The sequence below is a fragment of the Mesorhizobium waitakense genome, assembly GCF_056431085.1.
On sequence record NZ_JBWKME010000220.1, the window covers coordinates 1 to 55462 of the forward strand.

The window sequence follows — 55462 nt, forward strand, 5'->3', positions numbered from 1 at the left end:
TATCAGTCGCCTCGCCATAACCGGGGACAACCTGTTGAGGCTCCACACCTAGGGCATAAGCAGCCGAGGCCCGCGTGACCGACCTTCCCTATCCAAGTCGGCCCCATTCAAGTCGACCCAAGTCCGTCCGTCCCTCTGCCCCTCTCGATCGCAGCCATCCGCTGATCGTCTTCGACGGCGTCTGCGTGCTATGCTCCGGCTTCGTGCGTATGGTGGTCAGGCTCGACCGTCAAGCTCGCTTCCGCTTCGCCACCGCGCAGTCGCCGTTCGGCGAAGCGCTGTTCAGGCAACACGGGCTGCGCACGGATTCCTACGAGACCAATCTCGTCCTAATCGACGGCATCGCCTTCACGCAGCTCGACAGCTTCGTTGCCGTCATGGCGGAGCTCGGCTGGCCGTGGCGGGCGGCAAAGATCCTGTTGCTGCTGCCGCGCCCGCTGCGCAACTGGCTTTACGACCGCATCGCCAAAAACCGCTACGCCCTGTTCGGCAGGAAGGACAGTTGCAACATTCCTCCTGCCGAATTGCGCGAGCGGTTCCTTGGCTAAAAGCGTGGCTCGTGGAGCAGCGAATGAACCATCCCTTTGTCGGCGGCTACAGCACCCCTAGCGGCCGCTACCTAGTGTTCGGGCGATCAGGAGATAGATGGCGGCTTGCGCAAAAAGCCGTCGCAGCCGAAAGTTTTTTCCGCAGCCTGTCGAAATCGGGCGATGCCGCGCGACATACGTCCGGCTCGCAATGACGCGGCCTTCGAAACAACGGGAGAAGACCATGCAGTATCTGCTTCTTATCTATTCCAGCGAAGCCGGAATGGCGGCCGCGCCCAAGGAGGCGCTCACCCAGATGAGCGCCGCCTATGGCGCCTATACCGAAGCGATGAAGAAGGCCGGCGTGTTCGTGGCCGGTGAGCGATTGAAACCAACGAAGATAGCAACCACCGTACGGGTGGCCAGCGGCAAGACCAATGTGATTGACGGCCCCTATGCCGATACCAAGGAGCAACTCGGCGGCTACTATTTGATCGAGGTGCCCGACATGGACGCGGCTATTTCGTGGGCGGCACGCTGTCCCGGTGCCAGCGCCGGCACAATGGAAGTGCGGCCGATCTGGCCGATGGCCGAATACATGACAACATACACTGCATGAAGGCTGTCGGGTCAGATGCCGCCCGGGCGGCCGCCGAGACCGCCGCCCGGCACAGCTACGGCAAGCTGGTCGCCTACCTCGCGGCGCGCACACGCGACGTGGCTGCCGCCGAGGATGCGCTGGCCGATGCCTTTGCCGAGGCGCTCGAACGCTGGCCACGAACCGGCGTGCCGGCAAAGCCTGAAGCCTGGCTGCTGGCCGTGGCGCGGCGGCGCCGCGTCGATGCGGTGCGGCGTCAGCTGACCAGCGAGGCCGGCCGCGATCATCTCAAGCTGATCGCCGAGGAGGTGGAGGCGCGCATGACCGACGAAGACCTGCCCGACGAGCGGCTGCGGCTGATGTTTGCCTGCGCCCATCCGGCGATCGAAGCCAGCGTGCGCTCGCCGCTGATCCTACAGACCGTCCTGGGCTTCGACGCGGCAACGATCGCTTCTGCTTTCCTGGTCTCGCCGGCAACCATGAGCCAGCGCCTCGTGCGCGCCAAGAACCGCATCCGTGAGACCGGCATTCCGTTCCGCGTGCCCGAGCGGGCCGAACTAGGCGAGCGGCTGGACGCGGTGCTGGAAGCGATCTACGCCGCCTTCGCCGAAGGCTGGTCGGATCCGGCCGGCACCGAGACGCAGCGCCGTAACCTGGCGACCGAAGGCATCTGGCTCGGCCGGCTGGTGGCTTCGTTGATGCCGGATGAGCCGGAGGCGCTCGGGCTGCTTTCGCTGATGCTGTTTGCCGAGGCACGCTGTGGCGCGCGGCGCGATGCAGCCGGAGAGTATGTGCCGCTCGCCGAGCAGAAGTGCGCGGAATGGGACGCCGCCTTGATCGAGGAAGCGGAATCCCTGCTGCGACGCGCCGCCACCATGGGCGTCATAGGCCGTTACCAGCTCGAAGCGGCCGTACAATCCGTCCATTCGGCGCGACGGCTGACCGGCCTGACCGACTGGGCCGCGATCCGCAATTTCTACGATGCGCTGTCAGTCATCGCCGGATCGCCGGTGGTGGCGATCAACCGCGCGGTGGCGATCGCGGAGGCTGAAGGCGCTGTGGCAGGGCTGGCGGCTCTTTATGTGTTGGGCGACGACAAGCGGCTCAACGACTATCAGCCTTATTGGGCGGCGCGTGCCGGTCTCCTGGCCAGGCTCGGTCAGGTGCCGCAGGCGATCGAGGCCTATGACCGGGCGATCGGCCTTGAGCGCGACCCGGCGGTGCGCCGGTTCCTGCAGGGAAAACGGGCAGTCCTCAGACACTAAGCCTCGCCGTCGGCAGTCGCTCAGGCCGGCCACATCTTATGTGCCGTGTTGAGCGTCTTCATCAGCGGATGTTCGCGCCGCGCGGACCACAAGCGTTCCACATTCGGCCACGCCGCGCGCGCCCTGTCGGCGTCGGGATGCCAGGCCACCAGCATGACGAGGTAGATGTCGGCCACCGACATCCGGTCGCCGACCAGCCAGTCACGGCCCTTGAGCGCGCTGTCGAGGACGGCGAAGCCGCGATCCATTTCGGCGATGGCCGCTTGTTTGACGGCCTTCGTGCCGTCGGCATCGGTCGTGTAGCGATGGGCGTAGTAGAGCCGCAGGATTGCCGGATAGAGCACCGACGACATGAAGGCCATCCATCGCAGGAAGTCAGCGCGGTTCGGCGCGCCGACAGGCGGCGCCAGGCCGGCATCGGGGTGACGCTCTGCAAGCAGGATGCAGATCGCCGCCGATTCGGTCATCGAGCGGCCGTCCGGCAAGGTCAGCATCGGAACCTGGTTCAGGGGACTGATGTCGACAAATGCCGGATCGGGCCGATCCGCCTTCGGCACGTCGATCTGCTCGAACGGCGCGTTCGCCAGCGCCAGGGCGGCCTCGACGACAAAGCCGCCGCTGCCCGGACGGGTATAGAGCTTGTACATGAAATTTCTCCCCGGCCTGCTTCGCGCAGGCCGGTGACGATTTGCACGGGAAGCTAGTTCTGCTCAAGCCGGTGCCGGCCGCCACGGGCGGTTTTTTCGGGGGGCCAGTGAGCTGCGACCGCTCGTTGAAGCGTCGTCAACCAATGTCCAAGTGGCATGGCAGACCTGGGAGATTGGTGATGAGCCCTCGCTTCGTCATCCACGGGCGGACCAAGGAGCGAAGCGACACAGCGCGGACCCGAGGATCCATGCCGTGACGTTTCAGCGTCGCGACGGTGCGGATGGCCCTCATCTTGCACCGCGGCATTCCCCGGCCGCCGTCGCGGCATGGATCCCAGGGTCTGCGCGCCGCTTCGCGTCGCACCGCCCTAGGATGACGAAGGGAGGAATGCCGCGTTCAACCTCCGCCGTCGAGACTCTACGCCCCCAACCCTTCGAACAGGATCGTCGATAGATAGCGTTCGGCGAAGGACGGGATGACCACGACGAGGTTCTTGCCCTTGTTCTCCGGCCGCGAGCCGACGACGATTGCCGCCTGCAGGGCGGCGCCCGACGAGATGCCGACCGGCACGCCTTCGAGGCGAGCGACGAGGCGGGCATTGGCGACCGAATCCTCGTTCGAGACCTTGACGATCTCGTCATAGATCGTGGTGTCGAGGATTTTTGGCGCAAAACCGGCGCCGATGCCCTGGATCTTGTGCGGGCCGGGCTGGCCACCCGACAGCACCGGCGAGGATTCCGGCTCGACGGCGACGACGTGCACCGAGGGCTTGCGCTTCTTCAGCACCTGGCCGACGCCGGTGATGGTGCCGCCGGTGCCGATGCCGGCGACGAAGATATCGACCTCGCCATGCGTATCGTTCCAGATTTCCTCGGCCGTCGTCGTGCGATGGATTTCCGGGTTGGCGGGGTTTTCGAACTGCTGCGGGATGATCGCGTTGGGGATCGTCGCCGCAAGTTCGTCGGCCTTGGCGATGGCGCCCTTCATGCCTTTCGGACCTTCGGTCAGCACAAGCTCGGCGCCGAGCAGCGCCAGCATTTTCCTGCGCTCGATCGACATCGTTTCCGGCATCGTCAGGATCAGCTTGTAGCCCTTGGCGGCCGCGGCGAAGGCAAGCGCGATGCCGGTGTTGCCGGAGGTCGGCTCGATCAGCGTGGTCTTGCCGGGAGAAATCTTGCCGGCCGCCTCCAGCGACTCGATCATCGCCACGCCGATGCGATCCTTGACCGAGGCGATCGGATTGAAGAATTCGAGCTTGGCGATGAGATTGGCGACGATGCCCTTTTCCTTGGCGAATTTGTCGAGCCGCACCAGCGGCGTGTCACCGATCGTGTCGGTAATGGAATCGTAGACGCGGCCGCGACCGGGCACGCGGGCAGGGGTGACGGGCTTGTTCATTGGTTTCGCTCCCAGAACTTCAGGCAAATGGAGGGCTTCAGGCAAGTGGCATTGCAACCGGCAAGATAGGACCTTCGGTTGCGCAAGATAGACTGTCGGCCGAAAATATCGAGTGGGACCCATGTCTAAAACATCGGGCTCCCGGAAAAGCGTTTTCCGGAAGAGCCTGTACCTGGAATGATTTGGCTGAAAGGGGCCTATTGACGGGCGGCAATCGCCGCCGCGGCGCCGACCATGAAGCCGGCGGCGGTGCGGTTCAGCGCCTTGAGCGCGCGCGGCGATTTCAGGAACCAGCGCGCCTTGACCGCCAGCGCCAGATAGGGCACCAGCACCACCAAAAGAACGACAATCGTCAGTGCGACCAGTATGCCGTAGTCGGCCAGCGTGATGGTCTTCAGGTCGACGATGGTCGGCGTGATCGCGAGGTAGAAGATCATCGTCTTCGGATTGCCGAGCGTGACGGTGAGGCCGGCGAGGAAGCTCGAAACCAGCCCGCCCTTGCCCTTCTTCGCCTCGACCGTTTCGGGCGTGATGCCGCTGGTCCAGAAGCGCCAGCCGAGGAAGGCGAGATAGGCGACACCAAGCCATTTGATGACCAGAAACACCATGCCGAAAGTCTGCGCGACGAAGGCGAGACCCAGCACCACGGCGGTCAGATAGGTGAGGTCGCCAAGCATCAGGCCAAAGGACATGGCCAGCGACGAGCGGAAGCCGGAGCCGAGCGCCCGCGCGACGAGCGCCGTGACGCCGGGGCCGGGAATGGCGGCGGCGATTCCGAGGGCGGCACTGTAGGCGAGGAAGCCGGTAAGGGTCATGGTTGCGGCCTTGCGCGTCCAAAGTCTTGGTTATTATGCAAGTCGTTGTTGCAACGACGGCTTATGACACAAGGTCAGCCATGCGGGAATTCCCTGAAGCCAGATTCGATTGCACCACGCCGGCGTGCGACCACGCCGTCAGGAACGGCCGCCACTATAGGTGACGCGCCAGATGGTGCCGTTGCCGTCCTCGGTCACGATCAGCGCGCCGTCGCGGGCCACCGCCACGCCGACCGGTCGTCCCCACACCTCGCCGTTGGAGACGACGAAGCCGGTGATGAAGTCCTCGTACTCGCCGGTCGGCTTGCCGTCCTTGAACAGCAATCTCACCACCTTGTATCCGGTTCGGTTGCCGCGATTCCATGAACCGTGCAGGGCCACAAAAGCATCGCCTCTGTACTCGGCCGGAAAACCGGACTCGGCGGGCAATTCCTTTCCATCGTAGAAGGCAATGTTGAGCGGCGCCGAGTGCGCCTGCATCAGCACATCGGGAATGGTCGCCTTGCCGGCAAGATCGGGGCGCTCGCCCTTGTGGCGTGGATCGGCGTTGTTGCCGATGTAATACCAGGGCCAGCCATAGAAAGCGCCGTCCTTGACCACAGTCGCATATTCGGACGGCACATTGTCGCCGAGTGCATCGCGCTCGTTGACGACGCACCACAGCGCCCCGGTCGCCGGCTGGACCGTCATGCCCGAACAGTTGCGCAAGCCGGTGGCGACGATGCGGCCATTCTTGCCGTCGGGGTCGAAGGCCAGCACGTCGGCACGGCCGTCCTCGGACCCCCAAGCAGCACCCAGCGGCTGCGACCTCGTCCAGGCGTCGAGGCCGCCATCCGGCTCCCTTGCCATGTCCTCGGCGACGTTCGATCCCGAGCCGACCGACAGATAGAGCGTCTTGCCGTCCGGCGAGAAGACGATGTCGCGGGTCCAGTGATGATTGGCAGGGATGTTGTCGACGATCGTTTCCGGATCACTGGCCGCCTTCAGGTCACCATTGCGGTAGGCAAAGCGCACGATGCTGTCGCTGTTGGCGACATAGACCCATTGCGGGTCGTTGCCTGGCGGGTAGAAGGCGATGCCGTAGGGCTGGTTGAGATCGCCGGCAAAGATGCCGTCCTTCGCCGGCTTCGCGCTGCCCTCGGCAAGGCGATAGACGCGGATCTGGTTGGCTTCGCTGTCGGCGACGAACAGGTCGCCATTCGGCGCGGTGCGCACGACGCGCGGATTGTCGATGCCCGACGCGATCAGCTCGGCCGAAAAGCCCGGCGGCAATTTCGGCTCGGCGTCTGCCGGCCGGTCGGCGAGGCCGGCGCCGTTCGAGGCGGATTTGGTGACATAAGGCCTAGGCAGGTCTTGCGGCTTGATCAGGCGGCGCACCCCGGGCCCGTCGGCACGCCAGTCGCCGAAGGCGGCGGCACCCCTCAGTACCGGCTGCTCCGCCTGCTGTGCGAATGCAGCCGTGAGAAACAGTGCGGCAGGAAACGCCAGCCCGGCCAGTCGGATCATTTTGTCCTCCACCTTGTCGCGAAGGAATCAACGGCCTGTTTGTTCCTCGGTTCCGCCTCACACGATGAGTTGAGGTGAAACGGTCTCCAGCCTCAGGTGCCGGCCGCGTAGAAATCGTCGTCGAGGCGCTTTTCCAGTGCGACGAGATCGGCCGGCAGCGGCAGGCCCATGGCGCGCATTTCCTGCAGTTTCTCGCGCAACTGCTCCTGGATTTCGTGCTGGTCCTCCGGCTGGTTGACCATTTCCTCGAGCAACAGACTGATCCGGGCCTTGAATTCTTCGAGCGCCATCGTCGTCTCCTCGGTTACCCAGTTCAACGCAGCATGCGGGAAATCAGCTGCGCCGTATAGTCGACCATTGGCACGATGCGGGCATAGTTGAGCCGGGTCGGGCCGATGACGCCGAGTGCGCCGACGACGCGGGCGTCCTTGTCGCGATAGGGCGCGACGACGAGCGACGAGCCCGACAGCGAAAACAGCTTGTTTTCCGAACCGATGAAGATGCGCACGCCCGATCCCTGTTCGGCCAGGTCAAGCAGCTGGATCAGCCCGTCCTGCGTCTCCATGTCCTCGAACAGGTGACGCAACAGTTCGATGTCGGCCTGGGCGGTGACGTTTTCGAGCAGGTTGGCGCGGCCACGCACGATGAGACGCGCCGGCAGGCCGCTCTCGGCGCCGGCCCACACCGCCAGCCCCTTCTCGACCAGGTCTTGCGACAGCGTGTCGAGTGCGGCCCTGGTCTCTTCCTTGATGCGGGCAATCTCGATCCGCGCCTCGGCCAGCGTGCGGCCGCGAATATGGGCGTTGAGGAAGTTCGAGGCTTCGTGCAACTGCGAGACGGTAATGCCGGCCGGCAGTTCGACGACGCGGTTTTCGACGTCGCCGTTCTGCGACACCAGCACCGCCAGCGCCTTGGTCGGCTCCAGCTGGATGAATTCGATATGTTTCAGCGCCACCTCGTTCTTGGCGGCCAGCACCAGGCCGGCGCCTCGCGACATGCCCGACAGCATCTGGCTGGCCTCGGTCAGCATGTGTTCCAGCGTTGCACCCGAGCCGGACGCGCGCACCTGCGCCTCGATGGTGCGGCGCTCCTCGTCGGAGAGGTCGCCGAGTTCCATGAAGGCATCGACGAAGAAGCGCAGGCCGGCTTGCGTCGGCAGACGGCCGGCGGAGATGTGGGGCGCGTAGATCAGGCCGAGATGCTCGAGGTCGCTCATCACGTTGCGGATGGTGGCGGGCGACAGTGAGGACGGCAGGATGCGCGACAGGCTGCGTGATCCCACGGGCTCGCCATCCTTCAGGTAGGAATCGACGATGCGCCGGAAGATGTCGCGCGAACGCATGTCGAGCGACTGCAGCGCAGGCGACAGCAGACTGGGTTCGGCAACTGCCTTGGTCATTAGGCCAAAAACCTCCGGCCCAAGGATATAGACTTCACCATGGTACGCGCAACCCGGTGTCTGTATCAGATCACCCAGGTGTCTGAAGTCAGATCACCGGCCATTTTCCTTTGCGCCACGCGCCCCATGTGGTTACAAGCCGGCCAAGAATCCGAAAAATTACGGGAAAGAAGCCTGAATGCGCCCCTCCAAACGCCAATTCGACGAAATGCGCGCCATCTCCTTTGAGCGCGGCGTCTCCAAGCATGCCGAAGGCTCATGCCTGGTGAAGTTCGGCGACACCCATGTCCTGTGCACCGCCAGCCTCGAGGAGAAGGTGCCGGGCTGGATGCGTAATTCCGGCAAGGGCTGGGTTACGGCGGAATACGGCATGCTGCCGCGCTCGACGGGCGAGCGCATGCGCCGCGAGGCTTCCGCCGGCAAGCAGGGCGGCCGCACGCTGGAAATCCAGCGGCTGATCGGCCGCTCCTTGCGCGCCGTCGTCGACCTGCAGGCGCTCGGCGAGCAGCAGATCACCGTCGACTGCGACGTCATCCAGGCCGATGGCGGCACCCGCACGGCCTCGATCACCGGCGGCTGGGTGGCGCTGTATGATTGCCTGCGCTGGATGGAAGCCCGCCAGATGGCCAGCGTCGCCAAGGTGCTGAAGGATCATGTCGCGGCGATTTCCTGCGGCATCCATGACGGCCAGCCGGTCATCGACCTCGATTATCTCGAGGATTCCTCGGCTGGCACCGACGCCAATTTCGTCATGACCGGCAAGGGCGGCATCGTCGAGATCCAGGGTACCGCCGAGGGCGAGCCCTTTTCCGAGGACCAGTTCGCAGACCTGATGGGCCTGGCCAAGAAAGGCATCCAGCGCCTGGTCAGCCTGCAGCAGATGGCGGTGGTTTAGGCCTGGTTTGTATTGATGAGGTTGGCGATCCTTCCCACCCCCCTCTGGCCTGCCGGCCATCTCCCCCGCAAGGGGGGAGATCGGCTGTGGTCTTGGGTTTCGCCAACCACCAACGTTGCAAGCTGTGAGCCGGCGTTGACGCTTCCAATCTCCCCCCTTGCGGGGGAGATGCCCGGTAGGGCAGAGGGGGGTGCCTCGTGATTCCTTCCGCCATCCTGGAATCGGCTCTCTACGTCACCGATCTTGACGCTGCTGAGAAGTTCTACACCGATATCCTCGGGCTCGACCTGCTCGGCAAGGTCGACGGCAGGCACCTGTTCTTCCGCTGCGGCTCCGGCGTGTTGCTCATCTTCAACGCCGAAGCGACGAAAGTGCCGCCCGCGCCCGATGCGAGACTGAAAGTGCCGCCGCACGGTGCGGTCGGCGAGGGTCATCTCTGTTTTGCGGCCAGCGCCGACGAGATCGAGGGCTGGAAAACACATCTCGAGGCGAAGAAGATCGCCATCGAAAGCGAATTTGAATGGCCGCAAGGCGGGCGTTCGATTTATATACGCGACCCCTCGGGCAATTCGATCGAATTCGCCGAGCCACGGATCTGGGGCCTTTGATGCATTCGCCAACCATTCACTCGCTTGATGGAAAAAAGATCGTCGTCGCCAGCCACAATGCCGGCAAGCTGCGCGAATTCGCCGATTTGATGGGGCCGTTCGGCTTCGAAGCGAAATCGGCCAAGGACTATGGCCTGCCGGAGCCGGACGAGACAGGCACCACCTTCGAGGAGAACGCGTACATCAAAGCACTGGCCGCCGCCCAGGCCACCGGCCTGCCGGCGCTGTCGGATGATTCCGGCCTGTGCGTCGACGCGCTCGACGGCGCGCCTGGCGTCTACACCGCCAACTGGGCCGAAACCCCTGACGGATCGCGCGATTTCGCCATGGCCATGCAGCGCACCGAAGTGGCGCTGCAGGAAGTCGGCGCCGCCTTGCCGCAACAGCGCAAGGGGCGCTTTGTCGCCGTCATCTGCCTGGCCTTTCCCGACGGTGACGCCGAATATTATCGCGGCGAGGCCGAAGGCACGCTGGTCTGGCCGCCGCGCGGCGACCTCGGCTTCGGCTACGACCCGGTGTTCCTGCCCAACGGCTTCGAAAAGACCTTTGGTGAGATGAGCGCCGAGGAAAAACATGGCTGGAAGCCCGGCCAGCCGACGGCGCTGTCGCACCGCGCCCGGGCTTTCCAGAAATTTGCCCAGGCACGATTGAATCCGGCACGATCGGGCTCGGCATGAGCATGCTGCTCGACCGGGCGCCCGGTTTTGGCGTCTACATCCATTGGCCGTTCTGCGCGGCCAAATGCCCCTATTGCGACTTCAACAGCCATGTCCGCCACCAGCCGGTCGACCAGGAACGCTTTGCCAGCGCTTTCGAGGCGGAGCTCGAGACCATGCGCCGGCGCACCGGGCCGCGCGATGTGACCAGCATTTTTCTCGGCGGCGGCACGCCGTCGCTGATGAAGCCGGAAACCGTGGCCAGGGTCCTGGACGCCGTGGCGAAGAACTGGACGGTGCCTGATGGCATCGAGGTGACGCTGGAGGCCAATCCGTCCTCGGTCGAGGCTGAACGGTTCCGCGGCTATCGCGCGGCGGGCGTCAACCGCGTCTCGCTCGGCGTGCAGGCGCTGAACGACAAGGATTTGCGCTTCCTCGGCCGGCTGCACAATGTCGAGGAAGCGCTGCATGCCATCGGCCTGGCGCGTGAGATCTTCCCGCGGCTGTCCTTCGACCTGATCTATGCCCGGCCCGGGCAGACACCGGAGGCCTGGCAGGCCGAACTCGAACAGGCGATCGGCCATGCCGCGGATCATCTGTCGCTCTACCAGCTGACCATCGAGGAAGGCACGCCCTTCCACGCGCTGCATGCGGCCAAGAAATTCATCATCCCCGACAATGACCAGGCCGCCGACCTCTATGCGCTGACGCAGGAGATCACCACGGCGCACGGTCTGCCGGCCTACGAGATTTCAAACCACGCCAGGTCTGGCGCCGAAAGCCGGCACAATCTGACCTATTGGCGCTATGGCGAATATGTCGGTGTCGGACCCGGCGCGCATGGCCGCTTCGTCGAAAACGGCCGCCGCACAGTCACGATCGCCGAGCGTATGCCGGAAACCTGGGCCAATCTGGTCGAGGCCAAGGGCCATGGCGTCACCGGCGGCGAGATCCTGACGCGCTCCGAAGAGGCCGACGAGTTCCTGCTGATGGGCCTGCGGCTGGCCGAAGGCATCGACCTTTCCCGCTACGAGGCGTTCTCCGGGCGCGGCCTGTCGAGCGCGCGGTTGGCGGTGCTGCAGGGCGAGGGGCTGGTGGCGCCGATCGGCAACGCCCGGCTGCGCGCCACACCGGCCGGCATGATCGTGCTCGATGCCGTGGTGGCGGATCTGGCGCGCTAACCCTTGAAGAACGTGCTCTTCGTCTGCAGCCAGAACCGCTTGCGCAGCCCGACCGCCGAGCAGGTGTTTTCCAAGCGCAAGGATATCGAGGTTGAGTCGGCCGGAACAAACCACGATGCGGAAACGCCGCTGACGCATGAGCTCGTCGCCTGGGCCGATATCATCTTTGTCATGGAAAAGGCGCACCGCGCCAAATTGCAGAAGAAATTCAAGGCCAGCCTGAAGAAGACCCGGCTTATCTGCCTCGACATCCCCGACGACTATGAATTCATGGATCCGGTACTGGTCCGCCTTCTCGAGGCGAAGGTCTCGCGATATCTCGGTTGATGAGGGTCGCCGAGCATCTGCAATCGCGCTTTCGTCGTCCTCGGGCTTGACCCGAGAAGCCATGCTGCGGCCGTTGCTGAGCTATGCGCCAGTAGAATTCCGAGCCATCGCAACCTGTTGCACTAGGCGTCGTGCTTGTGGCGGTGTTTGGCGCGGTCTTTCTCGGCCGGCGACTCTCCGGAGCGAACCGGCTTGGTGTCGCCCTTGTCGCGGCGGGCGCCGTGCTGGTCGCCTGTCGGGGGTAGCGGCACGCCGTTGCGGGCGTTTTTCGTTTCAAGACGGGTGATGAAGATATCGAAGCGATTGGGCATCGTTCGGTCAGTGCTCCGTCGTGCTGTCGGTTTCGATGTCGGAAAGCCGCGCCGGCAACGGGTTCGCGGCCGGCTTGTTGGTGCCGCTGTCCTCGGATTTGGCAGGCAGGCGCTTGTCCCTGGGCGCGGCAACACGATTGCAGCCGGCATAGTCGGGCGTGAAAGCGTCCTGTATCGTCAGGCTGTCCATCCTGTCCTCCTCCGGAATCAGGGGGTAAATCTGCCGAACCCGGTTTCGTTCCCTACTGTGGCAAAGGAATGGCGGTTTCCTTACTTCGACGTAGGCTTTTGCAACCCGGCGTCAGCCATGCCAAACAGGGCCGAACGGAGGGTGCCTGGTGATCGGCGAAATCGTAAAACGCAGCTATGTGGTGGGGCAGACCGAGATCGCGGCCCGGCCGCTGGAGGCGGCGCTCTATCTGGTGGCGACGCCGATCGGCAATCTCGCCGACATCACGCTGCGCGCGCTGGAAACGCTGGCCGCCGCCGACATCGTCGCCTGCGAAGACACGCGGGTGTCGCGCGTGCTGCTCGACCGCTATGGCATCCGCCGCCGCACCACGGCCTATCATGAGCACAATGCCGGCGAGGCCGGACCCAAGCTGATCGCGGCACTTCAGGCCGGACAGAGCGTGGCGCTGATTTCCGATGCCGGCACGCCACTGGTCTCCGATCCCGGCTACCGGCTGGTCGGCGAGGCGCTCGACCATGGCATCCGCGTCGTGCCGATCCCCGGCCCGTCGGCGCCGCTTGCCGCGCTGACCGCATCCGGCCTGCCGTCGGACGCCTTCCTGTTCGCCGGCTTCCTGCCGGTCAAGACCGGGCAGCGGCTGACGCGGCTCGAAGCCCTGAAAGCCGTGCCGGCGACGCTGATCTTCTTCGAATCGCCGCGCCGGCTGGCCGAATCCCTCGGCGCTATGGTCGAGGCCCTCGGCGGCGGGCGAAAGGCCGCGATTGGCCGCGAGCTGACCAAGACGTTCGAGGAGATGCGCACCGGCACGCTGCAAGTGCTGGCCGACCATTATGCGGCGGCCGACACGCCGAAAGGCGAGATCGTCGTCTGCGTCGGTCCCGCCGAGGCCAGGGCCGACGAGCCTGAAGATATCGACCGCCTGCTGTTGTCGCTCGCCGCCGAAATGCCGGCCTCCAAGGCTGCGGCGGAAGCGGCGAAAATGACCGGCGGTCAGAAACAGGCGCTCTATCGGCGATTGCTGGAGCTCAGGGATGCCGCTGGAGGAGGTGGTGGCTGAGCGCCCGAGCGTCAGCCGCCAGAGGGCCTATCGGCGCGGCCATCGCGGCGAATGGCTGGCCGCGGCAGTGCTGATGCTCAAGGGCTACCGGATCCTGGCGCGCCGCCACCGCACCCGCTTCGGCGAGATCGACCTGATCGCGCGGCGCGGCGATCTGGTCCTGTTCGTCGAGGTCAAGGCACGCCGGACGCTGATCGAAGCCATGGAGGCGATCGGCCATGAATCGGAGCGCCGCATCGAAGCGGCGGCCGACATCTGGCTGTCGCGCCAGTCCGACTATGGCAGGCTGTCGATGCGCTTCGACATGGTCGCGGTGCTGCCCTGGCGCTGGCCGGTGCATGTGGAGAACGCGTTTTATGGAAGGAACTGAGGGGAGCGGTGCTCGCCCTTCGCAGGCTCAGGGCGTTCATCGTTCGGAAAGCCGAGCAATTGGCTTTCCGTCCGCTTCGCGGACCACGCCTCACCCCCAGATCATCAACGCCACCAACCCGACAATGCCAACCACCAGCCGCCACCAGCCGAACAGCGAGTAGCCGTTGCGCGAGACGTAATCAAGCAGGAAGCGCACGACGATGAGTGCCGTGAGGAAGGCGGCGACGAAGCCGATGGCGATGATGGGCAGGTCGGCGCTGCTCAGCACGTTGCGGTTCTTGAACAGGTCGAAGGCGAAGGCGCCGACCATGGTCGGGATGGCAAGGAAGAAAGAAAATTCCGCCGCCGCCCGCTTGTCGACGCCCAGAAGCAGCGCGCCGACGATCGTCGACCCCGAGCGCGACGTGCCGGGGATCAGCGACAGGCACTGAAAAAGCCCGATCTGCAGGTAAAGCCGGGTTGGGAAGCGCTCAACGTCGCGATAGACCGGCTTGAGGTTCATGCGGTCCACCGCCAGCAGCACGACGCCGCCGATGATCAGCATGATGCAGATCAGCCTTGGCGATTCGAACAGCACCGTCTTGATGAAATCATGCGCCAGCGCGCCGATGATCGCCGCCGGCAGGAAGGCGATCAGGATACCGATCACGAAATGTCGTGTCAGCCGGTCATGCGGCAGGTCGAGCAGCATTTGCCACAGGCGGCGGAAATAGACGCTCAGGATCGCCAGGATGGCGCCGAGCTGGATCAGGATCTCGAAGGCCTTGCCGGTCGAATGGAAGCCGAGGAAATGGCCGGCGAGCAGGATATGGCCGGTCGACGAGACCGGGATGAACTCGGTCAGCCCCTCCAGCAGGCCGAGCAGCAGGGCTTCGACGATGGTCTGGCTTTCCATGGCTACCTCGGATTGGCGTGACGGCTAACAGAACGGCTTGCTTGTCATGGCCTGCAAGTCCCCCTATAGGTCGCAACACCCTGACGGCCCGCTAGGCGGGCGGCCAAGACTTACCGGTGCGACCGGCGATTCGCCAGTGCGCTTTATCATCGCGGAACCATGCTGACGCTTTTCCACCACCCCATGTTCGCCACCTGTCGCTTCGTCCGCCTCGCTTTCGGCGAGTATGGCGAGGAGCTGGCCTTGATCGAGGAAAAGCCGTGGACGCGGCGCAAGGAGTTCCTGGCGTTGAACCCGGCCGGTACGCTGCCGATCCTTTTGGCCGAAGGCGACGTGCCCATCGTCGGCGCAACCGTCATATCGGAATACCTCGATGAGACGCGCGGCGTCTTGAAGCGCGACAAGCGGCTGTTCGCCGAGGACCCGATGCAGCGCGCCGAAATCCGCCGGCTGATCGACTGGTATCTCAACAAGGCCGAAAGCGAGGTCACCCGCCATCTGGTGCGCGAACGCGTGCTGAAGCCGGTGATGCCGGAAACGGCGGGCGGCGGCTCGCCCGATTCGGGCGCAATCCGCGCCGCCCGCGCCAACATCCGCCAGCACATGAAATACACCAATTGGCTCGCCGGCACCCGCCATTGGCTGGCCGGCAGCAGGGTCACCTATGCCGATCTCGCGGCCGCCGCGACGCTGTCGGTGCTCGATTATCTCGGCGAGATCGACTGGCGCGAGCACGCCGCGGCGCGCGAATGGTACACGCGGGTGAAGTCGCGGCCCTCCTTCCGGCCGCTTTTGACCGACCGGGTGCGCGGCCTGTCGCCGGTGTCGCATTATGCGGACCTCGACTTCTGACGCCGCAAAACTGCGCGCGCTGATCGACGCAGAGGCGCATCGCGCCGGCTTCGATGCCGTCGGCGTCACCACACCCGATGCGATCCCGCTCGCGCCTGCGCGCCTGGCCGAATTCGTCGCCGACGGCTTTCACGGTTCGATGGGCTGGATCGCCGAGACGCTTGAGCGCCGCAGCGAACCGACGGCACTGTGGCCGCAGGTGCGCTCGATCATCGTGCTGGCGATGAATTACGGTCCCGATCATGATCCGCGCGGGGTGCTGGCCAAGCACGACCGTGGCGCCATCTCGGCCTATGCGCAGAACCGCGACTATCACGAGGTGATGAAGGGCCGGCTGAAGGAGATCGCCGGCAAGCTCGTGGCGCGCGCCGGCGGCGACGTGAAGGTGTTCGTCGACACGGCACCGGTGATGGAAAAGCCGCTGGCCGAGGCCGCCGGACTCGGCTGGCAAGGCAAGCACACCAACCTGGTCAGCCGCGAGCACGGCTCCTGGCTGTTTCTTGGCACCATCTTCACCACGGCCGAACTCGTGCCCGACCGGGCGGAGATCGACCATTGCGGTTCCTGTCGCGCCTGCCTCGACGCCTGCCCGACCGATGCTTTCCCGGCGCCCTACCGGCTCGATGCGCGGCGCTGCATCTCCTATCTCACCATCGAGAACAAGGGGCCGATCCCGCATGAATTCCGCGAGAAGATCGGCAACCGGATCTATGGCTGCGACGACTGCCTCGCCGCTTGTCCGTGGAACAAGTTCGCCCAGGCGGCTTCCGAGGCAAAACTCGCCGCGCGCGACGATTTGCGCGAACCGCCGCTTGGCCAGTTGCTGCAACTCGACGATGCTGCCTTCCGCGCCTTCTTCTCCGGGTCGCCGATAAAACGCATCGGCCGCGATCGTTTTGTCCGCAACGTGCTGATTGCCGCCGGCAATTCCGGCGATGCCGCGCTTGCCGGCCCCGTGCGCGCCTTGCTGGACGACGCTTCGCCGCTGGTGCGGGGCGCGGCAATATGGGCGCTGGCGCGGCTCGTGCCCAATGCCGAATATTCCGAACGGGCAGCTATCGGACTGAAAATCGAGGACAACGAGGCCGTGCGCGACGAATGGCGTCTGGCGCGGCCAACCAGGGCACATGCATGAGCGACAAGCAGATCTTCATCTTCGGCGCCGGCTATTCCGGCCAGGCTTTTGCCCGCGCCAGCAATGCTGCCGCCAGGATCTTCGGGACGACGCGTTCGCCGGATAAACTCGAGACGCTGCGGCAGGCCGGCATTGTGCCGCTGTTGTTCGACGGCGCGCTGACCGGCGAAATCGGCGATGCGCTGGGAAAGACAACGCATCTGGTGGTTTCGGTCGGCCCGGAAGAGGCCGGTGATCCCGTGCTGAATGCCGCTCGCACGGAGATCGTGGCGCGGATGCCTGCACTTGGATGGATCGGCTATCTCTCAACGGTCGGCGTCTACGGCAATTATGACGGCGCCTGGGTCGATGAAACGGCCGAATGCCGGCCGGTGTCGAAGCGCTCGGTGATGCGGGTGGCTGCCGAACAGGACTGGCTGGAATTGGGCCGGGACATCGGCCGGCCGGTGGCGATCCTGCGCCTGTCGGGCATTTACGGGCCCGGCCGCAACGCCTTGGTCAATCTGGAAAACGGCACCGCAAGGCGGCTGGTCAAGCCGGATCAGGTGTTCAACCGCATTCATTGCGACGATATTGCCGGTGCGCTCTGGCAGCTTATCGAAGGCAATACAGGCGGCATTTTCAACGTCACCGATGATGAGCCGGCGCCGCCGCAGGATGTCGTCGCCTATGCCGCCGAGCTGATGGGCGTCGAGCCGCCGCCCGACATTCCCTTCGACGCCGCCCAGCTTTCGCCCATGGCGCGGTCCTTCTATGGCGAGAACAAGCGTGTCGCCAACGCGGCGATCAAGGCGGCGGGTTATTCCCTGCGCTTTCCGGATTACCGCGCCGCCTTCGACCACATGTGGGCAAGCGGCGAGTGGCGCGACGGCAAGCCGCGCAGCCCGATGAAGCGCTAATCATCGAAGCGGCGCGCGTAGCGTGCTATGATTCGGCCTTGGATTGCGGTGGGGATCCGGTTTCATGAAAACAGCGACGCGGCAATCTCTCGGCAGGAAATCACTGCTGGCCAAAGCGCTCGGCCTGTTCGCGCTGGCCGGGCTCGCCGCGCAGCCGGCGGCGGCCGAGGAACGGGCGAAGGACCTGTTCGGCGCCAAGAAACTGCCGGCAGCGACCGCGGCGCAATCCATTGGCTTCTACTCCAAGGGCTGTTTTGCCGGCGGCGTCGCCATTCCCATGGATGGCCCGACCTGGGAGGTGATGCGGCCGTCGCGCAACCGCCGCTGGGGCCATCCGGCGATGATCGCGGTGATCGAGAAATTGTCGCGCGACGCCGCGGCCGATGGTTGGCCAGGCCTGCTGATCGGCGACATTTCGCAGCCGCGCGGCGGTCCGATGATGACCGGCCACGCCTCCCACCAGATCGGCCTCGATGCCGATATCTGGCTGACGCCGATGCCCAGTTCTCCGCTGTCGATGGCGCAACGCGAAAGCATCAGCGCCACCTTGATGGTCGACGAGAAGACCCATCTGGTGAAGGACGCGTTGTGGACGCCGGCACATACGAGGTTTTTGAAGCGGGCGGCGAGCTATCCCGAGGTCGAACGCATCCTGGTCAATCCGGGCATCAAGAAAAAGCTTTGCGACACCGTCAAGGGCGACCGCGACTGGCTGCGCAAGATCAGGCCGTTCTGGGGCCACGACTATCATTTCCACATGCGCATCGGCTGCCAGCCGGGCTCGCCCAGCTGCAAGGCGCAGGAGGCGACGCCGGCCGATGACGGTTGCGGCAAGCCGCTCGCCTGGTGGTTCACACAGGAGCCCTGGAGGCCCAACAAGAACCCGGATGCGCCGAAGGCCCGCGACCTGATGACGATGGCCAACCTGCCGAAGGAATGCCGCGCCGTGCTCGACGCGCCGGGGCCGGCGTCCGCCGAGGCCGCGACCTATCATGGCGGCGCTGTGCCTGTCGTGGCCGCGGCGCCTGAACCCGAAGCGCCTTCGCTGCCCGCCACCACGGCCAATGGTGCAGCCGGCTTGCCGGCCTCGATGAACGCTTTCACCGCGACCCCCGAGATCGGCATCCCGCTGCCGCGGCCACGGCCCGGAAACTGACCGTTACAGGGCTTATCCAGGGCTGAACCGGTTTAGCCGTGCTATTTTTGCGAAATAGTGGCCGTTTGGCCGCAGAACCTGTCTCACCGTGACACCGGTCTCGAAAACCGTTTCCCTTTTCAAACTCATGCGCTAGTCAACGGGAGAACGGCGTTGCGCCGTCGGGGGCGCCGGGGACGGACGAGAGCATGCCAAGCATGGGCGATGACGATACTTTGTTGCGGTTTCCGATCCTGATCGGGGACATTGGCGGTACCAATGCGCGCTTCTCGATCGTGCTCGACGCCAATTCCGAGGCTGGCGAGCCGACCATCGTCCAGACCGCCAATTACAACACCATCGACGAGGCGATCCAGGCGGCCGTGCTCGACCGTTCGTCGGTCCGCCCCAATTCGGCGGTGCTGGCGGTGGCCGGCCCGGTCGACGGCGACGAGATCGAGCTCACCAACTGCCCGTGGATCGTCAAGCCCAGGCAGATGTTCGCCAGCCTCGGCTTGAGCGACATCGTCGTGCTCAATGATTTCGAGGCGCAGGCGCTGGCCGTCGTCGCGCTCGGCGAGGAACACATGGAAAAGATCGGCGGCGGCACGCCGGAGCCCAACGCCGGGCGCGTCGTGCTCGGTCCCGGAACCGGGCTCGGCGTTGCCGGGCTGGTCTATGCGCTTCGCCACTGGATACCGGTGCCGGGCGAGGGCGGCCATATGGACATCGGCCCGCGCACGCCGCGCGATTTCGAGGTTTTCCCGCATATCGAAAAGCTCGAGGGCCGCATTTCGGGCGAGCAGATCCTGTGCGGACGCGGCCTCGTCAATGTCTACCGGGCGGTGGCCAAGGCGGATGGCAAGCCTGCCCCCTTCACCACGCCGGCGGAAGTCACCGCCGCGGCACTGGCCAAGACCGATCCGGTTGCCGAAGAAGCGGTGGAGACCTTCGTCACCTGCCTCGGGCGCACCGCCGGCGATCTTGCGCTGGTGTTCATGAGCCGCGGCGGCGTGTTCCTCACCGGCGGCATCGCGCAGAAGATCGTGCCGGCACTGAAGGTCGGCAATTTCCGTGCTGCCTTCGAGGACAAGGCGCCGCACAGCGCGCTGATGCGCACCATGCCGGTCTATGTGATCACCCATCCGCTGGCAGCGCTTTTGGGCCTTGCCGCCTATGCCAGAAACCCCTCGCTCTTCGGAGTCCAGACCGCGGACCGCCGCTGGCGCGACGAAGTTAGTCACCCCAAGGCATAGGCAAGCCGGCCCCTTGGCGCTAAGAGAAGTGCCGAATTGCAACCCGGCCACGGGAAGCAGGAACCTGTGAAGCGCTCCGAATTGACATTTCAAACACCCAAAAAGCCGAAAGTCACGCCCCGTGCGGTCACGGCGGTGCTCCGCCGCATTATCGCTGAAAACGGCCGTGATTACCGTTGGTCATATGCTTTTGCCGCTGCCTGCCTGATAGCGGTGTCCGCGACAACCGCCTTCACCGCCTGGGTCATGAGCCCCGTCGTTAACTCGATATTCTATGAACGACGCGGCGATCTGATCGTGTGGATTTGTGCCGCCATCATGGCGGCCTTCCTCGTGCGCGGTTTCGCCGGTTACGGCCAGGCGGTGACGCTGGCCAAGGTCGGCAACAATCTGGTGGCGCGCTACCAGAAACGCCTCTTCGACCATCTGATGAAGCTCGGCGTCGGCTTTTTCAGCGACACGCGTTCGGGCCGGCTGGCTGCCCAGATGAACGAGAACGTCAACGGCATCCGCGACCTCCTGTCGATGACGCTCACGTCGATCGCGCGCGATGGCGTGACGTTGCTCGGCCTTCTTGGGGTCATGATCTACCAGGATCCCGTTCTCTCCCTGAGCTCCCTGCTGATCGGACCGCCGCTGATCTGGACTGTCACCTATCTGATGCGCCGGGTGCGCCGCATCACCCGCGAATCGGTGCAGATCAATTCGCGGCTGATCGGCGCCGTGCAGGAGGCCACGCAAGGCATTGCCATCGTCAAGGCCTTCACCATGGAAGAGGAGCTGTCGCGCCGCATCGGCGCGCTCGCCGACAGCGCCGAGCAGCGGGGAAACAAGATCGCCCGCGTCTCGGAACGGCTGGCGCCGATCTCCGACATGCTGGCCGGTCTTGCCGTCACCGGTGTCATCGCCTATTCCGGCTACCGGGCGATCGTTCTTGGACAGCCGCCGGGTGCGGTCTTTTCCTTCATCACCGCGCTGTTGCTCGCCTATGATCCGGCACGGCGGCTGGCGCGCATGCAAGTCGGCATGGAACGCGCGCTGGTCAATGCGCGCATGATCTACGAACTTCTCGATCTCGAGCCGCAGCAAGGCGACACGCCGGGAGCCGCCGAGGCCAGGTTCACCACCGGCGAAGTGCGCTTCAACAACGTGTCCTTCCGCTACGTCGAGGAGGCGCCGGTGCTGCAGGACCTGAGCTTCGTCGCCGCAGCCGGCAAGATGACCGCCATCGTCGGCGCCTCCGGCGCCGGCAAGACGACGCTGGTGGCGCTGCTGCAGCGCTTCTACGACGTCGGGGCGGGAACGATCGAGATCGACGGTCAGGACATTTCCAAGGTCACCAAGCACTCGCTGCGCAGCTCCATCGCCTATGTCTCGCAGCAGCCCTATCTGTTCGAAGGCACCATCCGCGACAACATCCGCTATGGCCGGTTGAATGCCACCAACGCCGAAATCGAACAGGCCGCGCTGCAGGCCGAGGCCGACGGCTTCATCCGCCAGCAGCCGCAGGGCTACGACACGCCCGTCGGCGAAAACGGCGTGACCTTGTCGGGCGGCCAGCGCCAGCGCGTGTCGATCGCCCGCGCCATCGTGCGGCAGGCGCCGATCCTTCTGCTCGACGAGGCGACTTCGGCGCTCGACAACGAGGCCGAGGCGCGGGTCCAGGAAGCGCTGATCCAGGTCATGGAAGGGCGCACCACCATCGTCATCGCGCACCGGCTGTCGACGGTGGTCAATGCCGACCACATCATCGTGCTGGAACAGGGCCATCTGGTCGAACAGGGAACGCATGCCTCGCTGATGGCCGACCCGCACAGCGTCTATGCCCGCTTCCACCGGGTACAGGGCAAAAAGGGGCTGGGGCTTGTCGACGACGCCAAGCCAATCCAAACTCCGCGGCCGCGCAGCCGCGCGAAAAAGGCGGTCGGGAGACCTTCATGAGCGATATGGGCCTGGTCGTTGTGGGTGCTGCCGGCCGCATGGGGCAGACGCTGATCCGCGCCATCCACACTATTCCGGGCGCCCGGGTCATCGGCGCCGTCGAACGTGCCGGCTCACCCCATCTGGGCAAGGATGCCGGCGAACTTGCCGGCGTCGGCCGCATCGACGTGCCGATCGGCGACGATCCGCTGCCGGTCTTCGCCAAGGCCGACGGTGTGCTCGATTTCACCACGCCGGCCTCGAGCGTCGAATTCGCCGGCTACGCGGCGCAGGCGCGCATCGCCCATGTCATCGGCACCACCGGCTGCTCGGCCGACGATGACGCCAAGATCGCGGCGGCGGCGCGCCACGCGACGATCGTCAAGTCGGGCAATATGAGCCTCGGCGTCAATCTTCTGGCGGTGCTGGTCGAACAGGCGGCGCGCGCCCTCGACGCCGACGATTTCGACATCGAGATCCTCGAAATGCACCACAAGCACAAGGTCGACGCACCGTCGGGCACGGCGCTGCTGCTCGGCGAGGCCGCCGCCGCCGGGCGCGGCATCGCGCTCGCCGGCAACGATGTGCGCGTCCGCGACGGCCACACCCGCGTACGCAAAACCGGCTCGATCGGCTTTGCCTCGCTGCGCGGCGGCTCGGTGGTCGGCGATCACAGCGTGATGCTGGCCGGCACCGGCGAGCGCATCACACTGTCCCACCATGCCGAGGACCGCGCCATCTTCGCTCGTGGCGCCGTCAAGGCCGCCCTGTGGGCGCGTGGCCGCAAGCCGGGACTGTATTCGATGCGGGACGTGCTCGGCTTCAGCTGAGCGGCCAACCTGCCAACCTGCCAATCTGGCAATTTGAAGGAGCAAACATGTCGAGAACCCTCGTGCTCGTGCGCCACGGCCAGAGCGAATGGAACCTGAAGAACCTGTTCACCGGCTGGCGCGACGTCGACCTGACCGAGCAGGGCCATGCCGAGGCCAAGGCCGCAGGCCAAAAACTCAAGGCGCGCGGCCTGAAGTTCGACATCGCCTTCACCTCGGCGCTGGTCCGGGCGCAAAAAACCTGCCAGCACATTCTCGACGCGGTCGGCCAGAGCGATCTGAAAACCATCCGCGACCAGGCGCTCAACGAGCGCGACTATGGCGACCTTTCCGGCCTCAACAAGGATGATGCGCGCAAGAAATGGGGCGAGGAGCAGGTGCATGTCTGGCGCCGCTCCTACGACGTGTCGCCGCCGGCCGGCGAAAGCTTGAAGGACACCGGCGCGCGCGTCTGGCCCTACTACCTGCATGACCTGCAGCCGCATGTGCTGCGCGGCGGCACTGTGCTGGTCGCCGCCCACGGCAATTCGCTGCGCGCGCTGATCATGGCGCTGGACGGCAAGTCGGGCGAGGAGATCGTCAAGCTGGAGCTCGGCACCGGCGTGCCGGTCATCTACACGCTCAACGCCGATTCCACGGTGGCTTCCAAGGAAGTCCTGGAGAGCTGAGCCGGCAAGCGGCAAGCCTTTCTTGATTGGGCATGATCTCTTCCGAAAACCGGTTCCCACTTTTCGGGATCATGCTTTGAAAAAAGCGCGTTGACACACATCGCTTGCCCGCTTACATGAGCCCGCACCAGCCCAGATGGCGGAATTGGTAGACGCGCACGGTTCAGGTCCGTGTTCCGCAAGGAGTGGAGGTTCGAGTCCTCTTCTGGGCACCATTCTATCCCGACTACCAACGGGATCAATTAGATAAGCCTTTTCAATTCATTGCGCTCGCCCATGTGTGTTACAAAGGTGCGCTACAATGCATTTCAGGCTTGTCAGACCCATGAAGCGTAAAGGCACCATCAATCAGCAATTCAACCAGCGCATCCCGGCCGATGTGCGGGATCGTGCGGTGGGCGTTACGGTCCACATTCCGCTTGGCCTGGACATCGTAAGGAAAACGATCAGCGCCAAGGATCACGCTATCCGTGTTTCGCTGCGGGCCTCCACGCCAAGCGAGGTGAAGACCCGGCAAGCAAGAGTGTTGGCTTATCTAGAAACCGTTTGGGAAGGCCTCCGCGAGGCTCCTTTGGTCTTGTCACATAGACAGGCCGTGGCGCTTTCCCGCGATGTCTACGCATGGGGGTCCTTGGCGGAGATAGACCCCGACCTGTCCGAAGCGGAGAGTGCCTTCACGGGAGAGGTCGGTAGCGGAACCTATGGTACTATGGTGGCAAGGCTGGAGGCCGGGACGGACCCGCTAGGCCGGGACCCCGCAATGATGGTGGCCGGCCATATCCTCACTCGCCACGGCCTCCTTAACGTCGCCCCGGAGTCGGTCGAGTTGCTAGCGCGTGAAGTGCTGCGGTCCCTCAAGGATGGCTCAGCGCAAGCTGATCGGGAAACCGCAGGCGACTATTCGCCCGACCCAAAGGCCAACCGTTTTCCCGCATTGGAGATTGCGAAGCCCACCATCACTGCCACCGGGCCGGCCGCAGCGATCTCTTTAGGGGGGCTGGTAGAAGACTGGTGGACTGAGGCGAAGGCGGCTGGCCGGACCATCAGCACCTACGAAAGCTACAAGAGCGCAGCGGCCCGCCTCGTCGAGTTCCTTGGAAATGACGATGCGGCGGCGGTTACCCCCGCCAACCTTGTAGCCTTCAAGGACCATAGGCTTGCACAGGGTGTCAGCCCCAAGACGGTAGGTGACAGCGACATTGCCGGGCTCCGTTCCGTCTTCAATTGGGCGGTGGCTAACCTTAAGCTGCCGAGCAACCCCGCTGAGGCCGTTACTGTGACCCGCCCGAAGGTTGTCCGCACACGCGACAAAGGCTTTGCCCCGGAGGAAGTACAGGCGATCCTTGCCCATAGCCTCCATCAGCACCGGAAGGGTCGGGAGTCTGACAAGCTGGTGGCCGCCAAGCGCTGGGCGCCATGGCTCTGTGCCTACTCAGGGGCTCGCCTTGGGGAGGTCGTCCAGTTGCGTAAGCAGGACATCCGCAAGGAGGGCGAATACTGGGTGATGACGATCACGCCTGAGGCCGGCACCGTGAAGGACAAGGAGGTGCGGTTAGTAGTTCTACATCGCCACCTCATAGACCAGGGCTTCGCGGACTTCGTTACGGCGGCCCCTGCCGGCTACCTCTTCCTGAAGCCACGGAAAGATGGGGAGACGCGAGGGGTGCGGAGGAGCGTAAAGAACCGCATCACGGAGTTCGTGCGGGAAGTCGTCAAGGACAAGGCGGTGGCCCCCAATCACGGCTGGCGGCATCTCTTCAAGACCATTGGGCGAGAGGTAGGCATTCAGGACAGCGTGTTGGATGGCATCTGTGGCCACGCCTCCAAGACAGTGGGTGGAAGTTACGGCGGGGTGAGCCTCAAGGCACAGGTGGACGCGTTCGAGAAGTTCCCCGCCTTCATCGTATCTAGCTGAGTTTCCCGCTCTCTCCGCCAGCCTTTTCTTGTTAGCGTATGTATCTGATATTAAATGGTTTATTCAATCAACTCCATTCGCCGGTGCCCCACGCTGGTGCCCCAAATTCGGATCCGAAAGCCCGGCCACCTCCGCCTCAAGGAATGCCACAACATCCTCCGAAACTGTCTCTAAGACCCGGTAGTCTCCAGTATCTGTGACGACAATTGCTTGAGGCGGGTTACCAAAGCAACCTTCGCCAAATCGAGCCTCACCCCTCCGAGTCCCCTGCTTGTCTATGCACCTGACACTCGGGCATTCGCATTGCTGAGCTCGTTCGCGACCTTAGGGCCAGCCGCCACCGCTGGCGTTGCGGCCACCATCCCTGCAAACTCAACTCTGCCCGGACCGCTCGGTTGGTGTCTCGTTGTCTCTGTTTTGATACTAACCCTGCCGACGAGCACGGCTAGCTTCCATCATCCCAACTCTTCTAGGCATTCGGCATTCGACTTCGCCCACCTCGCGGCAGCAGATGGTGCTGGTTGCCCAAGGGTTTAGATGTATAGCTCCTGTCAGCATATTTGGAGGGAGAGTCTTATGCAGAATGGTTGCGTGGCCATGGCGGCGATGCTGACGATTAGCGGTCGCGCGATGACGCTGCCGGTGAGGGGCCACGGAGACTGAAGGTGATACCGCCACTGCCACCCTGGAGCAATGAGACGCCCACAGGATCGCTTTAGGCGGACAAGGGGATAGCCGCTGCTGAGCGAAGAACGAAGCGAATAGCAGACGAGGCGGCCATCGAGGCCAACTGGAGGGTGCCCGCGCAGCTCGTCGCCTTAGCGAACATTATCCGACAACAGGTGCGGGCTTTCGATGGGATGGTGAGATTCATCAGGAAGGGCCTTTCCCCAGACCTTGCCCGGATAATCTACCGAAACGCGGCAGAAGGCGGCGGCATACTCTCTGTGCTGGAATACGTCTCTGTAGACACCGCCGCCGGGGGCAGCCTAAAGGCGGTAGCCAAACCGTTCAGCGCAACGCCTTTATTTGGTTACGACATACTCAGAGGCGGCAAACGCTCAGTGTCGGCAGAGGGGCGTTTGCACCAAGCGACCGTCTCGTTCGAGCAATTTAGTTGGCAAAGTGAGGACGATGCGATTGGCTGGCTGGCAATCCAACCGGACAAAGACCTCCAGCAGCTTGCCAGATGGATAAAGGATGCTTCAGCAGCTTTCGAGAGCCTCCGGCGGGACCTGCTTGCCGTTCAAAAGTTTCTTGAGACCGATAACCTCAGTCTGCTCAACGAGTGGCTGAAGGAAGTAGGACGGTCAGACGTACGGCTCATTCGGGATCGCTCGCACCTCACCATATGGCGATCCGGGGGCAGCCGTGGCGTCATTCCGCCCGCATTGGAGGAGGAGGTCTTTGGCCCCATCGCCATCTCATAGGCTGCGTCACGACACTGTGTTACAAAGCCTCGACGTCACTCCAATTTTCCTCTAAGAATCAATCTGGAAGCGGCTCCCGAGCGCAATCCTCTTCTGGGCACCAAATTCCCGTTTCGAACCATTCGACGGTTCAGAGACCCAAAGAAAAAGCCCGGTTCGTCCGGGCTTTTTCTTTGCCGCCAACCTCTCCTCCCGGCTAGGCGCTGAACAAACCGCTTCAAACTGCGCCGCCGGTTCGGTACGGTCGAAACTATGTCTCAATCGACCACCAACCCGATCTTCGGCACCCGTCGCGATCAGGCGTTTCCCACGTTGGCTGAAGCCGACATCGATCGCATGCGCCGGTTCGGCGAGGCCAGCGCCTACGCCACCGGCGAGTACATCGTCACGGCCGGCGATGTGGCGCCCGGCCTGATCGTCGTCCTGTCGGGCAGGGTCGACATTATCCAGGACGGCGGGCTCGGCCGGCGCGAAACGATCGTCACGCATGGACCGGGCAGCTTTGTCGGCGAACTGGCCCAGCTTTCGGCCCGCCCCTCGCTGGTGGACGCGCAGGCGGCCGAGCCGGTGGAGGCGTTCGTCATCGCCTCGCAGAGGCTGCGCGACCTGATGGTGCAGGAGGCCAATCTCGGCGAGCGCATCATGCGGGCGCTGATCCTGCGCCGTGTCGGGCTGCTGGAAAGCGCAACCAGCGGGCCGATCATCATCGGACCCGTCAACAATGCCGACGTCTTGCGGTTGCAGGGATTCCTGGCCCGCAGCGGCCAGCCGCACCGCGTGCTCGATTCCGACAGCGACCTCTGCGCCAAAACCCTGGTCGAGCGCTTCGATGTCGACCTCCACCATCTGCCGATCGTGCTGTGTCCGAGCGGCCGGCTGCTGCTCAATCCCGGCGAGAAGGACCTCGCCCGCTGCATCGGCCTGCTGCGGCCGATCGATGCCGACAAATTATACGACGTCGCCATAGTCGGCGCTGGGCCGGCGGGGCTGGCGGCGGCCGTTTATGCGGCGTCCGAAGGTCTGTCGACCATCGTCCTCGATTGCCGGGCCTTCGGTGGGCAGGCCGGCGCCTCCTCGCGCATCGAGAACTATCTCGGTTTCCCCACCGGCATTTCGGGCATGGCGCTGATGGCGCGCGCCTACAACCAGGCGCAGAAATTCGGCGTTGAAATGGTGATACCCGACGAGGCAAAGCTGTTGAGCGCTGGGACCGACGGTGCCCGTTACACGCTTGATGTCGGCGATGGCGAGACCGTGCGGACGCGCACCGTGGTGATCGCCAGCGGCGCGCGCTACCGCCGCCTCGATGTCGCCAATCTGGCGCAGTTCGAGGGGACGTGTGTGCACTATTGGGCCTCGCCGATCGAGGCGCGGCTTTGCCAGGGCCAGGAGGTGGCGCTGGTCGGTGCCGGCAATTCGGCCGGACAGGCGGCTGTCTACCTAGCCAGCCACGTGCACAAGGTGGCGCTGCTGGCGCGCGGCGGTAGTCTCGATGCCAGCATGTCGCGCTATCTGGTCGAGCGCATCAAGGCGCAGCCGAACATCGAGGTGCTGACCGGGACCGAGGTCGAGGCGCTGGAAGGCGACGAAGGCAATCTTGCCACCGTGCGGTGGCGCAACCGCGCCAGCGGCGTGGAAACGACGCGCCCGATCCGCCATCTCTTCCTGTTCATCGGCGCCGACCCGAATACGGACTGGCTGGCGCACTGCAACGTGGCGCTGGATGCCAACGGTTTCGTGCGCACCGGATCAGACCTGGGATCGGCGCATGGGGTGATGGAGACGAGCCGCAGCGGTGTGTTTGCCATCGGCGACGTCCGTGCCGGCTCGGTCAAGCGCGTCGCGGCGGCCGTCGGCGAGGGTGCCCAGGTGGTGGCGGCGTTGCACGCCTATCTAGCGCAAGACGGCAGCCCCGCCGTCGCGCCTCAATTGATCGGGAGAGTGTGATGGCGGACGAATGCAGACATGCGGCTGAGATCAAGGATGTGACGCCGAGCGCGCTCGGCTGCGAGGAATGCCTGAAGAGCGGTTCGCAATGGGTGCATCTGCGGCTATGCCGCACCTGCGGCCATGTCGGCTGCTGCGACGACTCGCCCAACCGTCACGCCACCAAGCATTTTCACGCGACTCGCCATCCCATCATCGAAGGCTACGATCCGCCGGAAGGCTGGGGCTGGTGCTACATCGACGAGGTCTTTCTCGACCTCGGCGACCGCACGACGCCCCAGGACGGTCCGATCCCGCGATTCTATTGAGCCAGCGCCGGGCGCAGAGGGGCTGGAGCCCCAAAGGAAAAAAGCCCGGTTTTCCCGGGCTTGCCTGATCGTCAGGGGACCGGATTTCGCGCTCAACCTCGCTTTGGCGATGCAGAGGCGGGCTCCTGGTTGTCCACGCTGTTCTCGTTCACCTGGAAGGCTATTCCTTCAACCTTCTTTTTCTTCAGGTCGTCATCGGTCTGCGGCTGCGGCGGGCGCTTGGGATTTTGCGCGGTGTTCTCATTCACGTCGAGGGCTCTCGTCATCATGTCCTCCATCGCTGGAAACACAATGTCCGACGCAGCATAGCGTTCCCAGCCAAAGACCCCGCTCTCGCCGAGAGGGAAACAGCCAGCGGCCGCCTTATCGCACGGAGCCGGTGACGGTCGGGTCGATCGTGCCGGGAACGGATTTGCGTTCGTTGCCGGCAAGGGCGGCTATGATCAGCAGGCTGGCCACAACCGGCACGAACAGGATGGCAACGCGGGCTTGCACGTAAAAGATGGCGCGCCATTCGTTGCGCTTGTCGGGGCTGTTGCTCATCATACTCACTTTGTCAGACCCCCCGGGCGTGACATAGCCGGGAACGGTTAAGCAACTCCTTCCGACTTTGTTAACCCGGCGGAATTGAGGCGAAGTTCCTGGTCGTGATCCCCGGCTTCAGCCCAGCCCGAGGCGTCTGGCGCCTTGCCGGAACAGTGCCGCGGCATCCGGATCGAAGCGGAAGGTGCCGATGAAATCGTCGCTTGAATAATTCGGCAAGGTCTTGCGGATGGCGGCGGCAAAGCCCTGCGCCTCGTCAAGCCGGCCCGCCAGCGCCAGGCAGTGTGCGGCGATCGCCAGGATGATGGCGTGCGCGTTGGGTCGTGCCGCTGCCTTCAGCGCCCATTCGGCCGCCTCCTCGAACTGGCCGAGCCGGACATGCGCCATCGCCCGCGCCCCCAGCATGCCGAACAGCAGCGGGTCGAACGGGCTGAGATGGCGCGAATGGTCGGACGAGCCGATCGCCGCCTGCGGGTCGCCCGACTGCGAGTGGACGAAGGACAGCGCGTAATGGCCAAGCGCGAAGTTTGGGCTGAGGTCCACCGCCCGTTCCAATTCGAGCAGCGAACCGTCCTGTTCGCCGCGCAGCCACAGCGCCCGGCCCATAGCCCAATGCGCGGCCGGATTGTGGTCGTCGACCAGCAGGCTGTGGCCGGCGCTCTCGAAGGCCAGGGCGCTTTCCCGGTCGCGGTCGCCCCAGCGCTGGAAGGCGTTCTGCCAATGCGTGAAGGACAGGCCGGCATAGGCGCGGGCAAAGGTCGGATCGAGCCGCAGGGCCATGTCGAAGAAATGCCTCGCCTGCTCGTTTTCGGCCTGGGTGAAGCGGTACATGTGCCAGAGGCCGCGATGATAGGCCTCCCAGGCGTTGAGCGAATTGGGCGCCTTGAGCATGGCGCGGTTGCGCTCGACCGTTTCGATCTCGGCCGAGATCGACGAGACGATGCTGTTGCCGATATCGTCGAGCAAGCCGAAGATGTCGTCGGACCGGCGCTCGAACGTCTCGGCCCAGACGATCCTGGCCGTGCGCACCTCGATGAGTTCGACGCTGACAATGAGGCGGCCGCGCGGGCTGCGCACCGTGCCGGTGGCGACATAGTCGACATTCAGCCGGCGGCCGGCATCCTCGGGTGCGATGTTCTTCTCGGCTAGCGCAAACACCGATCCGCGCGCGATGACGAAGAAATCCCTGAGCTTCGCCAGGCGCGTGATGATGTCGTGGGTAAAGCCGTCGGCAAGCCCACCGCGCGCCCCGCCGGTCTCCTCGACAAACGGCATGACGGCCAGCGAAGCATGGTTCGGCTCGACCGGGCCGGTATCGCCGGGTGCGGCGACCAATTGCGATACCGCGGACAGGCCGGCCGGCGGCGCCCGCTGCGAGACGGCTGGCCGTTGCTCACGCATCGCCCGCCAGGCGGCACTGACCGGTCCGAAATCGATCGCCTCCGACTGAAACAACTGTTCTGCCGCCGCCAGATGCTGCTCGGCCGCGCCAATCTCACCGTGCTCCGCCAGATTGGCCAGCAACGCCAGATGCGCGCGCGTGTCGAACGGCGCCAGCTCGACCCATTTGTCGAGATGCGCGGACACATCCGGTGTGTCAGCCGGATGGTTTGCGACAAGATGCTCCAGCACGGCGACGTGGCATGAGTGAAAACGGCGGCGTTGAGCGACCAGCCAGCTGTTGAAATGCGGGCTGCGTTCGAGCTCCAGCCCGTCGAGGAAATCGTCGGCGAACAGTTTGGCCAGCGCCCCTAGCCGCTCCGCATCGAGGGTGCCGATCCCTTGCTCCGCAGCGCGGCTGACCTCCAGCGCATCGACCAGGCAATCGCTGAGGTCAAGCGCGACCGTGTCGCCTTGCGTGGAGACACGGCGCCGATCCGGCTCGTCGAGCGCGCCGCGCAGTTTGCTGAGGCACCAGCGCAGCTCGCCGCGGGGATCGTTGGGCACGTCCCACAACAGCTCGCACAGGCGACTACGGCCGACGGCGTGCGGCGCCAGCGCCAGATAGGCAAACAGCGCGCGCAGCTTGCGTGAGGCCGGCAGCGCCACCGCAACGCCATTGCGGGAGATCGTCAACGTTCCAAGCAGGCGCACGGATAGGCCGGTCGCTTGGCCGTCCAGTCTCGATCGGGTGGATTCCACGTGCGTTTCCACGCCTGCTCCCACGCTGGCCTGTCGGCCCTTGCTGTATCACCGAAACCGACAAAGCGCATCCGGCGGCGAACTTCCGCGCCGGAAGCCGCCATTGCCGCAATGCCGGCATGTCTGTCCTAGCGCGGCAAGGTCTCGAAACCTCGCCGCCCAACCCGCCGGTTTGTAACCGGCTTGTGATGGCAAACGATCGAGGAGATAAAAATATGTTGCAGAAGCAGAAAATCAGGACCACCGCCGGCCGCGGCCGCCTGTTCGACAGCATTCTCGACACCGTCGGCGACACGCCGGTGGTGCGTATCAACAATCTCGGACCGGCCCATGCGACGATCTATGTGAAGGCCGAATTCTTCAATCCGGGCGCCTCGGTGAAGGACCGCCTGGCGCTCAACATCATCGAGGCGGGCGAGCGCAGCGGCGCGCTGAAGCCGGGCCAGACGGTGGTCGAGGCGACCAGCGGTAACACCGGCATCGGGCTGGCCATGGTCTGCGCGCAGAAGGGCTATCCGCTGGTCGTCACCATGGCCGACAGTTTTTCCGTCGAGCGCCGCAAGCTGATGCGCATGCTGGGCGCCAAGGTGGTGCTGACGCCGCGCGCCGAGAAGGGTTTTGGCATGTACAAGAAGGCGGTGGAACTGGCTGAGGCCAATGGCTGGTTCCTCGCCCGCCAGTTCGAGACGGCGGCCAATGCCGCCATCCACGAGGCGACCACGGCGCGCGAGATCATCAATGATTTTGCCGGTTCGCGGCTCGACGGCTTCGTCACCGGCTATGGCACCGGCGGCACGGTCGTCGGCGTGGCGCGCGTGCTGCGCCGGGAACGGCCGGAGACACGCATCGTGCTCTCCGAGCCGGCCAATGCGCAGCTCATCGGCAGCGGCAAGGCACAGCAGCGCGCTGCCGATGGCGCTCCCGCCGCCACCCACCCGGCCTTTGAGCCGCACCCGATTCAGGGCTGGACGCCGGACTTCATCCCCAACGTGCTGCAGGAAGCGATCGACGCCAGCCTCTATGACGAGGTGATGCCGGTTGCCGGGCCCGAGGGCATCAAATGGGCCAAGGCGCTGGCACGCCAGGAGGGCATCTTCACCGGCATTTCCGGCGGCGCCACCTTCGCGGTGGCGCGGCAGGTCGCCGAACGGGCGCCCGCCGGCGCGGTCATCCTGTGCATGTTGCCCGACACTGGCGAACGCTACATGTCGACGCCACTGTTCGACGGCATCGAGGCCGAGATGGATGCCGACGAGATCGCTCTGTCGCGCTCGACGCCCGGCTGCCAGTTCCCGGCGGCTTGACGGAGACCCATCATGGACATGGCGCAAGAAACCCTTGGCGTGACCGAGGAAACGCTTGACCCCCGGGACTGGGCCGATGTGCAGGCCCTGTCGCACCAGGTCATCGACGATGCGGTCGATTACCTGCGCGATGTGCGCGACCGCCCGGTATGGCGGGAGATGCCGGCGGATGTGAGGGATGTCTTCGCAACACCCCTGCCGCGATCGCCGTCGCCCCTTGCCGCGGTCTATGGCGAGGTCTCGCGGAGCGTGATGTCCTACCCGATGGGCAACATCCATCCGCGCTTCTGGTCCTGGTACATGGGGTCGAGCAACTTCACGGGCGCGCTCGGCGACTTTCTGGCGGCAATCCAGGGCTCCAATCTCGGCGGCGGCAACCACGCCGCCGGGCTGATGGACAGCCAGGTGGTGAACTGGTGCAAGCAGATGCTGGGTTTTCCGGCTTCCGCCGGCGGCACGCTGGTCAGCGGCGGCTCGATGGCCAACATCATCGGGCTGACCGTGGCGCGCAACGTCAAGGCCGGCATCGACGTGCGCGAGCATGGCGTTGCCGCCATCGAGAAGCCGTTGCGCTTCTATGGCTCGGACCAGATCCATTCCTGCCACCGCAAGGCGATGGAAGCGCTCGGCCTCGGCAACCGCGCGCTGCGCCGCATCCCGACCGATGCCGGCTTGCGCATCGACATCGCCGCCTTGCGCGCCGCGATCGCCGAGGACCGCGCGGCCGGATTCAAGCCGGCCTGCGTCATCGGCACGGCCGGCACGGTCAACACCGGGGCGATCGATGATCTGCGGGCGCTAGCCAAACTGGCGCATGAGGAAGACCTCTGGTTCCATGTCGACGGCTGCATCGGCGCGCTGATCGCCATTGCACCCGAAAATGCCCATCGCGTCGCCGGCATCGAATGGGCCGATTCGGTCGCGCTCGATCCGCACAAATGGCTGCACGCGCCATTCGAGGTCGGCTGTGCCCTGGTCAGGGATGCCGTCGCGCATCGCAAGACCTTCGCGGTGACGCCGGAATACCTGGAATCGACCCCGCGCGGTCTCGCCTCCGGCGAATGGCTGAACGACTACGGCCTGCAGACGTCGCGCGGCTTTCGCGCGCTCAAGGTGTGGATGGCGCTGAAGGAGCATGGCGCCGACAAGTTCGGACGTCTGATCGACCAGAATATTGCGCAGGCGGGTTACCTCGCCGGGCTGATCGAGGCCGAGCCGGAACTGGAGCTGGCAGCATTGCCGACCATCAACATCGTCTGCTTCCGCTATCAGCCGGGCCTCGCCGGCGAGGCGCCGAAGGCGCTCAACACCGAAATCATGCTGCGGCTGCAGGAAGAGGGCATTGCAGCACTCTCCGACACCACCGTACATGGCCAGCACTGGCTGCGGGTGGCGATCACCAACCACCGCACCCGGCGCGAGGATCTCGACCTTCTGGTGCTTCAAGTGACGAGGCTGGGGCGGCAGATCGCGGCGGAGCACCCTGCGTCTTTCTAGTTCCCGGCAGGCATGCGATTCTGGCGCCATGATTCGGGAGATCGAGACCGTGACGCTGTTTCGCATGGCTGCATTTGCTGCCTTGGTCTTCACCACCTCGGCCGAGGCTGCCGAGATGGCCTTCTTCGTCAAGAACCTGCGCAAGGAAGCGGTTGCGGTCGAGCTGTTCAGCCGCGACCGCGAAACGGTCTGGCCGGGCAACGATCAGGTGTTCCTGATCGATCCCGGTTCGCAGAAATCGGTGCCGCTCTCCTGCAATCAGGGCGAACACATCTGCTACGGCGCCTGGGTCAACGGCAACGACAGCATCTCCGCCGGCGTCGGGCCGGATAACGACCAGCCCTGCGACACCTGCTGCTTCATCTGCGTGGAACACACGACCGAGACGATCGATCTGGTACCTTAGTTCCGATATCCCCAAAATCAGTCCGGAATTGTTGCAATCGTCCCTTTAGCGGCCGCGCACGGCGTGCCATGGTCACCCCGCGGCCGGGTAGGCCGTGTCTTTCCAGGGGGTTACCATGTTTCATGCCTATGCGCGCCGCACGCTGGCCGCGCTGTCTCTCGTCATGCTGGTCGTGCCGTCGGCACATGCCGGTGACGTTACCTTTGCCATCAAGAACAGCCATCCCAATGCCATGCGCCTCGAGCTTTACAGCCAGGACCGCGACTATGTCTGGCCGGGCAACAACCAGGATTTCTACCTCAATGACGGCGAGACCAAGTCCTTGCCGATATCCTGCAACGAAGGGGAATCGATCTGTTACGGCGCCTGGGTCGACGGCGACGAGGAGACCTATTGGGGCGTCGGCCCCGGCAACAAGGAAAAATGCGAGGACTGCTGCTATACCTGCAGCGGCGGCGAGACCGAGGAAATCGATCTGGTCCCTTGACCGGTTTGCCAGCTTGACGGTTTTCCTGCTGGAGCCGTAGAGCAATTCCGGAAAAAGTGTGAAGCGGTTCCGACGGGAATTGCGTTAAAACATTGCCTGCACAAATAAAGCGCGCCGCGTCTGTCCGTATGGATGCGATGCGCTTCAGGCAACAAGGAGCGTAGCCATGGCCGGTATGGTCGAAAGCGACAAGATCGACGTCGGGTTCTCCGGCAAGCGCTGCATTCATTCGCGCAACTGCGTGCTCGGCGATCCGCATGTTTTCGTGCCCAACGCGCCGGGGCAGTGGATCCATCCCGAGGCGGCCAGCGTCGAGAAGATCGTCGCCATCGCCGAAAGCTGCCCCTCTGGCGCCATCACCTACATCAGGAAGGACGGCGGGCCGCAGGAACAGCCGCCGGTGGTCAACACTGTGCGCCTGCGGGAAAACGGTCCGCTGGCCGTGCATGCCGAGATCGTGCTCGACGGCGAGACATTCTATCGAGCCACGCTCTGCCGCTGCGGCGCTTCGGAAAACAAGCCGTTCTGCGACGGCAGCCACAACAAATCAGGTTTCACCGCCACCGGCGAGCCGCCGCTGAAGGACACGCCGGCGCTGGAAAAGCGCGACGGTCCGCTCAAGGTCACTCCGACGAAAAACGGCCCGCTCAAGCTCGAGGGCAATCTGGAGATCGTCACCGGCACCGGCCACACCGTCGACCGCACGACAGTCACCTTCCTGTGCCGCTGCGGCCACTCGGCCAACAAGCCGTTTTGCGATGGCACACACAAGAAGGTTGGGTTTGTGGGCTAAGGTGTCGATATTCAGGTGAGGCCGGCCTGCAAACGGCGGCTTCCTGCGCTTCCGGTGCTCACGTACGAAAAGTACGCTCCACTCCGGTTCTCGGAAGCCACCATTTTCGGCTCGGCCTGACCTGAATCTCGACACCTTAGCGGAACTGCCAATCCCCTTGTGGGGGGAGATCGAACTCCACCGTGGCCCAGCGCTCGCGTCTTTATCGGCCGCCCCGTATCGGCTAAGGGCAGGGAAACAAAATTTACCCAGCCGGACGACCATCAGAAATGACCGCCAAGACCAAGCCAAAGCCGCTGTTCCTCGGGATCGACACCGGCGGCACCTACACCGATGCGGTACTGTGGTCTGAAACGGAAGGTAAGCAAGAGGGGCCGAACAAGGGCAAGGTGCTGGCCAAGGCGAAGGCGCTGACCACGCGGCATGACCTGGCCGTCGGCATTTCCGGCGCGGTCGATGCAGTGCTGCAGAAGGCCGGCACCGATCCGACCGCGATCAAACTGGTCTCGATGTCGACGACGCTTGCTACCAACGCGCTGGTCGAGGGCCAGGGCGGCCGCGTGGCGTTGGTGATGATCGGCTTTTCGGAGGCCGACCTCGCCCGTGACGGGCTGAAGGCTGCACTCGGCACAGACCCGGTGGTGTTCTGCCCCGGCGGCCACGACGTGCATGGCAATGCGGCCAAGCTCGACCTGTCGGGGCTCGAGGCAGCGCTGCCGGAACTCGGCGTGTCGGTCTCCGGTTTTGCCGTTTGCGCTTATTTCGCCACCCGCAATCCGGCGCACGAGATCGCCACCCGCGAGCTGATCCGCGAAAAGACCGGCCTGCCGGTCACATCAAGCCATGAGCTGTCGGCCAAGCTCGGCGGTCCGCGCCGGGCGCTGACGACGCTGCTCAACGCCCGGCTGATCTCGATGATCGACCGGCTGGTGGCGGCAACCGAAGGCTTTCTCGAACAACGCAACATCGCCGCGCCCCTGATGGTGGTGCGCGGCGACGGTGCGCTCGTGTCGGCGGCGTTTGCCCGCCAGCGGCCGATCGAGACCATCCTGTCCGGCCCCGCCGCAAGCCTGGTCGGCGCCCGCCACATGACCGGGCTCGACAATGCCATGGTGTCCGACATCGGCGGCACCACCACCGACGTCGCCGTGCTCGACAAGGGCCGGCCGCGACTCGACCCGGAAGGCGCCACCGTCGGCGGCTTCCGCACCATGGTCGAGGCCGTCGCCATGCGCACCTTCGGCCTCGGCGGCGATTCCGAAGTGGCGCTGGAGGATGGCGCGCTCAACCCGAAAATCCTGCTCGGGCCCCGCCGCCTGGTGCCCTTGGCGCTGGCGGGGATGGCCCATGGCGCCGCCGTCACCGCGGAACTCGAACGGCAATTGCGGGCGCCCAATCCCGGCCGCATGGACGGCCGCTTTGCAGTGCGCACCGGTGTGCCGGACCGGCTTGCCGCTGGACTGACCGGCGCCGAAGCTCGGCTCTACGAGGCGATTGGGGCCGTGCCGCTAGCCGTCGACAGGCTTTTGACCTCCAACGCGCAGAACGCGACCTTGAACCGGCTGGTGTCGCGCGGGCTGGTGCACGTCGCCGGCTTCACGCCATCGGACGCCGCCCATGTGCTGGGCAAGCAGGCGAACTGGGATCCGGCCGCCGCCCGCCTCGGCGCCGAACTGTTCGCGCGCAAGCGCGACGGCCGTGGCCAGCCCATCGCCGCATCGCCGGAGGTGATCTCGGAGCGCGTGCTGGTGACGCTGACACGCTGGTCGGCGGAATACATCCTCGAAACCGCCTTCGCCGAGGACGGGCTCGATGGCGCATCGACTGTAGCGCATGCGCTGGTGCAGCGCGCCGTCGATTCGCACCCCGGCATTGCCCGGCTGAGCGTCGCGCTCGACCGCCCCGTCATCGGCCTCGGCGCTTCCGCACCGCTGCACTATGCCGGCCTGCCGCCGCTGATCGGCAATGAGTGCGTGGTGCCGGAGGACACCGACGTCGCCAACGCGCTCGGCGCCGTCGTCGGCCAGGTCAGGGTTTCGGCCGAGGCCCGGGTCAGCCAGCCCAAGGAAGGCCTGTTTCGACTTGCCTCGGGTGAAACCGTGCGCGATTTCCTCGACGAGGCGGCGGCGATCGCGGCAGCCGAAGCCGATGTCCGCGCCATCGTCGCCCAGCGCGCCAGGGATGCCGGCACCGACAGTGCCGAGATCGACGTCGCGACCGAATTCCGCGTCTCGACCGTCGAAGCCCAGCGCATGTTCATCGAGGCGCATGTCGTGGCGGTGGCCTCGGGAAGGCCAAGGATTGCGGTGTAGATTCAGGTCAGGCCGGCCTGCAAATGGCGGCGTCCTGCACTTCCGGTGCTCACGTACCCAAAAGTACGCTCCGCTCCGGTTCTCGGAAACCACCATTTTCGACTCGGCCTGACCTGAATCGCGCACGCCGTATGAAGCGATGTAAATGCTCGCCCTTCACCCTAAGCTGAATTGACCCGGCAAACCTGACATGCCAAAGGCCCGCAAAGCCTTTCATCTGGAGAAGCCTGATGACCGATCGCATCGAGATCGCCGGATTGCGGATTGCCCGCGAGCTGCATGATTTTGTGGCTGGCGAGGTGCTGCCCGGCACCGGCATCGAAGCGGCCGACTTCTGGAACGGCTTCTCAGTTATTGTCCATGACCTGGCGCCGAAGAACCGGGCGCTGCTGGCAAAACGCGACGCCATGCAGGAGAAGCTCGACGGCTGGTATCGCGACCATGGCGCGCCCATCAACATGGAGGCCTACAAGACCTTCCTGAAGGAGATCGGCTATCTCGTCCCCGAGGGGCCGGCCTTCAGCGTGTCCACTGAAAATGTCGATCCCGAAATCGCAGTAGTTGCCGGCCCGCAGCTGGTCGTGCCGGTGATGAATGCCCGCTACGCACTCAACGCCGCCAATGCGCGATGGGGCTCGCTCTACGATGCGCTCTATGGCACCGATGCCATTCCCGAAACCGACGGCGCCGGGAAAGGCAAAAGCTTCAATCCAGTGCGCGGCGCCAGGGTCGTTGCCTGGACGAAGAACTTTCTCGATGAGGCTGCCCCGCTCACCTCTGGCAAATGGGCCGGCGTGAACGGCCTGTCGCTGGCGCAAGGCGCCTTGCGGTTGAGCGCCGGCGCCGGCTCGACCACGCTGGCCAACCCCAGGCAATTCGCCGGCTATCGCGGCGATGCCGCCAATCCCGATGCGGTGCTGCTGGTCAGGAACGGCCTGCATATCGAGATCGTCATTGACCGCAACAACCAGATCGGCAGGACAGATCCGGCAGGCATCGCCGATGTCATCCTGGAATCGGCGCTGACCACCATCCAGGACTGCGAGGATTCGGTCGCCGCCGTCGACGCCGAGGACAAGGTCGTCGTCTATCGCAACTGGCTCGGCCTGATGAAGGGCGATCTGGCGGAAGAGATCACCAAGGGCGGCAAGAGTTTTGTTCGCAAGCTCAACCCCGACCGCGCCTACACCGCGCCCGCCGGCGGCACGCTGACCGTGCCAGGCCGCTCGCTGATGCTGGTCCGCAATGTCGGCCACCTGATGACCAATCCGGCGATCCTTGATCGCGACGGCAGCGAGGTGCCGGAAGGCATCATGGATGCGGCGATGACGGCGTTGATCGCGCTGCACGATGTCGCGCCGAAGGGTCGCCGCGCCAACTCCCGCGCCGGCTCGATGTATGTCGTGAAGCCCAAGATGCACGGGCCGGAGGAAGTCGCCTTCGCCGTCGAGATATTCGACCGCGTCGAAGCCCTGCTCGGCATGGCGAAGAACACCATCAAGATGGGCATCATGGACGAGGAGCGGCGCACCACCGTCAACCTCAAGGAGGCCATCCGCGCCGCCAGGGAACGAGTGGTGTTCATCAACACCGGCTTCCTCGACCGCACCGGCGACGAGATCCACACCTCGATGGAAGCCGGCCCGATGATCCGCAAGGGCGACATGAAGCAGGCCGCCTGGATTTCCGCCTACGAGGCCTGGAATGTCGACACCGGGCTCGAATGCGGGCTGGCCGGCCACGCACAGATCGGCAAGGGCATGTGGGCGATGCCGGATTTGATGGCGGCGATGCTGGAACAGAAGATCGCCCACCCCAAGGCCGGCGCCAACACCGCCTGGGTGCCGTCGCCGACGGCGGCGACACTGCATGCAACGCACTACCACAAGGTCGATGTCCGCGCCGTGCAGGCGGCGCTGAAGAACCGGCCCAAGGCCAAGCTCGACGATATCCTGTCCGTGCCGGTCGCGGTGCGCCCGAACTGGACTCCCGACGAGATCCAGCGTGAGCTCGACAACAACGCGCAAGGCATCCTGGGCTATGTCGTGCGCTGGATCGACCAGGGCGTCGGCTGTTCGAAAGTGCCAGATATCAACGATGTCGGACTGATGGAGGACCGCGCCACGCTGCGCATTTCCTCGCAGCACATCGCCAACTGGCTGCACCACGACGTCTGCTCGCGCATCCAGGTGATGGATTCCCTGCGGCGCATGGCGGCCATCGTCGACCTGCAGAATGTCGGCGACCCGCTCTATCAGCCTATGGCGGCCGACTTCGACAACTCCATCGCCTTCCAGGCCGCCTGCGACCTGGTCTTCAAGGGCCGGATCCAGCCCAACGGCTACACCGAGCCGGTGCTGCACGCGCGGCGGCTGGAACTGAAGGCACGCGCCTCGGACTGAGCCGAAGTTTCATTAGAGCCAAGGGCAAGGTGCCGCCGCTTGCGTTTCCAGCCCTTTAGACTAAGGGCGAGGAAGGCGTCACGCCGCCTGCGCCACGCGCTCCGAACTCATGCGGTAGGAAATCGCCTCGGCCAGATGGATGCGGCCGACGGTTTCGCTGGCGTCGAGATCGGCCAGTGTGCGCGCCACTTTCAGCACGCGATGATAGGCCCGCGCTGAAAAGGCGAGCTTTTCGCTCGCGTCCTTGAGCAGCGACAGGCCGGCGGCATCAGGCATGGCGATCTCCTCGATGACCGCCGGCGCGCAATGCGCGTTGGTCGTGGCGCTGACGCCGAGCCGTTCGAAACGTTCGCGCTGGATGGTGCGGGCCCGTGCCACGCGCAGCGCCACGGAAGCACTCTTCTCCGCCCGGTCGGGCCGGATCAGGTCGCTGGCCGACACCGCCGGTACCTCGATCCTGAGATCGATGCGGTCGAGCAGCGGGCCCGAGATGCGCGCCTGATAATCGGTGCGGCAGCGTTCGCCGCGCAGGCAGCGATAGCCCGGCTCACCCGCCATGCCGCAGCGGCACGGGTTCATCGCCGCGACCAGCTGGATGCGCGCCGGATAGGTGACCCGATGGTTGGCGCGCGCGATCATGCAGTCGCCGGTCTCCAGCGGCTGGCGCAGTGCATCGAGCGTCTGCGGCGTGAATTCGGGAAACTCGTCGAGGAACAGTACGCCGTGATGGGCGAGCGACACTTCGCCCGGCCGGGCGCGGATGCCGCCCCCGACCATCGCCGCCATCGAGGCCGAATGGTGCGGCGCGCGGAACGGCCGCCGGTCGGTCAGCTTGCCTTCGCCGAGTTCTCCCGCCACCGAGGCGATCATCGAGACTTCCAGCAATTCCTTCGGCGCCAGCGGCGGCAGGATCGACGGCAGCCGCTGCGCCAGCATCGACTTGCCCGATCCAGGCGGCCCGATCATCAAAAGGTTGTGCCCGCCGGCGGCGGCCACTTCCAGCGCCCGCTTGGCGGTCTCCTGGCCCTTGATGTCGGCAAGGTCGGGCAGGTCGCGCGCCGAGGCGTGGATGCCGGCTTCGGGGCGCGACAGCACCTGCGTGCCGCGGAAATGATTGGCGATCGCAATCAGGCTGCGTGGTGCCAGAATGTCAAAATCCTTGCCGGCCCAGGCCGCTTCCGGCCCGCAGGCGAACGGGCAGATCAGGCCCTTGCCCTCGGCGTTGGCGCCGATTGCCGCTGGCAACGCGCCGGCCACCGCGGCAATTGTGCCGTCGAGCGACAATTCGCCAAGCACGACGTAGCCGGCCAGCATGTCGCCCGGAATGGCGCCGAGCGCCGCCATCAGGCCAAGTGCGATCGGCAGGTCGTAATGGCTGCCCTCCTTGGGCAGGTCGGCCGGGGCAAGATTGACGGTGACCTTCTTCGACGGCATCGACAGGCCCGACGCATGCAGTGCCGCTTGCACCCGCTCGCGGCTTTCGGCCACCGCCTTGTCGGCCAGGCCGACGATATGCATGTTGACCTTGCCGGGCGCGATCATCACCTGCACGTCGACCGGCACGGCCTCGATGCCCTGGAAAGCGACCGTGCGAACCCGCGCCACCATTTTATGCCCCCGGATAGTTCGCTTGTGCCCTGGCGATCAAGGCGCGAGCGAGATCGGAGAAGACACAACCACAGATTTCGGGGTTAGGCAAGAACATTACAAGAACATGCGGTTGCTTCACGTAAGCTAAAGAATCTACCGGCAAGGACGCGCCGTTCATGAGTCGGCTTCGATCGGAAGCTTGGGTGATTAGCTGTCGCGCAACCAACGGAAAACAGCAAGGTCAGTGGTTGGGAAGAAAGCCCATCGCCGGTGTCGATCCGCACTGGGCCATACATCATTTCGATCAAATCAGGAACATTGCAGGAATACCCAGCCCCGCCGGTCGCGGCCGGGTTGTGCCCGGTTGAAAAAGCGGAACATGGTTAAGACAAAATGAAAACGGCTTACTTCCGCTTGTCCTCGACCGCGTCCCAGAACAGGCTGGCGATGTCGGCGCCGCCAAAACGCCTGACTTCGCGCACGCCGGTCGGCGACGTTACGTTGATCTCAGTCATGTAGTCGCCGATGACGTCGATGCCGACGAGGATGAAGCCGCGCGATTTCAGCGCCGGCCCGATGCGGGCGCAGATTTCGCGCTCGCGCGTCGTCAGCTCGGTCTTTTCGGCACGGCCGCCGACATGCATGTTGGAGCGGGAATCGTGCTCGGCCGGCACCCGGTTGATGGCGCCGACCGGCTCGCCATCGATCAGGATGATGCGCTTGTCGCCCTTGCGCACATCCTTCAAATAGCGCTGCACGATATAGGGCTCGCGGAACATCTGGCCGAACATTTCGAGAAGCGAGGCAAGGTTGCGGTCGGCCTCCAGCATGTGGAAGATGCCGGCGCCGCCATTGCCGTACAGCGGCTTGATGATGATGTCGCCGAACTCCTTGCGGAAGGCGGCGACTTCGAGCGGATCCTTGGTGATCAGCGTGTCCGGCATCAGGTCGGGAAACTCGGTGACGAAGATCTTTTCCGGGCTGTTGCGCACCCAGGCCGGGTCGTTGACCACCAGCGTCTTCGGGTGGATGCGTTCGAGGATATGCGTGGTGGTGATGTAGTTCATGTCGAAAGGCGGATCCTGGCGCAGCAGGACGACATCCATTTCCTCCAGATCGGTGCGCACCTTCTCGCCCAGCGAATAATGGTTGCCCTTCTCGTCGCGCACCTGCATTTCCTCGATGCGGGCAAACACCTTGCCGTCGCGCAGCGATAGCCGGTCGGGCGTGTAGTGGAACAGCTGATGGCCGCGCCGCTGCGCCTCCAGCGACAGCGCGAAGGACGTGTCGCCGGCGATCGACACGGTGGAGATGTGGTCCATCTGGACGGCGATTTTCAGCTTCATGGCAAGTCTCCGGCGGCTCGGATGGGCGACTGTCTTGCCTGTACAGGCTCACTGCCCGTCTGCCAATCGCGACATTTTGAAGATTGGCATCAGACAACCGCAAGCCCGGCCTGCCTTCCGATTGGAGACAAGGCGAGGCTGCGCGTCATCGCTTTCTTAAGCCTTGCCGTGCAACGGTAAGCCCGAATGCGCCCGGCCGAACTGACGCAGCGCCGGGCACTCGATGGAACAACGACCAATGAACGCCGTCACCGCCATCCGCGCCTCCGCAACCAAACAGCTCGAACTCACCATTCTCATGCCGTGCCTCAACGAGGCCGAGACGCTCGCCGTCTGCATCGGCAAGGCGAAAACCTTCCTCGACAAAGCGGGCATCTCCGGCGAGGTGCTGATATCAGACAATGGCAGCACCGACGGATCGCAGGCGATTGCCGTGGCGGGAGGCGCCCGTATCGTCCCGGTGGCTCAGAAAGGCTATGGCGCGGCCCTTTTGGGCGGCATCGCGGCTGCCAAGGGCCGTTTCATTATCATGGGCGATGCCGACGACAGCTATGATTTCGGCGCGCTGGAAGCCTTCGTCGCGCGGCTGCGCGACGGCGCCGACCTTGTCATGGGCAATCGCTTCCAGGGCGGCATCGAGGCCGGCGCCATGCCGCCGCTGCACCGCTACCTCGGCAACCCGGTGCTCAGCTTTGTCGGCCGCCTGTTCTTCCGCATCAAGACCGGCGATTTCCACTGCGGCCTGCGCGGCTTCAATGCCGACAGCATCAGGAAGCTCGACCTGCAGACAACCGGTATGGAATTCGCCAGCGAAATGGTGGTGCGTGGCGCCCTTGCCGGCCTGCGCATCGAGGAAGTGCCGACCACGCTCAAGCCCGACGGCCGCAGCCGGCCGCCCCATCTTAGGACCTGGCGCGATGGCTGGCGACACCTGAAGTTCCTGCTGGTCTACAACCCGCGCTGGATGTTCTTCATCCCAGGCACGGTGCTCGGCGGCCTTGGCCTGTTGTTCGCGGCGCTGCTGGTGTTCGGGCCGCTGCGCGTGATCGACAATCTGTCGCTCGACCTCAACACCTTCGTCGCCGCCTGTTTCATGGTCGTCACCGGCGTCCAGCTCATCACCTTCGGCGCCATTTCGCGATACTATGCCGAGATAACCGGTATCCTGCCGCCAAGCCGCCGTTCAGACTGGCTGACCAGAACCATCAGCACCGACCGTCTCGCCGCCAATGCTGGCATCTGCTTTGCCGGCGGCGTCTTGTTCTTCGGCTATGCCGTGGCGCGCTGGGCGCATCTCGGCTTCGGCCCGCTGAACGATTCCGAGATCCCGCGCATCGTCGTGCTGGGCCTGAGCCTGATCGTCATTTCCTTCCAGGTCTTCTTCTCGGCTTTTCTGCTCGGTGTCCTGGAAATACCGGTCAAGCGGCTGAAGTCTGGGCGGACCGGTCAATCGGGTGAACTGCCGGCCAATGAGTTGCCGACCGGCGAATCGCCGGCTAACCAACTGCCGGCGCGCGACGCATGAGCGAAGCATTGCCGGTCTTTGTCCGGACGCGCCTGTTCCGGTTCCTGACGGTCGGCGTCGGCGCCGCGTTGCTGCTGTTCGTCCTCTCGTGGCTCCTGGTGTCGCTGGGCTTTTCGCCCTTCATTGGCAGTGTCGTCGCCTATGCGATCACCTTCGTTGTCGCCTATAGCGCGCAGCGCGGCTGGACATTCGGCGGCCAGCACGATCATGCCAGCGCCATGCCGCGCTATCTTGCGCTGCAGTTCGGATGCGCGCTGTTTTCGGGCCTGGTGTCGCATCTGGCGGTCACCCGCTTCGGCCTGTCGGCGCTTGCCATGTCGGCGCTGATGACGGTTGCCGCAAGCACGGTGAGCTACATTCTGTCGTCGCTGTGGGTGTTTCCGGCGCGCGATTGATGCATGGCGCCCAAAAGTGGCGCAAAATCGCGCCGCTTTACGCTTTGTGAAGCGGCCGGCGCTAGCGTGCGCCGATAGACACAGGCTGAAAGCCCACTCCATGACCACCGCCCATACCGCGATGCTTTCCAAAGACGGGGTACGCGCCTCCTGGCGAGCGGACCTCATGCTGGCGCTGCTTGCCACGCTCGGCTTCCTTGTCGTCAACGCCTGGGCCGGGTTCCCGGCGCTGAGCAATACCGGTGGCGACAATGACGATCTGTTGCGGCTGGTCGAAGTGCGCGACCTCTTGGCCGGCCAGGGCTGGTTCGACCTGCATCAATACCGGATGGGCCTGGAAGGCGGCTTCGTCATGCATTGGTCGCGGCTGGTCGATGCACCGATCGCCGCCATTGTGCTCGGCGTATCGAGCCTGACCCGCAATGCCTTGCTTGCCGAGAACGTTGCGCAGGTGGCGTGGCCGGCGCTGCTTTTCGGCCTGACCATGGTCTTCATCATTCGCGCCGCGCGCAGCTTTGCCGGCGATGGCGCGGTGCTGCCCGCCGTCATCGTCGGCGCGGCAGCGCTGTATTTCATCGGTATCTTCGAGCCGGCCGCCCTCGATCATCACAATGTCCAACTGATGCTGACCGTCGCCAGCCTGAGTTTCCTGCTCGAAGCGCGTATGCGCAGGCCGGCGGCGTTGCTTGCCGGCCTGTGCGCCGCGTTGACCCTCGCCGTCGGCATGGAAACCGCCCCCTATGTCGGCGCCATCGGCGTCTGCGTGACGACGCTGTTTGCTTTTGACGCATCAGGCGAAAAACTGATCGCCAGGGATTTCGGCCTTAGCTTTGCCGGCGTCGCGGCGCTTGTCTTCGTCGCCACCGTCCCGCTATCGGCCTGGGGTCAGGCGCAATGCGATGCTTTCTCGACGATGCAGTTCGTCGTCGCGGCCCTTGCCGGAACCGGCCTTGCGGCGATCGCCTCGCTCGAAGCGGCCGGGCGCGGGCAGCGTCGGCTGTCGCTTGGCGTGCTCGGCGTCGTGCTCGGCGCGGTCTTCCTTTTGCTGTTCCCGCAATGTCTGGCCTCGCCCTATGCCGGGCTCGATCCGCGCCTGAAGACGTTGTGGCTCGATCATGTCGACGAGGCGCAGTCGCTGTTCCAGCTCGCCGCCCACGATCCCGCCGAGCTGGCGGCGCGCTATGCCACGCCTCTGGTGGCGCTGGTGCTGATGGCGTTGCGCCTGCGCCGTGGCGGCTGGCGGCGCCAGGACAGCCTCGTCGCCACGCTGCTGGTCGTGGCGTTCCTGGTCAGCGTCTGGCAAGTGCGCGGCTCGACATTCTCGATTGTCTTCGCGGTGATCCCGCTGTCGGCCTGGATTGCCAAGTGGCGGCAACGGGCCGAAACCAGCCCGTCGCGCGGCTCGGTGCTGCGGATGGCCGCGGCTTGGCTCCTCTCGGTGAACTCGCTCTGGTCGGGCGCCGCCCAGGCGGCGTCGGCGGCGCTCGCCACCGGTGTAAAAATCACCAGCGACGCCAGTGTCGGCGCGAGCGTCGACCCGTCCTGCCAGGCCAAGGCCACGTTCGCCACACTCGGCAGGTTGCCCGATACCACCGTGCTTGCAGTCTCCAATATCGGATCGCCGATCCTGGTGTACTCGGGGCATCGGGTGTTCGCCGGGCCCTACCACCGCAACGTCGCGGGAGACCTGATTGCGCTCGACGCGTTCCTCGGTTCCGATGCGCAAGCCAGGTCGATCGTCGGCGATCATCACGTCGGCCTTGTCGCGCTGTGCCGCGGCAACTCGGAAAGCCAGCTTCTGGCCTCCACCGCGCCGGACGGCTTTCTTGCCGGGCTGATGCGCGGCAACGTGCCGGAATGGCTGGAGCCGATCGCGGACACGAAGGGCGCCTCGCTCGAACTCTATCGTGTCCGGCCCAAGGGCTGACGGCCTGAAACAAGGGCTGGACGCACCGCGCGTCGATCCTTCCGAACGCGACGCGCTTTACCCGCGAATAATCGATTTGGGGATACGTTTCCTAAAGGGTTTGCTGCCAGTCTGAGGCTAAATTCCGAAGTCACAAAACAGGGACACCGATGCAAACTTCGTTTGGCACCGGTCAGGCAAACAGGGAGAGCACGGATCTGGCGTTCACCGATCCGTTGACCGGGCTTGGCAACCATCGCCGCTTCTTCGACAAGGTCGATCGCCTGATCAGCGACCGTGCCGACGACCCGGCGCCGTTTACCGTCGGCATTCTCGACCTCGACGGCTTCAAGCCGATCAACGACCTGTTCGGCCACAAGGCCGGTGACGATATCCTGATCCAGGTCGCGATGCGGCTGCGCGCCTCTATGGACGGCCATTCCACCGTCTGCCGCATCGGCGCCGACGAATTCGCCTATCTTTACCCGATGGTGTTCAGCGAGGAAGCGGCGGCTGAGAAATCCCGCATGCTGATCGAAATACTTTCGGCGCCCTATGATGTCGGCGAACGCACCGCCAGGCTTTCGGCCTCGGTCGGCTGCTCGCTGTTCTATTCGGGCGATGAGACCACCGAGATCCTCATCAACAAGGCAGAGACGGCGCTCTACCACGCCAAACGTTCCGGCCGTGGCCGCGTCGTCGTCTACACCCGCGAGATGGAAGAGGCGGCCAAGCGTGTCACCCGCATCGAACAGGCGCTGCGCCGCGCTGTCTCGGCCGGCGAGGTGGAGCCGCATTTCCAGCCTATCGTCGACCTCAACACGCGCCGCACCATCGGTTTCGAGACGCTGGCGCGCTGGACCGATCGCGATCTGGGCTCGGTGCCGCCAACGGTGTTCATTCCCATTGCCGAGGAGCGCGGCATCATCGGCCCGCTGTCGCAGCTGGTGCTGCGCAAGGCGACCGAAGCGGCCAGAAGCTGGCCGAAGGAGCTGTTCCTGTCGTTCAACCTGTCGCCCTCGCAGCTCGTCGATCAGAACACCGGCCTGCACATTCTGGCCATCCTCGAGCGCACCGGCTTCGATCCGCGCCGGCTGGAGATCGAGATCACCGAGACCGGCCTGATGAACGATCCTGCCTCGGCCGAGAAGATCGTCGAGGATCTCCGCCGCGTCGGCATCCGCGTTTCGCTCGACGATTTCGGCACCGGCCAGTCCTCGCTCGGCCGCTTGCGCGAATTCCATTTCGACAAGCTCAAGATCGACCGCGCCTTCGTCTCCTCCATTCTCGACGACCGCCCGTCCGAACACATCATCCGCGCCATTCTCGCCATGTGCGAGGGCCTCGGCATGGACGTGGTCGCCGAAGGCATCGAGCAGGAGGCGCAGGCCGATCGCCTGGTCCAGTTCGGCTGCGCCGGCGGGCAAGGCTATCTGTTCGGCAAGCCGGTCGATGCCGATGCTACGCTAGGCTATCTCCGCGATTCCTTCCGCGGCGCCTTGCGCGCCAAGGCGGTCTGACCGGCTAGCTCGAAGCGGCCGCGCAATCCCGATGGGGCAGCTGTGCGTCCGCTGCGGCGCATTGTCGTTTTGTCTGACATAAGCCCGCAATCCGTCGTTTCGCCCTTGCCCGCACGACATGTCTGGCTAGGATGCGCGCCGGCCTGACCACAGCGCCGCGTCCTTCAGGACGCGCAAAGGGCGCTGTCGGGGTCATGCGCAGGGAGAAAAAATATGATGCCATCGGCGCATTTTGCCGACCTCGAGGGAGCCTCGGTGCTGATCACCGGCGGCGGCTCCGGAATTGGCGCGGCACTGACCGAGGGTTTTGTGCGCCAGGGCGCCGATGTCGCCTTCATCGACATCGCCGACGGCCCCAGCACTGCCCTTGCCGACCGCATCGAGAAAGCATTTGGTCGCCGGCCGCTGTATCTCAAGACCGACCTGCGCGACGTCGAGGCCTTGCGGACCTCGGCAGCCAAGGCGGCCGACGCGCACGGCGAAGTCACCGTGCTGGTCAACAATGCGGCGCTTGACGAGCGCCACGCCGTCGAAGACGTGACGGTGGAATTCTGGGACAACAACCAGGCGATCAATCTCAGACCGCATTTCTTCACCGCGCAAGCGGTGGCACCGGGCATGAAGCGGGCCGGCGGCGGCTCGATCATCAACTTCACTTCGACGTCCTACATGATCAACCACCCCGACATGCCGGCCTACACCGCCGCCAAGGCCGGCATCCTCGGTCTGACCAAGGGGCTGGCCGGCAAGCTCGGGGTCGACGGCATCCGCGTCAACGCCATTGCGCCCGGCTGGGTGATCACCGAGCGGCAGAAGGAGCTCTGGGTGACCGAACAGGCGCTGGCCGCCCATGTCGCCAAGCAGTGTATCAAGCAGGTGATTCAGCCCGACGACATCGTCGGCACGGTGCTGTTCCTTGCCTCGGATGCCTCGCGCATGCTGACCGCGCAGATGTTGATCGTCGATGGAGGTTTCTTGTGAGCGAAGCGCCGGCGGTAGCCGCCGTCGACTGGGGCACGACCCGCATGCGGGTCTGGCTGATCGACAAGGGCGGCAAGGTCCTTGCCGAACGCCGTGGCGATGATGGCCTGATCACCGCCCAGCAAAAGGGTTTTTCGACCATTCTCGAAGGGCACCTCGCAGCCATGGCCGCGCCGCAGGCGCTCCCCGTCATCATCTGCGGCATGGCCGGCTCCCGCCAGGGCTGGCTGGAGGCGCCCTATGTCACCGTTCCGGCGCCGCTCAGCGCCATCCTGGCGGGTGCGGCACGGTTACCCGGCCAGCACCGCGACATCCGCATCGTGCCAGGCCTCGCCCAGCGTCAGATCGATGCGCCCGACGTCATGCGCGGCGAGGAAACGCAGCTTGCCGGCGCCGGCCTGCCGGCCAAAGGGCGCCAGCTGGTCTGCATGCCCGGCACCCATTCGAAATGGGTGTTGGTCGAGGACGGCGCGGTTGCCGGTTTCGGCACCTGGCCGACCGGCGAGCTGTTTTCGGTGCTTGCCGCGCACTCGATCCTGCGCCATTCGCTCGGCGAACATGCCAAGCCGGTCACCTCGGAAAATCCATTCTTCCGCAGCTGGTGCGAAACCGCATTGGCCGAGGGCGGCGATGTCACCTCGAGGCTGTTTTCAATCCGCGCCGCTGGCCTGCTGCAGGATCTAAAGGCCGACGATGCCGCCGCTTGCCTGTCCGGTCTGCTGATCGGTGGCGAGATCGCCTCGGCCAGCCGCCGCCATGGCGCTGGCGCCGAACCTGTCGTGCTTGTGGCATCCGGTGCGCTTTCAGCGCTTTACCAGGCCGCACTCGGCCTTGCCGGACTTGAGGTCCGCACCGTCGATGCCGACGAGGCCGTGCGTGCCGGCCTCATCGAAGCGGCACGCGAGAACGGCATGATCGCCAGAACCGGAGCAGCCCGATGAGCCAGACCGCACCTTTCCCAAAGCTCAAGCGCGGTCTGGTCGCCATCCTGCGCGGGCTCAAGCCGGACGAAGCGATCGCGATCAGCCAGGCGCTGTTCGATGCCGGCATCGAGGCGATCGAAGTGCCGCTCAACTCACCGGAGCCGTTTTCGTCGATCGCCCGGATCGTCGAAGTGTTGCCGAAAACGGCACTGGTCGGCGCTGGCACGGTGCTGACGCCTGCCGATGTCGATGGCTTGCACAAGGCCGGCGGCCGGCTGCTGGTCAGCCCCAACATCGATGCCGAGGTGATGGCGCGTGCGATGCAATACGGCATGGTGACGATGCCCGGCGTGTTCACGCCGACCGAGGCTTTCCAAGCGATCCGGCTTGGCGCCTCCGCGCTGAAATTCTTTCCGGCGAGCGTGCTCGGCGCGGCAGGTATTTCCGCGATCCGGGCGGTGCTGCCGGCGCAGACGCTGGTCGGCGCGGTCGGCGGTGTTTCGGAAAAGGACTTTGCCGGCTACAAGGCCGTCGGTGTGACGGTGTTCGGACTTGGCTCCAGCCTGTTCAAGCCGGGCATGAGCGTCGACGACGTGGCGGCGCGCGCGCATGCCGCCGTCGCGGCATGGGATGCAGTGTTCGGAGAAGCATGATGAGCGAAGCGATCGTCTCGGTTTTTTCCGACCACATCTGCCAGCTCGGCGAGGGGCCGAGCTACGATCCCGCCACCGATGTGCTGTTCTGGTTCGACATCGTCAACGGCCAGCTTCTGGAAAAACCCATGGCTGGTGGCACGCTGAAAATCCACGAGCTTGGCCAGATGGCAAGCGCCATCGCCATCATCGACGACCAGCGCCAGCTGGTCGCCACCGAGACCGGCCTCCATGTCCGCGATGTCGCGACCGGCAAGATGACGCTGCACACGCCGATCGAGGCCGACAATCCCCTGACCCGCTCCAACGATTCCCGCGTCCATCCCTGTGGTGCCTTGTGGACCGGCACGATGGGCAAGACGGAGACAAAAGGCGCCGGTTCCATCTACTGGTTTTTCAAGGGCGAACTGCGTCGCCTGTTTTCGGACATCACGGTCTCCAACTCGATCTGCTTTTCGCAAGACGGCGGGCTCGCCTACTACACCGACACCTCGACCGGACTGTTGATGCGGGTCGACTGCGATCCGGCGACCGGCCTGCCCACCGGCGAGCCGAAAGTATTCGTCGATCACCGCTCGTCCAAGGGTTATGTCGACGGCTCGATCGTCGACAGTGACGGTGTGCTGTGGAACGCCGTCTGGGGCGGCAAAATGGTCAAGGCCTATGCTCCTGACGGCACGCTGCTGCGCTCGGTCGCAATGCCGGTGACGCAGCCATCCTGCCCGGCCTTTGTCGGCAAGAACGCCGACCGGCTGGCAGTGACATCCGCCTGGAAGGGCAAGGACGAGAAGCAGCGCAAGCTCGATCCTCAAGCGGGCATGACCTTCCTGCTCGACATCAACGTCAACGGCCGTTTCGAGCCGCGCGTGCTGATCGCCTGATTGAACGCGGTCGGCGGTTGGTTGTCACGCAACCGTCCGACCCGGTCGGTTTCGCGGCAGCCGATTGCGCTTCCCATGCGATGGTAGGCGACGCCATCGCTGGAAAACCATGCAAATCCATGACGAGCCAAAAGACAAGACTGATCCTCGTCCACGAGCCGGAAAAAGCCTGCTTCGACCGCCTCGTCGCCGACGGCCATGCACCGGAGCGTGCCGCCGAGATCGCCTCCTATCTGGCGCAGTCGACCGATCTCGCCCATGAATTCGAAGCGCTTGCCGCTGCTTGCCAGGCGCGCGGCCTGTCGTTCTCGCCGGTGGCGCTGGACGATGCCGCGGGCGTGCTCGCCGGCGAGCATCCCGGCACGACGCTGGTCTGGACGCTGACCGACGGCATGGCCTATTTCCGGGGCAGCGCCGCACCCGCCTTGGCGAGGCTGGGTGGGTTCAAGACGATCGGCGCCGACGATGCGCTGTTTGCGCTCTGCCAGGACAAGTTCCGTTCCGGCGCGGTGCTTGGCGCGCTCGGTCTGCCGGTGCCGCAAGCCGGTCTTGCGCGCGAGGGTAAATGGCTGGTCGAGCCGCCGGCGTCGGCCGCCGGCTGGTTCGTCAAGCCCAACCGGCTAGGCGCCAAGATCGGCATCTGGGCGGATTCGCGTATAAGCGATCTCGGCCACGCACTGGAGCTTAGCCGGCGTGTGTTTGCGGCCTATCGCGACGATGTCGTCGTCCAGCCCTATGTCGCCGGCCGCAACGTGCGCGCCAGTTTCCTCGGCCTTGTGCCGGGCGCCGGGGTCGAAGCGCTTGGCGTGACCTTTGTCGATTCGGGTGCCGATTTCCAGACCATGGCGGACAGCCTGGCGCTTTACGGCGACACCGGCGAGGCGGCGAAGGCGGCCGGACATTATGCCGAACCGGAACTCGTTGCGGTCGCCGACAGCCAGCCGATCGCCGACGCCAGGGTTCGCGCGATCGCCGAGCGGCTGACGAGCGGGCTTGGCCTGCGCGACGTTTTTTCCATTGACCTTCGCGTCGAGGCCGACGACACGGTCCACCTTATTGAGTTCGAGGTCTGCCCCGGCCTGCCTTGCTTCGATTTCCGCGCCTACTGCCGCCAGCAATGGGATCTCGAGCTTGCCGACGCCATGGCCGAAACCGCTGCCAGCCGGCTACTCGGCCAAAACCACCATATTTGAACGCGCGGCGGCGCATCCGGAAATGCTCGGGGCGCCGCCACCAGGCGCAAGCGCCCGCGACGAGCGCCCGACATGACATGTCAGCCCGAGGCGAACCCGCTATCCCGGCATTCGCTCGAATTTCTGCAACGTGGGATCGATCGTGTCCCATGCATGGCCGCGGATGGCGTATGTGACCACCTGCGGGTCGAATTGGCCGGGGTCGTCAAGGCTGGTCGCGTTGACCGCAATCAGGTCCGGCATGGCGACGAATGTCAGGTAGACCGGCGTTCCACAGGTCGGGCAAAAGGCGTGGACCTTTTCGCTGCCGCTGTCGCCCGCTACCCGCCAGGTGCTCGCCTCGCCGGTGATTTTCATGTCGGCGCGCCGGCCGAAGGTCAGATAGGATCCGTGGCCTGTGCCTGCGCGCTTCTGGCAGTCGAGGCACTGGCAGTGGTTCTGGAAGATGGGCTCGCCGCTGGTTTCATAGCGGACCGAGCCGCATGCACAGCCGCCAATATAGCGCTTGGTCATTGTCGTTCTCCACTGGCCTGGTTCTGCATGATATCGCAAGGCATCAGGCCGATTTCGGCTTGGCGAAAAGGTCGATGCCGCTGCCGGTTTCGAGGAAGGATTTCATGCTGGACAGCACCGCCGGCCACCCCTGGCTGACGCCTTTCGCCATGCCGCTGCCGGCTTCGAGTTCGTCATGGGTGACGGTCAGCCGCACCATGGTGTCGTATTCCTCGATGCCGAAAGTCACCCGGCTGTATTGCGATGGATCGTTTGCCTGCGAAGCGTTCGCCCAGGTGATGACGAGACGGGTCGGCGGCGAGATCTCGACGACCTTGCCGACGAGTTCGACGGTCCGCTCGTCATTGGCGCGGATATGCTCCCATGTCGATCCCGGCTTCCAGTCGGAGACGTTCTCGTGGCCCCAGTAGCGTTTCGCAATGTCAGGCCTGGTTATGGCCTCGAAAACTTTTTGCGGCGTCGATTTGATGTAGGTCACGTAGACAAAGCTGGTCGTCTCTCGGGTCATTGGTCCTCTCCTTCGAGTTCTTGCTTCAGATCGTGCAGCAGGCTGAGCCGCTGCCGTTCGAATTTCCGCACCCACCGCTCGTAGACTTCGTGCAGCGGCACGGGGTTGATAAAATGCAGTTTTTCCCGGCCGCGCTTGACCGTGCTCACCAGGTTCGCCGCTTCCAGCAGGTCGATGTGCTGGGTGGCGGATTGCCTCGCCATGTCCAGGTTTTCGCAAAGCTGACTGAGCGTCTGCCCGTTCTTCTCGCAAAGAAGGTCAAGCAGCCTTCTGCGTGTCGGGTCGCCCAGCGCCTTGAAAACCTTGTCAGCGTCCATCAGCCTCACTCGTTGGCTTGCGAGGTGTAATATGCAGGTAAATACATGCATGTCAACTGGCAACCAACCTGGTCGCATTCGCCTTGGGCGAAAGCGGCTCTGGCTGGCAGTCAATTGTTGGATGGGCCGTGCGCCGGCCGTGTAGCGGTGGTTGTCGAAAGGGCTCCGCCCAGCTGTCGGCCAAGGCATAGTGAAACTGCCTGGCCTTCAAGCATCAGGTGATAGGAGCTAAGGGAAGGGCCCGCAAGACTTCGTCTGACGGGCCGCCAGGCTCTGGTCGATTGCCTCAGATGCCTTCGACGAGCACGATCTCGCCGTCGGCGACCTTCTGGCGGATGGCGACCGCGCGCTGGTATTCCGGCGAGTGGTAGCAATCGTG

The 55462-nt window shown here is 64.7% G+C and carries 55 protein-coding genes, 1 tRNA gene and 1 pseudogene (1 of these 57 cut by a window edge); 40 read left to right on the forward strand and 17 right to left on the reverse strand.

Annotated features, from left to right (window positions below; genetic code table 11):
- Positions 1 to 74: 74 nt before the first annotated feature.
- The 3 genes from AC07FD_RS38980 to AC07FD_RS38990 all read left to right on the forward strand — a co-directional run bounded on the left by AC07FD_RS38980 (position 75) and on the right by AC07FD_RS38990 (position 2390).
- Positions 75 to 548: a thiol-disulfide oxidoreductase DCC family protein gene (locus AC07FD_RS38980; RefSeq protein ID WP_478354131.1), complete on the forward strand. Its 474-nt coding sequence runs from the start codon at positions 75 to 77 to the stop codon at positions 546 to 548.
- A 223-nt stretch (positions 549 to 771) separates the two neighbouring features.
- The gene (locus AC07FD_RS38985) at positions 772 to 1146 is read left to right on the forward strand and encodes a YciI family protein (protein ID WP_478354132.1); all 375 of its coding nucleotides are present in this window, start codon (positions 772 to 774) and stop codon (positions 1144 to 1146) included.
- A complete protein-coding gene (locus AC07FD_RS38990) occupies positions 1143 to 2390 on the forward strand; it encodes an RNA polymerase sigma factor (RefSeq protein WP_478354133.1) in 1248 nt (415 codons plus the stop codon). The genes AC07FD_RS38985 and AC07FD_RS38990 overlap by 4 nt, the downstream gene beginning before the upstream one ends.
- A 20-nt stretch (positions 2391 to 2410) precedes the next feature.
- Here the strand turns inward: AC07FD_RS38990 and AC07FD_RS38995 are convergent, their stop codons facing one another.
- From AC07FD_RS38995 to hrcA, 6 genes are all read right to left on the reverse strand, one after another.
- Positions 2411 to 3037 (reverse strand): glutathione S-transferase family protein, encoded by a 627-nt coding sequence (locus AC07FD_RS38995; RefSeq protein ID WP_478354134.1) that lies wholly within the window; start codon positions 3035 to 3037, stop codon positions 2411 to 2413.
- Between the two features lie 418 nt (positions 3038 to 3455).
- The gene (gene cysK, locus AC07FD_RS39000) at positions 3456 to 4436 is read right to left on the reverse strand and encodes a cysteine synthase A (RefSeq protein ID WP_095083779.1); all 981 of its coding nucleotides are present in this window, start codon (positions 4434 to 4436) and stop codon (positions 3456 to 3458) included.
- A gap of 197 nt (positions 4437 to 4633) precedes the next feature.
- On the reverse strand, positions 4634 to 5251 hold the full coding sequence (locus tag AC07FD_RS39005; RefSeq protein WP_478354135.1) for a LysE family translocator: 618 nt from the start codon (positions 5249 to 5251) through the stop codon (positions 4634 to 4636).
- A 138-nt stretch (positions 5252 to 5389) separates the two neighbouring features.
- Positions 5390 to 6757 (reverse strand): PQQ-dependent sugar dehydrogenase, encoded by a 1368-nt coding sequence (locus AC07FD_RS39010; RefSeq protein WP_478354136.1) that lies wholly within the window; start codon positions 6755 to 6757, stop codon positions 5390 to 5392.
- 92 nt (positions 6758 to 6849) lie between these two features.
- The gene (locus tag AC07FD_RS39015) at positions 6850 to 7047 is read right to left on the reverse strand and encodes a hypothetical protein (protein WP_095084361.1); all 198 of its coding nucleotides are present in this window, start codon (positions 7045 to 7047) and stop codon (positions 6850 to 6852) included.
- A gap of 23 nt (positions 7048 to 7070) precedes the next feature.
- Positions 7071 to 8156, reverse strand: coding sequence for a heat-inducible transcriptional repressor HrcA (gene hrcA / locus AC07FD_RS39020; protein ID WP_095083770.1), 1086 nt, complete (start codon positions 8154 to 8156; stop codon positions 7071 to 7073).
- Positions 8157 to 8334: 178 nt separating this feature from the next.
- Between hrcA and rph the strand changes: the two genes are divergently transcribed.
- From rph to AC07FD_RS39050, 6 genes and pseudogenes are all read left to right on the forward strand, one after another.
- A complete protein-coding gene (gene rph / locus AC07FD_RS39025; protein WP_095083768.1) occupies positions 8335 to 9051 on the forward strand; it encodes a ribonuclease PH in 717 nt (238 codons plus the stop codon).
- A gap of 197 nt (positions 9052 to 9248) precedes the next feature.
- Positions 9249 to 9659 carry a VOC family protein gene (locus AC07FD_RS39030; protein ID WP_478354137.1) on the forward strand — a complete coding sequence of 137 codons (411 nt, stop codon included), beginning with the start codon at positions 9249 to 9251 and terminating at the stop codon, positions 9657 to 9659.
- A 14-nt stretch (positions 9660 to 9673) separates the two neighbouring features.
- On the forward strand, positions 9674 to 10336 hold the full coding sequence (gene rdgB, locus AC07FD_RS39035; protein WP_478354187.1) for an RdgB/HAM1 family non-canonical purine NTP pyrophosphatase: 663 nt from the start codon (positions 9674 to 9676) through the stop codon (positions 10334 to 10336).
- A complete protein-coding gene (gene hemW, locus AC07FD_RS39040; protein ID WP_478354138.1) occupies positions 10333 to 11496 on the forward strand; it encodes a radical SAM family heme chaperone HemW in 1164 nt (387 codons plus the stop codon). Before rdgB ends, hemW begins: the two co-directional genes overlap by 4 nt.
- A 3-nt stretch (positions 11497 to 11499) precedes the next feature.
- Entirely contained in the window at positions 11500 to 11823 is a 324-nt protein-coding gene (locus tag AC07FD_RS39045; protein ID WP_478354139.1) for a low molecular weight protein tyrosine phosphatase family protein, read from the forward strand.
- 122 nt (positions 11824 to 11945) lie between these two features.
- Positions 11946 to 12068 (forward strand): annotated as a pseudogene (locus AC07FD_RS39050) (EamA family transporter); the annotation flags it as partial.
- Between the two features lie 73 nt (positions 12069 to 12141).
- Here the strand turns inward: AC07FD_RS39050 and AC07FD_RS39055 are convergent.
- Positions 12142 to 12324 carry a hypothetical protein gene (locus tag AC07FD_RS39055; protein WP_478354140.1) on the reverse strand — a complete coding sequence of 61 codons (183 nt, stop codon included), beginning with the start codon at positions 12322 to 12324 and terminating at the stop codon, positions 12142 to 12144.
- A 148-nt stretch (positions 12325 to 12472) separates the two neighbouring features.
- On the opposite strand from AC07FD_RS39055, the gene rsmI reads away from it, so the two are divergent.
- Together rsmI and AC07FD_RS39065 are read left to right on the forward strand one after the other, a co-directional pair.
- Positions 12473 to 13384, forward strand: coding sequence for a 16S rRNA (cytidine(1402)-2'-O)-methyltransferase (gene rsmI, locus AC07FD_RS39060; RefSeq protein WP_478354141.1), 912 nt, complete (start codon positions 12473 to 12475; stop codon positions 13382 to 13384).
- Positions 13377 to 13754: a YraN family protein gene (locus AC07FD_RS39065; protein ID WP_478354142.1), complete on the forward strand. Its 378-nt coding sequence runs from the start codon at positions 13377 to 13379 to the stop codon at positions 13752 to 13754. The genes rsmI and AC07FD_RS39065 overlap by 8 nt, the downstream gene beginning before the upstream one ends.
- 90 nt (positions 13755 to 13844) lie before the next feature.
- Here AC07FD_RS39065 and AC07FD_RS39070 read toward each other — a convergent pair whose 3' ends face one another.
- Entirely contained in the window at positions 13845 to 14651 is an 807-nt protein-coding gene (locus AC07FD_RS39070) for an undecaprenyl-diphosphate phosphatase (RefSeq protein ID WP_478354143.1), read from the reverse strand.
- Between the two features lie 159 nt (positions 14652 to 14810).
- Here AC07FD_RS39070 and AC07FD_RS39075 point away from each other — a divergent pair, with 159 nt between their 5' ends.
- The 13 genes from AC07FD_RS39075 to AC07FD_RS39135 all read left to right on the forward strand — a co-directional run bounded on the left by AC07FD_RS39075 (position 14811) and on the right by AC07FD_RS39135 (position 28946).
- Positions 14811 to 15503 (forward strand): glutathione S-transferase family protein, encoded by a 693-nt coding sequence (locus AC07FD_RS39075; RefSeq protein ID WP_109667600.1) that lies wholly within the window; start codon positions 14811 to 14813, stop codon positions 15501 to 15503.
- Positions 15484 to 16638, forward strand: a complete 1155-nt coding sequence (gene queG, locus AC07FD_RS39080) for a tRNA epoxyqueuosine(34) reductase QueG (protein WP_478354144.1) — start codon at positions 15484 to 15486, stop codon at positions 16636 to 16638. The genes AC07FD_RS39075 and queG overlap by 20 nt, the downstream gene beginning before the upstream one ends.
- Positions 16635 to 17537, forward strand: coding sequence for an SDR family oxidoreductase (locus tag AC07FD_RS39085; protein WP_478354145.1), 903 nt, complete (start codon positions 16635 to 16637; stop codon positions 17535 to 17537). Before queG ends, AC07FD_RS39085 begins: the two co-directional genes overlap by 4 nt.
- A gap of 64 nt (positions 17538 to 17601) precedes the next feature.
- On the forward strand, positions 17602 to 18693 hold the full coding sequence (gene mepA / locus AC07FD_RS39090) for a penicillin-insensitive murein endopeptidase (protein ID WP_478354146.1): 1092 nt from the start codon (positions 17602 to 17604) through the stop codon (positions 18691 to 18693).
- Between the two features lie 188 nt (positions 18694 to 18881).
- Positions 18882 to 19928 (forward strand): glucokinase, encoded by a 1047-nt coding sequence (locus AC07FD_RS39095; protein ID WP_478354147.1) that lies wholly within the window; start codon positions 18882 to 18884, stop codon positions 19926 to 19928.
- An 81-nt stretch (positions 19929 to 20009) separates the two neighbouring features.
- Positions 20010 to 21869, forward strand: coding sequence for an ABC transporter ATP-binding protein (locus AC07FD_RS39100; RefSeq protein ID WP_478354148.1), 1860 nt, complete (start codon positions 20010 to 20012; stop codon positions 21867 to 21869).
- A complete protein-coding gene (gene dapB / locus AC07FD_RS39105) occupies positions 21866 to 22678 on the forward strand; it encodes a 4-hydroxy-tetrahydrodipicolinate reductase (protein ID WP_478354149.1) in 813 nt (270 codons plus the stop codon). Before AC07FD_RS39100 ends, dapB begins: the two co-directional genes overlap by 4 nt.
- Positions 22679 to 22725: 47 nt before the next feature.
- A complete protein-coding gene (locus tag AC07FD_RS39110) occupies positions 22726 to 23346 on the forward strand; it encodes a 2,3-bisphosphoglycerate-dependent phosphoglycerate mutase (RefSeq protein WP_478354150.1) in 621 nt (206 codons plus the stop codon).
- 130 nt (positions 23347 to 23476) lie between these two features.
- Positions 23477 to 23561 (forward strand) — tRNA-Leu (locus AC07FD_RS39115).
- Positions 23562 to 23647: 86 nt separating this feature from the next.
- Complete coding sequence (locus tag AC07FD_RS39120) at positions 23648 to 25261, forward strand: phage integrase (RefSeq protein ID WP_478354151.1); 1614 nt, start codon at positions 23648 to 23650, stop codon at positions 25259 to 25261.
- Positions 25262 to 26058: 797 nt separating this feature from the next.
- Positions 26059 to 26691 carry a hypothetical protein gene (locus AC07FD_RS39125; protein WP_478354152.1) on the forward strand — a complete coding sequence of 211 codons (633 nt, stop codon included), beginning with the start codon at positions 26059 to 26061 and terminating at the stop codon, positions 26689 to 26691.
- 252 nt (positions 26692 to 26943) lie between these two features.
- Positions 26944 to 28638: an FAD-dependent oxidoreductase gene (locus AC07FD_RS39130; protein WP_478354153.1), complete on the forward strand. Its 1695-nt coding sequence runs from the start codon at positions 26944 to 26946 to the stop codon at positions 28636 to 28638.
- Entirely contained in the window at positions 28638 to 28946 is a 309-nt protein-coding gene (locus AC07FD_RS39135; RefSeq protein WP_478354154.1) for a UBP-type zinc finger domain-containing protein, read from the forward strand. Before AC07FD_RS39130 ends, AC07FD_RS39135 begins: the two co-directional genes overlap by 1 nt.
- 92 nt (positions 28947 to 29038) lie before the next feature.
- On the opposite strand, the gene AC07FD_RS39140 is transcribed toward AC07FD_RS39135, so the two are convergent.
- The 3 genes from AC07FD_RS39140 to AC07FD_RS39150 form a co-directional block, all read right to left on the reverse strand.
- Positions 29039 to 29212 (reverse strand): hypothetical protein, encoded by a 174-nt coding sequence (locus AC07FD_RS39140; RefSeq protein WP_477411882.1) that lies wholly within the window; start codon positions 29210 to 29212, stop codon positions 29039 to 29041.
- A 97-nt stretch (positions 29213 to 29309) separates the two neighbouring features.
- Positions 29310 to 29489, reverse strand: a complete 180-nt coding sequence (locus AC07FD_RS39145) for a hypothetical protein (protein WP_167458518.1) — start codon at positions 29487 to 29489, stop codon at positions 29310 to 29312.
- A gap of 117 nt (positions 29490 to 29606) precedes the next feature.
- Positions 29607 to 31631: a transcriptional regulator gene (locus AC07FD_RS39150; RefSeq protein WP_478354155.1), complete on the reverse strand. Its 2025-nt coding sequence runs from the start codon at positions 31629 to 31631 to the stop codon at positions 29607 to 29609.
- A 215-nt stretch (positions 31632 to 31846) separates the two neighbouring features.
- On the opposite strand from AC07FD_RS39150, the gene AC07FD_RS39155 reads away from it, so the two are divergent.
- The 7 genes from AC07FD_RS39155 (at position 31847) to AC07FD_RS39185 (ending at position 40832) form a co-directional block, all read left to right on the forward strand.
- Positions 31847 to 32935 carry a PLP-dependent cysteine synthase family protein gene (locus tag AC07FD_RS39155; RefSeq protein WP_478354156.1) on the forward strand — a complete coding sequence of 363 codons (1089 nt, stop codon included), beginning with the start codon at positions 31847 to 31849 and terminating at the stop codon, positions 32933 to 32935.
- Positions 32936 to 32947: 12 nt separating this feature from the next.
- The gene (locus AC07FD_RS39160) at positions 32948 to 34432 is read left to right on the forward strand and encodes a pyridoxal phosphate-dependent decarboxylase family protein (RefSeq protein ID WP_478354157.1); all 1485 of its coding nucleotides are present in this window, start codon (positions 32948 to 32950) and stop codon (positions 34430 to 34432) included.
- A gap of 28 nt (positions 34433 to 34460) precedes the next feature.
- Positions 34461 to 34838, forward strand: coding sequence for a hypothetical protein (locus AC07FD_RS39165; RefSeq protein ID WP_478354158.1), 378 nt, complete (start codon positions 34461 to 34463; stop codon positions 34836 to 34838).
- Positions 34839 to 34953: 115 nt separating this feature from the next.
- On the forward strand, positions 34954 to 35325 hold the full coding sequence (locus AC07FD_RS39170; protein ID WP_095083724.1) for a hypothetical protein: 372 nt from the start codon (positions 34954 to 34956) through the stop codon (positions 35323 to 35325).
- A gap of 166 nt (positions 35326 to 35491) precedes the next feature.
- Entirely contained in the window at positions 35492 to 36118 is a 627-nt protein-coding gene (locus tag AC07FD_RS39175; RefSeq protein ID WP_478354159.1) for a CDGSH iron-sulfur domain-containing protein, read from the forward strand.
- A 269-nt stretch (positions 36119 to 36387) separates the two neighbouring features.
- The gene (locus tag AC07FD_RS39180) at positions 36388 to 38430 is read left to right on the forward strand and encodes a hydantoinase/oxoprolinase N-terminal domain-containing protein (protein WP_478354160.1); all 2043 of its coding nucleotides are present in this window, start codon (positions 36388 to 36390) and stop codon (positions 38428 to 38430) included.
- Positions 38431 to 38660: 230 nt separating this feature from the next.
- Positions 38661 to 40832, forward strand: a complete 2172-nt coding sequence (locus AC07FD_RS39185) for a malate synthase G (RefSeq protein ID WP_478354161.1) — start codon at positions 38661 to 38663, stop codon at positions 40830 to 40832.
- A 78-nt stretch (positions 40833 to 40910) separates the two neighbouring features.
- On the opposite strand, the gene AC07FD_RS39190 is transcribed toward AC07FD_RS39185, so the two are convergent.
- The gene (locus AC07FD_RS39190; protein ID WP_478354162.1) at positions 40911 to 42440 is read right to left on the reverse strand and encodes a YifB family Mg chelatase-like AAA ATPase; all 1530 of its coding nucleotides are present in this window, start codon (positions 42438 to 42440) and stop codon (positions 40911 to 40913) included.
- Between the two features lie 386 nt (positions 42441 to 42826).
- Entirely contained in the window at positions 42827 to 43768 is a 942-nt protein-coding gene (gene gshB, locus AC07FD_RS39195) for a glutathione synthase (RefSeq protein WP_478354163.1), read from the reverse strand.
- Positions 43769 to 44006: 238 nt separating this feature from the next.
- On the opposite strand from gshB, the gene AC07FD_RS39200 reads away from it, so the two are divergent.
- The 9 genes from AC07FD_RS39200 to AC07FD_RS39240 all read left to right on the forward strand — a co-directional run bounded on the left by AC07FD_RS39200 (position 44007) and on the right by AC07FD_RS39240 (position 53745).
- On the forward strand, positions 44007 to 45293 hold the full coding sequence (locus tag AC07FD_RS39200; protein ID WP_478354164.1) for a glycosyltransferase family 2 protein: 1287 nt from the start codon (positions 44007 to 44009) through the stop codon (positions 45291 to 45293).
- A complete protein-coding gene (locus AC07FD_RS39205; protein WP_478354165.1) occupies positions 45290 to 45688 on the forward strand; it encodes a GtrA family protein in 399 nt (132 codons plus the stop codon). Before AC07FD_RS39200 ends, AC07FD_RS39205 begins: the two co-directional genes overlap by 4 nt.
- Before the next feature lie 100 nt (positions 45689 to 45788).
- On the forward strand, positions 45789 to 47615 hold the full coding sequence (locus AC07FD_RS39210) for a GtrA family protein (protein WP_478354166.1): 1827 nt from the start codon (positions 45789 to 45791) through the stop codon (positions 47613 to 47615).
- A 149-nt stretch (positions 47616 to 47764) separates the two neighbouring features.
- Positions 47765 to 49114, forward strand: a complete 1350-nt coding sequence (locus AC07FD_RS39215) for a putative bifunctional diguanylate cyclase/phosphodiesterase (RefSeq protein WP_478354167.1) — start codon at positions 47765 to 47767, stop codon at positions 49112 to 49114.
- A 213-nt stretch (positions 49115 to 49327) separates the two neighbouring features.
- Positions 49328 to 50095: an SDR family NAD(P)-dependent oxidoreductase gene (locus AC07FD_RS39220; RefSeq protein WP_478354168.1), complete on the forward strand. Its 768-nt coding sequence runs from the start codon at positions 49328 to 49330 to the stop codon at positions 50093 to 50095.
- The gene (locus AC07FD_RS39225; protein WP_478354169.1) at positions 50092 to 51036 is read left to right on the forward strand and encodes a 2-dehydro-3-deoxygalactonokinase; all 945 of its coding nucleotides are present in this window, start codon (positions 50092 to 50094) and stop codon (positions 51034 to 51036) included. Before AC07FD_RS39220 ends, AC07FD_RS39225 begins: the two co-directional genes overlap by 4 nt.
- Positions 51033 to 51671, forward strand: a complete 639-nt coding sequence (locus AC07FD_RS39230) for a 2-dehydro-3-deoxy-6-phosphogalactonate aldolase (protein WP_478354170.1) — start codon at positions 51033 to 51035, stop codon at positions 51669 to 51671. Before AC07FD_RS39225 ends, AC07FD_RS39230 begins: the two co-directional genes overlap by 4 nt.
- Entirely contained in the window at positions 51671 to 52552 is an 882-nt protein-coding gene (locus tag AC07FD_RS39235; RefSeq protein ID WP_478354171.1) for an SMP-30/gluconolactonase/LRE family protein, read from the forward strand. Before AC07FD_RS39230 ends, AC07FD_RS39235 begins: the two co-directional genes overlap by 1 nt.
- 119 nt (positions 52553 to 52671) lie before the next feature.
- Positions 52672 to 53745, forward strand: coding sequence for a D-alanine--D-alanine ligase family protein (locus AC07FD_RS39240; RefSeq protein WP_478354172.1), 1074 nt, complete (start codon positions 52672 to 52674; stop codon positions 53743 to 53745).
- Positions 53746 to 53844: 99 nt separating this feature from the next.
- Here AC07FD_RS39240 and AC07FD_RS39245 read toward each other — a convergent pair whose 3' ends face one another.
- The 4 genes from AC07FD_RS39245 to AC07FD_RS39260 form a co-directional block, all read right to left on the reverse strand.
- Positions 53845 to 54258 carry a GFA family protein gene (locus AC07FD_RS39245; protein ID WP_478354173.1) on the reverse strand — a complete coding sequence of 138 codons (414 nt, stop codon included), beginning with the start codon at positions 54256 to 54258 and terminating at the stop codon, positions 53845 to 53847.
- A 43-nt stretch (positions 54259 to 54301) separates the two neighbouring features.
- Positions 54302 to 54766, reverse strand: a complete 465-nt coding sequence (locus AC07FD_RS39250; RefSeq protein ID WP_095083690.1) for an SRPBCC family protein — start codon at positions 54764 to 54766, stop codon at positions 54302 to 54304.
- Positions 54763 to 55083, reverse strand: coding sequence for an ArsR/SmtB family transcription factor (locus tag AC07FD_RS39255; RefSeq protein ID WP_095084355.1), 321 nt, complete (start codon positions 55081 to 55083; stop codon positions 54763 to 54765). Before AC07FD_RS39255 ends, AC07FD_RS39250 begins: the two co-directional genes overlap by 4 nt.
- 286 nt (positions 55084 to 55369) lie before the next feature.
- A protein-coding gene (locus AC07FD_RS39260) for a DUF1330 domain-containing protein (RefSeq protein WP_477280885.1) crosses the window boundary here: on the reverse strand, positions 55370 to 55462 show its 3' end. Its footprint extends 195 nt past the window's final position; the window shows 93 of its 288 coding nt (coding positions 196–288); its start codon lies off the right edge, out of view; it ends in the stop codon at positions 55370 to 55372.

Excerpts from the sequence above, each read along its gene's own strand:
- AC07FD_RS38985 (WP_478354132.1), top strand. The coding sequence starts at position 772 with ATGCAGTATCTGCTTCTTATCTATTCCAGCGAAGCCGGAATGGCGGCC.
- AC07FD_RS38990 (WP_478354133.1), top strand. The coding sequence starts at position 1,143 with ATGAAGGCTGTCGGGTCAGATGCCGCCCGGGCGGCCGCCGAGACCGCC.
- AC07FD_RS38995 (WP_478354134.1), bottom strand. The coding sequence starts at position 3,037 with ATGTACAAGCTCTATACCCGTCCGGGCAGCGGCGGCTTTGTCGTCGAG.
- cysK (WP_095083779.1), bottom strand. The coding sequence starts at position 4,436 with ATGAACAAGCCCGTCACCCCTGCCCGCGTGCCCGGTCGCGGCCGCGTC.
- AC07FD_RS39005 (WP_478354135.1), bottom strand. The coding sequence starts at position 5,251 with ATGACCCTTACCGGCTTCCTCGCCTACAGTGCCGCCCTCGGAATCGCC.
- AC07FD_RS39010 (WP_478354136.1), bottom strand. The coding sequence starts at position 6,757 with ATGATCCGACTGGCCGGGCTGGCGTTTCCTGCCGCACTGTTTCTCACG.
- AC07FD_RS39015 (WP_095084361.1), bottom strand. The coding sequence starts at position 7,047 with ATGGCGCTCGAAGAATTCAAGGCCCGGATCAGTCTGTTGCTCGAGGAA.
- hrcA (WP_095083770.1), bottom strand. The coding sequence starts at position 8,156 with ATGACCAAGGCAGTTGCCGAACCCAGTCTGCTGTCGCCTGCGCTGCAG.
- rph (WP_095083768.1), top strand. The coding sequence starts at position 8,335 with ATGCGCCCCTCCAAACGCCAATTCGACGAAATGCGCGCCATCTCCTTT.
- hemW (WP_478354138.1), top strand. The coding sequence starts at position 10,333 with ATGAGCATGCTGCTCGACCGGGCGCCCGGTTTTGGCGTCTACATCCAT.
- AC07FD_RS39055 (WP_478354140.1), bottom strand. The coding sequence starts at position 12,324 with ATGGACAGCCTGACGATACAGGACGCTTTCACGCCCGACTATGCCGGC.
- AC07FD_RS39070 (WP_478354143.1), bottom strand. The coding sequence starts at position 14,651 with ATGGAAAGCCAGACCATCGTCGAAGCCCTGCTGCTCGGCCTGCTGGAG.
- AC07FD_RS39075 (WP_109667600.1), top strand. The coding sequence starts at position 14,811 with ATGCTGACGCTTTTCCACCACCCCATGTTCGCCACCTGTCGCTTCGTC.
- queG (WP_478354144.1), top strand. The coding sequence starts at position 15,484 with ATGCGGACCTCGACTTCTGACGCCGCAAAACTGCGCGCGCTGATCGAC.
- AC07FD_RS39085 (WP_478354145.1), top strand. The coding sequence starts at position 16,635 with ATGAGCGACAAGCAGATCTTCATCTTCGGCGCCGGCTATTCCGGCCAG.
- mepA (WP_478354146.1), top strand. The coding sequence starts at position 17,602 with ATGAAAACAGCGACGCGGCAATCTCTCGGCAGGAAATCACTGCTGGCC.
- AC07FD_RS39095 (WP_478354147.1), top strand. The coding sequence starts at position 18,882 with ATGCCAAGCATGGGCGATGACGATACTTTGTTGCGGTTTCCGATCCTG.
- dapB (WP_478354149.1), top strand. The coding sequence starts at position 21,866 with ATGAGCGATATGGGCCTGGTCGTTGTGGGTGCTGCCGGCCGCATGGGG.
- AC07FD_RS39110 (WP_478354150.1), top strand. The coding sequence starts at position 22,726 with ATGTCGAGAACCCTCGTGCTCGTGCGCCACGGCCAGAGCGAATGGAAC.
- AC07FD_RS39120 (WP_478354151.1), top strand. The coding sequence starts at position 23,648 with ATGCATTTCAGGCTTGTCAGACCCATGAAGCGTAAAGGCACCATCAAT.
- AC07FD_RS39130 (WP_478354153.1), top strand. The coding sequence starts at position 26,944 with ATGTCTCAATCGACCACCAACCCGATCTTCGGCACCCGTCGCGATCAG.
- AC07FD_RS39135 (WP_478354154.1), top strand. The coding sequence starts at position 28,638 with ATGGCGGACGAATGCAGACATGCGGCTGAGATCAAGGATGTGACGCCG.
- AC07FD_RS39140 (WP_477411882.1), bottom strand. The coding sequence starts at position 29,212 with ATGACGAGAGCCCTCGACGTGAATGAGAACACCGCGCAAAATCCCAAG.
- AC07FD_RS39145 (WP_167458518.1), bottom strand. The coding sequence starts at position 29,489 with ATGAGCAACAGCCCCGACAAGCGCAACGAATGGCGCGCCATCTTTTAC.
- AC07FD_RS39155 (WP_478354156.1), top strand. The coding sequence starts at position 31,847 with ATGTTGCAGAAGCAGAAAATCAGGACCACCGCCGGCCGCGGCCGCCTG.
- AC07FD_RS39160 (WP_478354157.1), top strand. The coding sequence starts at position 32,948 with ATGGACATGGCGCAAGAAACCCTTGGCGTGACCGAGGAAACGCTTGAC.
- AC07FD_RS39165 (WP_478354158.1), top strand. The coding sequence starts at position 34,461 with ATGATTCGGGAGATCGAGACCGTGACGCTGTTTCGCATGGCTGCATTT.
- AC07FD_RS39170 (WP_095083724.1), top strand. The coding sequence starts at position 34,954 with ATGTTTCATGCCTATGCGCGCCGCACGCTGGCCGCGCTGTCTCTCGTC.
- AC07FD_RS39175 (WP_478354159.1), top strand. The coding sequence starts at position 35,492 with ATGGCCGGTATGGTCGAAAGCGACAAGATCGACGTCGGGTTCTCCGGC.
- AC07FD_RS39180 (WP_478354160.1), top strand. The coding sequence starts at position 36,388 with ATGACCGCCAAGACCAAGCCAAAGCCGCTGTTCCTCGGGATCGACACC.
- AC07FD_RS39185 (WP_478354161.1), top strand. The coding sequence starts at position 38,661 with ATGACCGATCGCATCGAGATCGCCGGATTGCGGATTGCCCGCGAGCTG.
- AC07FD_RS39190 (WP_478354162.1), bottom strand. The coding sequence starts at position 42,440 with ATGGTGGCGCGGGTTCGCACGGTCGCTTTCCAGGGCATCGAGGCCGTG.
- gshB (WP_478354163.1), bottom strand. The coding sequence starts at position 43,768 with ATGAAGCTGAAAATCGCCGTCCAGATGGACCACATCTCCACCGTGTCG.
- AC07FD_RS39200 (WP_478354164.1), top strand. The coding sequence starts at position 44,007 with ATGAACGCCGTCACCGCCATCCGCGCCTCCGCAACCAAACAGCTCGAA.
- AC07FD_RS39205 (WP_478354165.1), top strand. The coding sequence starts at position 45,290 with ATGAGCGAAGCATTGCCGGTCTTTGTCCGGACGCGCCTGTTCCGGTTC.
- AC07FD_RS39210 (WP_478354166.1), top strand. The coding sequence starts at position 45,789 with ATGACCACCGCCCATACCGCGATGCTTTCCAAAGACGGGGTACGCGCC.
- AC07FD_RS39215 (WP_478354167.1), top strand. The coding sequence starts at position 47,765 with ATGCAAACTTCGTTTGGCACCGGTCAGGCAAACAGGGAGAGCACGGAT.
- AC07FD_RS39220 (WP_478354168.1), top strand. The coding sequence starts at position 49,328 with ATGATGCCATCGGCGCATTTTGCCGACCTCGAGGGAGCCTCGGTGCTG.
- AC07FD_RS39230 (WP_478354170.1), top strand. The coding sequence starts at position 51,033 with ATGAGCCAGACCGCACCTTTCCCAAAGCTCAAGCGCGGTCTGGTCGCC.
- AC07FD_RS39235 (WP_478354171.1), top strand. The coding sequence starts at position 51,671 with ATGAGCGAAGCGATCGTCTCGGTTTTTTCCGACCACATCTGCCAGCTC.
- AC07FD_RS39240 (WP_478354172.1), top strand. The coding sequence starts at position 52,672 with ATGACGAGCCAAAAGACAAGACTGATCCTCGTCCACGAGCCGGAAAAA.
- AC07FD_RS39245 (WP_478354173.1), bottom strand. The coding sequence starts at position 54,258 with ATGACCAAGCGCTATATTGGCGGCTGTGCATGCGGCTCGGTCCGCTAT.
- AC07FD_RS39250 (WP_095083690.1), bottom strand. The coding sequence starts at position 54,766 with ATGACCCGAGAGACGACCAGCTTTGTCTACGTGACCTACATCAAATCG.
- AC07FD_RS39255 (WP_095084355.1), bottom strand. The coding sequence starts at position 55,083 with ATGGACGCTGACAAGGTTTTCAAGGCGCTGGGCGACCCGACACGCAGA.